The following is a 57671-nucleotide window of genomic DNA, read 5'->3' as shown; positions in this document are numbered from 1 at the left end:
TTCAATTCGATTATACAATATTTCCCTTGGCAACTCCAAACCTACCATTGCTAAATTATAATTACTTTCCTTTTTTCCCACATAATGTTGCGCCCAAATAGGATGTCCAGTTACTTTTAAGATTTCTAAAGCACGAATCACTCTACGTAAATCGTTGGGGTGTAATCGTTTAGCCGTAAGAGGATCTACCTGAGCAAGTTTAGCATGTACAAATGTATTTCCTTTTTCCTGAGCTTCTCGGAACAACTGCGTACGGTAGTCCCAATTAATTGCTGTTTCATGAAAGTAATATGGATCAATTACAGCTTGGACATATAATCCTGTTCCACCTACAAGGATGGGATACTTGCCCTTATTACAAATCTGGGGAATTAAATTTTGTACTTCCTTTTGATAATCTGCAACACTATAATCAACATCTGGTTCAACCACATCCAACATGTAATGTTTTATATACTTACCATCGCTAGAATAGCATTCAGATTGCATTATTTTTGCTGAACCAATATCAAATCCTTTGTAAATCTGAACAGAATCAGCTGAAATTATTTCCGCGTTTATCTTACCTGCAACTTCAACTGCGATTTTACTTTTTCCCACTGCCGTGGGGCCGATAATTGCTCCTAAGTTTAACATTGAATACCTTTCTATGTACGTAAGAATTTTTTTAATAACTCTGCTTTATTTAGACATATAATTGTAGGTCTTCCGTGAGGGCATGTAAAAGGGTAATCCGCTTGGTTAAGTTGCTGTAAAAGATGATTTATTTCGGGAAGAGCTAGTTTTTGATTTGCCTTCGCTGCCTTCTTACAAGCTAATAACTTAATTAATTTATCCTTGGCTAATATTGGATTTAAACTACTTCCACCCATTTCTGTCAAAAGAGTTGAAACTATTTCTTCCCCATCTTGAGGCGAAAAGCCTAAGGGAAGACCTCTTATTTGAAAAGAACAACCACCAAAATGTTCAATTATAATACCATAAGCAGTAAAATAAAAAATATTTTCAATTAATTTAGTAGCCTCAGAATAAGATAGTTCCAAGGTAATTGGTATAGCTAGCATCTGACTAGCTATTTCTTTCGAAGCATATTTACGTGTTAACTCTTCGTACATAATTCGCTCATGAGCCGCATGTTGGTCTAGAATGTATAATCCTTCTTCCCCTTCAGCCAAAATATAAGAATTAAATAATTGACCAATGGGATTAAGAATAGGTAATTTCTCTTGTTTGGCTTTTAGTTCTAAAGTTTCTTCTGTGGTTACCACAAATTTGGCAGCACTAGTATTATCATCCTGGGTTGCAGGTAATGTTGCAACATTTAAATATGAAGCGACTGCGACTTCTTCTTTACATATTTCTTTATCGACTTGAAAAGATACAGGTTCTTTTTGTTCTTCCTTTATAATTAGAGGTTGACTTTCCTTGACAGAATTAAACGTAGGCATGCTACTTTTGTTTTGCAGTGTTTCTTTGACGATAGTGGAAAAAGTATCTAATAATTTTTCCTCATTGCTAATTCTTACTTCTAGTTTTGTAGGATGCACATTAACATCAACTAATTCGAATGGGACTGAAATATTTATTACACAAATTGGATGTCGCTTTACTGGGAGAGCGCCTTGATAGCTTGCTTCCAAGGCTCTACTCAGCTTAGAGTGATGTATATACCGGTTATTTAGAAAAAATGTTTGCAAATCTCGGTTGGCTCGGTGCTGAAAACTTTGACCTATGTAGCCTTGGATACTTAACTCTGTAGAGTCATATTTAACCTTTAGTAGATGCTTTGCCAGTTCAATATTGTGAATTTGTGCAATTGTATCTAAAAGGTTATTATTACCACTTGTTTGGAAGATTATTCTTTCGTCACTTACGAGTTTAAAAGCTACTTGGGGATTAGCCAAAGCTAAGCGGTTAACTATATCTGCGACTAAGCCCGTTTCTTTTAAATGGGACTTTAAAAATTTTTTTCTTGCAGGAGTATTATAAAATAAATTTTCTACATTAATGATAGTTCCTTTAGGACAACCGCAAGGCTCTTTGGCCTTAAAAATACCTCCCTCTAGATAAATTTTAAAACCCTCAATATTGTCCGCCCTTCTGCTAAAAAGAGTTACTTTGCTAACTGCAGCAATACTTGGCAAACCTTCTCCACGAAATCCCAAGGTACTTATTTGGCTTAAATCCGCCATTGATTTAATTTTACTGGTGGCGTAGCGAATAAAAGCTAGTTGGGCATCTTCCTTGTCCATACCTTCTCCATCATCAGTAACTTTTATATATTCTAGTCCGCTTTGGCCAATTTCAATAATAATTTTGGTACTGCCAGCATCTAGAGAATTTTCCACTAATTCTTTAACTACTGAAGCAGGTCTCTCGACAACCTCTCCAGCCGCTATTTTTTCAGCAATATAAGGTTCAAGTATTTGTATTTTTGCTTTCACTGTTATTCTTCCATTTCACATTTCTTAAGTTTATTTTTAATAGCATTCAAAAAATTTAAAGCATCCAGGGGAGTTAAATAATTCACATCTAAATTTTTAATTGCTGCAACAATTTCCTGGTAAACATTTTGCTCTTTAATATACTTTTTTTCCACGGTTGGAGCAGCTTCCTCTAAAAATTCTCCAATATAATTTTCTTTTTCAAATTCCAATAACTTTTCCTGAGCTCTAGCAATAATTTCTTGAGGGACTCCAGCGAGTTTTGCAACATGAATACCATAACTACGATCTGATCCCCCTGGAACAACTTGTCGTAAAAAAATAACAGTATCATCATATTCCTTAACTGCCATACTATAATTTTTTACACCTGAATAAGAATCAGCCAAGCTTATTAATTCATGATAATGAGTTGCAAATAAAGTTCGTGCCTTTAGTTTATCTAGAATGTACTCATTAATAGCCCAGGCAATACTTAAGCCATCCAAAGTACTAGTTCCTCTGCCAACTTCATCTAAAATTATTAAACTCTGCTTTGAAGCTTTAGTTAGAATATTAGCAACCTCATTCATTTCAACCATGAAAGTACTCTGTCCCCTTGCTAAATCATCAGAAGCTCCGATACGCGCAAAAACCCTGTCTACTATACCAATCTTAGCTTTTTTGGCTGGAATAAAGCACCCAATTTGAGCCATTATTGTTAATAAGGCTATCATTCGGATATACGTTGATTTACCTGCCATATTGGGTCCAGTAATAATTGCCAGTTGGTTTTCCTTTGTATCTAGGTAACAATCATTGGGTACAAAACCAGTATCGAGACATAGTTTTTCTACTACTGGATGTCTGGCTTCGGTTAATTCTATGGTACAAGATTGGTCAACAATTGGTTTAGTATAATTGTTTTGAACTGCTATTTCAGCAAAACTACATATAACATCTAATTCAGCAATAACTTGTGCTAGTTTTTGAAGTTTTGCCGTATATTTAGTTACTTCCTGTCTTATTTCTAAAAACAGCTCATATTCTAAAGCCGCCGCTCGTTCTTCAGCATGTAAGACCAGCTCTTCTAATTCTTTAAGTTTAGGGGTAATATATCGTTCCACATTAGCTAAAGTTTGCTTGCGTATAAAATCTGCCGGGACGCTGGCTAGATTAGACTTTGTTACCTCAATATAATAACCAAAAACTTTATTATAGCCAACTTTAAGAGATTTAATGCCCGTACGTTCCTTTTCTTCTTGTTCTAAATTTGCTATCCATGTTCTCCCGTCACGGGTAGCCTCCCTAAGCCGATCTACCTCAAGATTATATCCAGTTTTGATTATTCCTCCCTCTTTCAACACAATAGGGGGGTCATCAATGATAGCAGCATCCAGCAATTCTACTAGTTCCGGCAATAGTTCTATATTTGCACATATCTTATTTAGGCCTGGAGATGTGGCCTGTTGTAACTTTTCTTTTATTGGTTTTAAAATTAGTAAAGAATTTTTTAAGGCTAATATATCTCTTGCATTGGCTGTACCGTAAGCAACTTTACCTAATAATCTTTCCACATCATACACTTTTTTTAAATGGGTCCTAACTTCAGAACGTAAAATATATTTTTCAACCAATTCCTCGGTCATATCTAACCTAAGCTGGATAGTTGCCAAATCAAGTAAAGGCTGCTCCAACCACTGTTTTAGCTTTCGTCCTCCCATAGCAGTCACTGTCTCATCAAGAATTTGCAGTAATGAGCCATTTTTTGTTTTATTTCTAGAATGGACTGTTAATTCAAGGTTATTCCTAGTTGATAAGTCAATTACCATAAAAGAATCTACTTGATAAAAATTTAGATTAATGATGTGCTGTAGGGCAATCTTCTGAGTTTCTTTTAAATACTGCATAATCATCCCGGCAGCTTTAACAGCTGCAGGTATTCTGGCAAAGCAAAAACTACTAAATTCCCTAGCACCAAAATGGTTTATTAAAATTTCACTGCCTTCTTTGCCCCTTAGAGGATATGCATGATAGGAACAATTGAGTAATTGGTTGATTTTAAGTTCAAATAATTGTTCATTTTTTGTATCTAAACTAAATAAAATTTCAGCAGGCTTAAGACGTACTAGTTCATCTATTAGTAAATACATTCCACTCTTTTCTTCAACATATGTAACTTTAAATTCCCCAGTTGAGATATCTATGTAAGCTAAACTATAAACGTCTTGCTCAGCAGCCAAAGCAACTAAATAATTATTTTGTTTTTCAGATAATACTTTTTCATCAACAATTGTACCAGGAGTAATAACACGAATAACCTCTCTTTTAACAATACCCTTTGCAGATTTAGGATCTTCAACCTGTTCACAAATTGCTACTTTATAACCCCTATTTACTAAACGAGCAATATAACCATCTGCCGCATGATAAGGTATTCCACACATAGGGACACGTTCTTCTCCACCTTCACGAGAAGTTAAGGTTATTTCCAGTTCTTTTGAAGCTGTTAAAGCATCTTCAAAAAACATTTCATAAAAATCTCCAAGACGAAAAAACAAAATAGAATCTAGATAGTTTTGTTTTATTTTAAGATACTGGCGCATCATTGGAGTTACATTACCGCTCATAATAAATATGACCTCACATTAATAGCTTTGTAAATTAGATATTTCCCTTAAAAGAAACAATTTTACCTAACAAAGACCAAGTTTGAGCTTCTGTTATTTCTACATCTACAATTTTTCCAATAAAATCTTCTCTTCCTTCCATTATAACAATTTTATTACCCCTTGTCCGACCGGATAGCTTACTTGAGTCTGTTTTACTTGTTCCTTCTACTAACACATTTTCAATTTTACCTAGCATTTGTTGATTTATTTCCCAGCTTATTTCATTTTGCAAATCAAGCAATCTTTGAAAACGTTCTTTTTTAACTTCAGATGAAATCTGATTAGGTAGATCTGCCGCTGGTGTTCCCTTCCGTGGAGAGTAGATGAAAGTATAAGCTTGATCAAACCTAGCTTTCCTAATAACATCCAGTGTCTCATTAAAATCTTCTTCTGTTTCTCCGGGGAAACCAACAATAATATCTGTAGTTATTACCGCTTGGGGTATTTGCTGGCGGATTTTGCTTACCAATTCTAAATATTTTTCTTTTGTATAACCCCGGTGCATACGCTTTAAGATTTCATTGCTGCCTGCTTGAATTGGAAGGTGAAAGTGTTCGCACACTTTTAATGAATTTTTAATTGTAGTAACTAATTTAGCTGTAAAATCTCTAGGGTGAGAGGTCATATATCTAATTCGTTCTAGCCCTGACAGTTTATCAATTTCCATTAATAAGTCTGCAAAATCAATTGCTTCTTTTAAATCTTTTCCGTAGGAATTTACATTTTGGCCTAAAAGAATAACTTCCTTAAAACCTTGTTCTGCTAAGTCTTTTATTTCCTTTATAATTTCTTGGGGCTCCCTACTTCTTTCTCTTCCTCTGACGTAAGGAACAATACAATAACTGCAAAAGTTATTACAGCCATACATAATAGTTACATAGGCTTTTAGTTGATCCGCTCTCTTAGAAGGTAAATTTTCAATAATGCCCTGTTCTTTATCCCAAACTTCAATTAAAGTTGTCCCGGAATCAACTGCTTCCTTAAGCAGTTCAGGTAAACGATGAATATTATGTGTTCCAAACACAATATCAATATGAGGTGCCCGCCTTTTAATCAAAGTTCCCATTTCAGGTTGCTGTGCCATGCATCCTCCTACAGCTATTAACATGTTAGGGTTCTGATACTTATATTTTTTTAAATTACCTAATCTTGCAAAAACTTTTTGTTCAGCCTTTTCCCGTACACAACAAGTATATAAAATAATTAAATCGGCCTTTTCAATATTTTCGGTCTTTTGATAACCAATTTGTTCTAATATACCGCCTAAAACTTCCGCATCATGTTCATTCATTTGGCAGCCCCAAACCTCAATATGGTAATACAGATTTGCCACTTCCTTTCAGCTAATCAATACATATTTTGCCCATTAGTTCATAAGTAAAACTCATTTTCCCTTGTAATGTAATTATAGAATTTTATTTGCAATAGTATATAATTGTTTTAAATTAGAACATTGATATACCTTGTTAACGTAAGGTTCATATAATTCTAAGATACTGTCCTCCTGATACCAACTGGACTGATCCTTTGGATTAAGCCAATAAACTTTAGCACATTTATCAGCAATAAATTTTAGCGCCTCCACTTTTGGTTCTCTCCAATTATTTTTTGCATCCCCTAGGATTATTACTGTAGTATTATGTTTTAACAAATTAACGTAATCAGTACTAATATCATTAAAAACCCTACCAAAATCAGAAAAACCTGATGCGGATATTTTTGTATTAAAAAGAGCCTTGTTAGCTACTTCAGTAAAATCATTTCTCAAGATAAAATTTGTTATATCTTCTAAACGATCGACAAATATCAAAGTATGGACAGCACTGAAACGTTTTTGCACAGCAAAAACCAGTAACAAAAAGAATTGACTAAATTGAGCTACGGAGTTTGAAACATCACATAGAACCAATAATTCTGGCTTTCCCGGCTTTCTTTTTCTGTTGACAATTTTTAGTACTTTACCTCCGGTACTAAAAGCCTTACGTATAGTAGATTTAAAACTAAAATCTCCTTGGCGAGCATCCTTACTTCTTCTACCGTCCTTAATAGCTAACCTTTTACCTAATTTAATAATTTGTTTCTGAATTAATGCATATTGCTCCTGAGACAATTTCCCGAACTCAGTATTTTTATAATTTGAGGCCTCAGCATAAGCTGTTAAAAAATCAGCATCTAATTTCTCACTTAAATGTTTAATTAGCTCAGTCTCTATTTGCAGCTTAACTTTTTTTAATAAGTCATTATAGTATTCTTTTTTCCTAGTATCTTCCTGACTCTGCTTTAGCAGTTGATTTTCTAGCATAAACCAATCTAAATTAAGTTGTATTTGCCTCAAGTAATCTGCTATTGTTTGAGGAACAACCTCACTATTATTCAAATCTAGAAGACTAATTTGCGCTGTAATTATTTTTCTAATTAATCCATAATCTTTATTTAGAAAAGCTTGCAGTAAACTGGGCCCACCAATACCACTCTGCCCAACACCCCTGCCATCAGTATTTGAAGCTCTTTTTTCAGATGGTGTTAGATTGTCAAGAGGGGATTTAATTTGCCCATTAGTTTGCTCAGGTAAACTATATTTCATTAAATGAAAATAAACTGTAAAGAGTTTATGAAATAAATCAGCTTCTTCTTGGCTTTTGACAAAGCTGCACCTTAATACTTGTTCAAATACTTTAACATCAAACTCCACAAGGGAAAGCGCTTCGATACAGTCCATAATTTCAATTGTTGAAATACTAAATCCGGCTTTTCTTAAATAACGAGCAAAAGAAACAATGGATTTTACCATCTTTTTTACCTCGGTTTTTCCAGACATTTGCTTAAAATTTGCTCCAACTTAGGTACTATTTTACTTACGTCTTCTTGATATTTAAGTAAGATAGTCAGTGCTTTTTTTACTTCATCCACCTGCATTTCTTTTGAATTTAAAATTAACAGTGCTTGAGCAAAATCAATTGTTTCAACAATACTAGGCCTTTTTTTTAGATCAAAGTATCGTAAATTTTGCACAAAAGTCGTCACCTGAGTAGCAAGTTTTTCAGATATACCTGGAAGTTTGGAACGGATAATAGTCATTTCTCTTTCTAAATCTGGATAATCTAAATACAAATAAAAGCACCTACGTTTTAAAGCCTCTGAAAATTCTCTACTGTTGTTGCTGGTTACAATAACAGTTGGCTTATTTTTTGCTTTAATTGTACCTAGCTCTGGAATAGATATTTGAAATTCTGCTAACAATTCTAACAAAAAACTTTCAAATTCTTCGTCACTTTTGTCTAACTCATCAATTAAAAGCACCACAGGTTCATTGCATCGCAACGCCTTCAGCAAAGGACGTGGTAAAATATATTCTTCAGTATAAATATCTTCTTTAAGTTTATCCCAATCTAAATTTTGCCTTCTAGCCTCCAGATACAATAACTGCATTTGATAATTCCACTCGTATAATGCTCTTCCTTCATCTAAACCTTCATAGCATTGCAACCTAATTAAAGTGCTTCCTGTAACTTCGGCAAGTACCTTAGCAAGTTCTGTTTTACCTACACCTGCAGGTCCTTCGATTAGTAAAGGTTTATTCATTTTATATGCTAAAAATAAAATTAAGGCCGCATTATCATTAATAAAATAATTTTGCTTAATTAAGCATGCACTTAGTTCCTGGTAATTAGCAAACATATTCAGGCCTCCTTTATAATAATTCTTTCTAATCAAGTAAGGTAAAGCCGAAGTAACTTGCTTGGGCTTTATCCTTCTCACAGAACCGTACGTACGGGCCTCGTATCCGGCTCCTGATAAACTTCAGTCACTTCTCGCAGAAGGGAGACAAAACGCCGACATTGTATGTTTCCAAATCAATTAACCCTATTCCTTAAACCAACTGTTTGGTAAGGCCATACTTTTGAATGGGCTTGCGGAGTTACGCCGGGTTGTCATAGATATTTTCTCGAACTGACCTTTATATCCTGCCTATGCAATTTCAGCCTCGGTTATCTTCTCTTTGCATAAATATTTATATCTGCAGTCAGATTCTTTGATTTATCTTCGCCCCTTCGCATTACATAAAAGCTTTGGACTTTCATGCCTCACTACAACTTGGTGCAGTGTCCTCCCGGTTTTATCCTCCGGTCTGTTACCGGCTTTTGGGCTTTCCCGCTTTTTACAGGGTTACTCGCCTGACTAGCCAACCTCGGTTTGCTTGCGCTATGTTCCAAGTTTCCCCCTTCGGCTTCCTGCAAACCCCACAGTTACCGGTGACGCCCTTGCTTACGAGTTATCTTCCTGCCGGTTAGGCGATAGGGTTTCTTTCAGCCCATCGGCTCAGCAAATATGCCGGGCAAACTAAAAAAAACTACCGATAATATCAGTAGTTTTTTTTGGTGCGGAAGATGGGACTTGAACCCATACGTATTTCTACACACGCCCCTCAAACGTGCCTGTCTGCCAGTTCCAGCACTTCCGCAAAAGCACTGCTTCCAGGGAACGATATTATTATACCATATAAAATACTATTAAGGCAAGTAATTTTAATTGGCCCCAAATATAATAGCTTAATTTACGCAGTGCACTTCATAATCTAACAAGGGCAACAGTCTATCTGCAGTTGTTTTTATGCCATAATTTCCAGGAGAGCCATTTATGGCTAATATTAAAGCAATTTGACCAATTGCACTATCAACATTATCTACTGTTATAATTTTTTTACTTTGATATAAGCCCATGTAAGAGAAAGTTACCTGACTTGGCTCAGTTCCGACTACCTCCAACCCTTGTTTCAAAAAATAATTAATCATCGGTAAGTCAATAACACTCACAGTATTTTCTTTAGGACCTTGACTTCCACCAAAGATTATGGCTATATCTGGTTTAACATTCTTAAATAACTCCGTAGTTGCATAATTTACTTCTTCTAGAGTTTTAAGTATTAGGGGATCAAAGCCATTCAAAACCCCTTCAGCTACTTTAAGACTTATTTTAGCAGCAAAGTCCGCACTTGTGCGAACTTTTGATAAATCCAATTTGTTAATTAAGAACGTCTTCATGTTTTGGTCAGTAAAATTAAAGCTGCTATCGATCCTGGTAATAGAAACTAAATTAGCGCCGGATAGCTCAAAACTTTTCTTTAAGCTATCAGTTGCAACATTATTATTTGTAACGATAAAAGCGATATTCAAGCCTAAAAGTTTATTTTTTACTAAGAGGGGCAACACCGCATTAGCGAATTGCTGGTAGTTATCATTAGAATTTTTAAAAGCTAATATTTCTTTTTGTGATAACCGATTTTGTTCACGTAATAAAATAAAATCCTGTTCCAAGCGATCTGTAATTGCTTTTTGTTCATTAAGTAAAGCATCATCACCAACTATGGTGCTGCCAATAAAAATACCCACACCCAAGGCCAAAAAAATTGCTACCAAGGTCGTAATATGAAATCGAAAATCTACCAACTTAGCTCCCGCCTTTTTTTGTTACAGTAGCGTAAGTATAGTATTATATTTTAGTTAGTAGGATATTCATTTTTTGCTAATTTTTTGCTAATTTTTCTAGTTACTACTCAATTCCTTGAAAAGAAACATTCTCTAAAGAAATTACTTTAAAGGGATTTAACTCGGGTTTAGCAATATTTGCGCCAAAAATAGCGTAATTAGCACCTTCTAAAATCGTTATAATTGTAGCATCCTCCATAATATTTTTCTCAGCTTGAATCAAAGCATCGTTCCTTTCCTTGCTGCCTATTTTTTGTGTTTGTATAAAGCTTAACAATTCATCAAAATTTATATTGTTATAATGAGTTAAATTATCTGGACTACTGCTCAAAAACATGGACCTATAAAAAACTTCTGGATCCGGAATTTGTAGGAAAAATGAATCTAAGTAAAAATCTATTCTATTTTGTTCGATCCCTCTTCTTAATTCTTCCAAAGAAGCTATTGGTTGGGTTCTAAGCTCTAAGCCCGCTTTCTGTAGCTGCTTTTTTATAGTTACTGCGATCTGTTCATTTTTCCCAATATTACAAAAATAAAGGTTTAATGCTTTCGGGTTTTTTGCCTTTTTTGTTAGTTCAGAAAAATATTTTTTACTTTTCTGTGCATCGTATTTATAGGGTTCTAAGGGTTTCATACCGTCTAATAATACCCGAGGAAGCAAACCCTGCGCAGGCAAATAATTTCCTAGCTTTGCTATTTCATTTCTATTTAAAGCATTGTTGATAGCTTGACGAAAATTGGGATCATCAAAAGGCGATTCTAAAGTATTAAAGCCTAAAAAAATTATTTCGGATCTTGGTTCTTTCTTCTCTAATTTTTTTAATTCTGGATCTTTCCTTAAAAACAGCTCCGGAATAATTTCTTCTGATTGCAAGATCTGAATGTCACCACGCTCCAGTTCAGATAAAGCAATGTCTTTTTCCGGTTCAAACTTAAATGTTAAACGCGGCATAGATGGTTTTTCAGGGTAATAGGGTGATGATTCTAAAGTAATGCTTTGCCCCAGAACCCATTCTACTAAACGATAAGGTCCCGTACCAGCTATTTTTAGCTTTTCTCCGGCCTCAGGTTTGCCATATAAATTTCCCTGCTCTGCAACCAAATCTTTGTTAACAATACTAGCGGCTAGGTGGGTTAGTTTTAATAAAAAACTTTCGTCCGCTGCATTTAAATCTACCTGAAGAACTCTATCATTGACAACTTTTATGCCTGAAACTTCCGTACCTTTTCCTTGGGCAAATTCCATGGCTCCATCTATTTTTCCAAAGATTTGATTGATCTCTGAATTATTAAGGCTTAGAGCTCTTTCCCAAGAAAACTTAACATCGCCTGCTGTAACTTTTTTCCCCGTATGAAATCTTGCGTTTTTCCGTAGTGAAAAGGTAAATGTCTTGCCATCAGGGGAAATCTTCCAACTAGCTGCCAAAGCAGGGACAACTTTCTCAGTATCTAAATCGTATTTGACTAAACCTTCGTAGATAGTGCTAGCTAATTCTATATCCCATGGAGTATCCAACTGAACAGGATCTAAACTGCTTAGATCTGTGGGCAAATTTATAGCCAACCCATTATTAATAATATTTTTCTGTTCCAACATTTTTTCTTCTATGGCCTTGTCATTAGAAAAACAGCCAAAAAGCATTATAGAAACTAATAGAAGACAAATAAGCTGTAAAAATTTATCAACTTTATTCAAAATAATCCCCTCATATATATGCCTGGCTAACCAGGCAAATAGTCACTTCATTCTTTGTAAGCGAGGAGAAAGTATTAATCCTGGTAATCTCCCCCTCTTTGCTATAGGCTGTCCATCAACTTCTTTCAAATCCATTGTCATATCAATCGGTGAAGCTGCCGAAATAAAGCTACCAACTCCAAAAGCATCTGCACCTGCCTGAGCTAATAAAGCAATTTTTTCGGGATAAAGACCCCCAGAAACAAAAATTTGTACTCTCTTATGTCCTGCTTGGTCTAATCTAAACCTAATTTCCCTAACCAATTCAGGAGTCACTCCACCTCGTTCACTTGGTGTATCTAGTCTTATGCCATCTAAGACTGGTCCTAAAGCATTGGACAAGCGCAAGGCTTCTTCGGCTTCGTCTTTAAAAGTATCAATTAGCATTAAACGCTTAGCATCTTTAGGCATATACTGTTCATAGGCCTTAGCAACTTCAACAGTATCACCTACAATGAGAAAAATAGCGTGTGGGACTGTTCCCGAAGGGTTTAGACCTGCTAATTTAGCCCCTAGGATACAGCTAGCACCATCTGCTCCTCCTACTATGGCTGCCCTTTCCATTACGGGAGCCACTGCTGGATGTACATGTCTTGCTCCGAAGCAAAACATGGGCTTATCCCCGCAAGCCTCTTTAATTATTTTAGCAGCAGTAGCCCAGCCGCTGGAACTAGCCAACATACCTAATAAAACAGTTTCATAGAGTCCAAATTGATTATATGCACCTTTAATGCGCATAACTACTTCTTTGGAGGAAAAGGCAGCTCCTTCCGGCAAGGACCAAATCTCAACATCCTTATCTTGAAGCAAATTGAGAACTTCGTTTACTCCTGCTAACACACCATTTTTACGAGCGAAGATTTCAGCTACTACCTTGGTATCATCTTTATTTAACTTTTGCAGTATTTCATATGTACGTACAAAATAAATATCTGTGGTAGCACCATCCAGTATTTCCTGGTGCTGGGCCGAATAAAAAAGCCGTTTTGGAGAAATTTCTAGCTCATCTACTTTTTTTAAATTATTTATTTCTGACACTGGCTTCACCTCTTCAAAATATACTTAGAATCCTTCTGAATTATATATTAACAGTTTACAAAGGGTATAGCCTTATTTTTTTAAAAATTTGCTTAATATAAACAGGAATAGACATTATAATCATGTAATACTCTTTCGATGAATTGACGGGTTTCCTTAAAAGGTATTTTATCTATATCTTCAGTTGATCCTAACCATATCCCCTTATCAAGCCATTGTCTTACATTGCCGCGACCACCATTATAAGCAGCCAAGGCTGCTGGCACATTTCCATTAAACTCAGAAATTAGATATGCTAAGTACCAGCTGCCTACTTTAATATTAAATTCTGGATCAAATAGTTTCTCCTCAGCATAGCTAATCCCCATTTTTTTTGTTACCCATTTAGCTGTTTCTGGCATTAATTGCATTAAACCACATGCTCCTCGAGGTGATTTGGCATCAGCCCTAAACTTACTTTCTACCCTAATCACTGCTAAAACTAAGTTAGGGCTTAAATTAGACCTTTGGGCAGAATCTACAATAGTATTTTGATAAGGAAAAGGATAAAAAACCTTCCAAACCCAAGGTAAAATAATGAAACTAAAAACAGCTAATAAGAATAAAACAAATAGAATCAATAATTTTTTCCTTCTTAATACAAAAACCATTTAACCACTCCAATTTATTTCCCCAATTATAATTAATCATTTAGCCACATACTTAGCCCAAAGATTCTCTACCTGTTCTAAAGTATACTCTATAGTTCCTTCAGTATTTATAATAATATCAGCATAGTCTAATTTTTCTTTTAAAGGCATTTGGGACTTAATTCGTGCTATTGCTTGTCCATAATTAAGATTATCACGGGCCATGAGCCTTTTTATTTGAGTTTCTTGACTGCAGGCAGCCAGCCAAATCTGTTCTACTTCCTGATTCAAACCTGTTTCTATTAAAAGAGCCGCATCTAAAACAATTAATTTAACCTTTTTTTCCCGTCTATATGTATCAATCTGCTCCCTAGCTATTTGTTTTATCCGGTAATGTGTGATACTATTTAAAAAGGCTCTAGCTTCTAAGTCACTAAAAATAATATTTGCCAGAGCCTTACGATTGATTTCACCAGAATCCAGTAAAATATTTTCTCCAAAATATCTTATAATTTCCTGCCAAGCAGGTTGACCCTTTCTTACTATTTCCCTGGAAATTTGATCAGCGTCAGTTAATTTCGCTCCTAAGCTTTCTAATTTTTTGGCAACAGTACTTTTGCCGCTAGCAATTCCGCCTGTTAATCCAATTACTAGCACTGTATTCACTCCTAATTAAATACGACTTAATCCTAAAATTATCAATATCAAGCCAGGTAAAAGAGCTCCTTTTTCTCCGAAACTGTTTTTACCCCATTTTTTCCCAAGATATAAACCTGTTGGCACTAAAATCAATTTAAAAAGACCAACGAATAATGGTACTAAGAAAAACTGGTAACCTGCTACAGCTGCGCCAAAACCTGCTCCTAAAGCATCCATAGCTAAGGCTAAACCTAAAACACAAGCTTCCCCTAAACCTATCACTCCTGAATTGTCAAAGTCAGCCTGGATTGGCTCTCGTAAAATTTGAATTACAACACCAAACATTGGAATTTTAATTCTCATGATAGATTTCTCTGCTTGCTTTAATTTTTCCTGTTTACCTGCTAAAGAGTTTTTTTCTCGATAAATATTTTCAATAGACTCAATTAAAATCCATATTCCTACAGCTACCATAATAAAAGACCCGATTTTCTCGGCAAGTTCCGTCGAAATAATTTGTGCTAGCATATTTCCAAAGAGCATAGATATTGTAATTGCCAAGGTGGACGTTAAACAGATAATTAATAATGAATACCAAGGTACTTTAATTCTGCGAATTCCATAGGAAATTCCTACCCCAAAACCGTCTAAGCTCACTGCTAAAGCAAAAATCATCGCATGAATAATACCCATATTTTTTGCCCTCCCTGTACATCAAGTGCTTAAGCTACTAACACAATATGTCAAGGAGGTTTGCATCGTTACATCGAAAAATCTTTCTTTAGGGCACTACTTTTGGCAATGTTTACAGTAGCAGGAACTTCTTCCCCCTACCCGCTGTTTAAGCAAAATACGCCCACACTTGGGGCAAGGCTGCCCCCCTTTTCCATATACTTTTAACAGCTTTTGAAAATCCCCCGTTCTGCCATCACCATCAACATAGTTTCGCATAGACGTACCTCGATTAGCAATGCCTAGCTGAAGTACACTTCTAATACTTCTATAAAGCTTTTGAAGCTCATCATCATTTAATGTATTAGCCAATCTTTCAGGTTGCAAACCTGCATCAAATAAAATTTCGTCAGCGTAAATATTGCCTATTCCAGCAATAAATCTCTGATCTAAAAGGAGTTGTTTAAGCTTTCCCTTTTTGTTTTTTAATTCGTTACTAAATTTTTCAAAAGAAAAGTCATCACCTAAAGGTTCTGGGCCTAACTCTCTTAAACCTTTGACTAAAGAGAATTCCTCCGGTTTTAGTAGGTATATTGTACCGAAACGCCTAATATCTACATAGCGCAGTTGGTCTCCATTATCTAATTCAAATATTAAATGAGTATGTTTTTGCACCTCATCGTTGGGTCTGGAATAAATTAACTGACCTGTCATTCTAAGATGAGTTACCCAAATAAAACCCGTAGAAAGGCAAATAAGCAAGTATTTTCCTCGACGTTTCAAAGCATCTATTCGGGCTCCTTCTAACCCCCTTTCAAAGTCCTCTGGACCAGGAATTTTAATTAGCTTAGGCATAAATATATTAACCTTCTTAATTTTCCTACCTAATAGCCTTTTTTCTAAACTTCTACGTACAGTTTCTACTTCAGGAAGTTCTGGCATACTTTTTCACCCTTACACTATAATTCTGTCATATCATACCAATTAGGGCCATATTTCATATCTACCTTTAATGGTACATCTAAAGAATAAACATTTTCCATAGAACTTCGCACGATAGAGGGTACCTCTTCCATTTCCTCTTTTGGTACATCAAAAATTAATTCATCGTGTACTTGGAGGATCATTTTTGTTTTTAAATGGGCTTCTTGGAGACGTTTATCAACTTCCAGCATTGCTAATTTAATAATATCAGCTGCACTGCCTTGAATAGGAGTATTCATCGCAGTCCGTTCTCCAAAAGCCCGAACGTTCCGGTTTGAACTGTAGATGTCAGGTAAATAGCGTCGACGCTTGAGAATAGTAGTTACATAGCCCTTTTCCCTAGCTTCTAAAATTATTTGTTCAATGTATTTTTTTACAGAAGGATAGCGAGAGAAATAAAGATCAATGTAATTTTGTGCTTCTTTCCTAGTAATACTTAAGTCTTTACTCAAACCAAAATCGCTAATTCCGTAAACGATTCCAAAATTTACTGCTTTGGCACGACGTCTTAAATCCTTAGTTACTTCATCCATCGGAATGCCAAAAACTTCACTGGCAGTCCTAGTATGAATGTCCTGATTTTTAAGAAAAGCATCGATTAAGCTTGCATCCTGCGCTATAGAGGCTAAAACACGCAGCTCTATTTGGGAGTAATCAGCAGCTAACAACACATTTTCTGGAGAAGATGGAATAAATGCTTTTCGTAAACGGCGCCCTACTTCTAATCTAATGGGAATATTTTGTAAGTTAGGCTCAGTACTGCTTAACCTTCCCGTAGCGGTAACCGTTTGATTAAATGTTGTATGAACCCTTTCTGTATTTGGACTAATTAACCCAAGCAAACCATCTATATAGGTACTTTTTAATTTAACTAGCTGCCTATATTCTAAAATATTTGCTACTATTTCATGCCTCTCAGCTAACTCTTCCAGTACTTCAGCGTTTGTTGAATAGCCAGTTTTGGTTTTTTTCAAAGGAGGCAGCCCTAATTTTTCAAATAAGATAACCCCCAATTGTTTTGGAGAATTAATGTTGAATTCTTCTCCAGCCAACTGATAAATTTTATCTGTAAGAAAATCAATTTCTTGGCCAATTTCTTGGCCCATTTTTAAAAGTTGATTTTTATCTAATTTTACTCCCTCAATTTCCATTTTGGCCAAGATTTTTATTAAAGGCAGTTCTACTGTGGAGTAAAGTTGCTCCATTTCAGTTTCAACCAGCTTTTCAGTAAATATATCCTTAAGATTTAGGATGGACCTGGCAGATCTTGTTACTATTTCTGCTATTTGGTCTGATGGTACCAATGGTTTGTTCAAATACTCCAAGCTCAAATTTTCAAGCTCATAATTGGACGCTGAGGGATTTAAAAGATAAGCAGCCAATAATATATCCCAACTAGATGCTTGGAAACTAATACCCCTAATTTTATTAGCTGCAAAAATTGCTTTTAAATCGTAACAAATTACCTCTCTATTTTCTTGATCAAATATACAGCTCAGATATTCGTTAATTTCCTCAGAAGATAAGTTGCGAAAATCTAAATATACATTTTCACTACCCCAGGCCATACCAATTGCAGTTATTTTAGCTTTTAAATAGTCTTTACTATCGAAAGCAAAATAACAAGCCACTTTTTGCGCAGGAACATTTGCTAACTTAGTTTTCAGTTCCGAGATAGTGTTTATGCAGACGAAGTAGTCATTTTCTTCAAATTCAGCAGTATCTAGAGTTTGATCCTTAATTTCACTTAAAATTTCTTTTAAAAGGCTATTAAACTCTAATTCTGTAAAAATTTCAAGTAAAGCTGGATAATCTGGTTTTTCATACCTATAGTCACTAAAATCTACTCTAAGGGGAACACAACAATCAATTGTGCCTAATTTTTTACTAAAAAGCGCTTGTTCTTTATTATTTATTATATTTTCTTTTAACTTAGGTTTTTTAATTTTTTCAACATTAGCAAGTAAATTTTCGACACTTCCATATTCCTGGATTAACTGTACAGCAGTTTTCTCCCCAATTCCAGGTATCCCAGGAATATTATCGGAATTATCGCCCATTAAACCTTTTACATCCCTTAATTTAGGGGGTTCAATGCCATATTTAGCTACAATGGCTTCTTTATCGTAGCATTCTAGCACACTGATACCTTTTCGGGTAATATAAGCATTAGTATGCTCAGTTACTAACTGTAAAGCATCACGGTCTCCTGTTATAATAATGCTCTCTAAATTTTCCTGCTCAGCTTTGTTTGCTATGGTACCTAATAAATCGTCAGCCTCAAAACCTTCTAGCTCAACAATGGCAATGTTTAGGGCCTTTAAGATTTTCCTAATTACAATAAACTGAGGCCGCAATTCTTGAGGAGTAGCTTTTCGACGGCCCTTATATTCGGAATATTGTTCGTGTCTAAAGGTTTTACCTTTATCAAAGGCAACAACAATATAGCCGGGTTTTTCAGTTTTTAATAATTTTAAAAGCATCATGGTAAAACCGTAAGCTGCATTGGTAAATATTCCTTGTCTATTTGACAAAAGGGGTAAAGCATAAAAAGCTCTATGTGCTAAACTGTTTCCATCTAAAATTAGTATCTTCTCTTTTGGTTTCATGATTGCACTCCTAATTTATTCAATGCTATTATTTACAAAAATAGATTCAATCATAAATTAAAAAATTCGGTATACAGGAACATTTTCCTGCCTACCGAATTTCAAGACTAAGGTACCAGCTTAATTTTGCAAATCACATTTTGGTCGGATAGTGTCTTTAGTTTTTCATAATATTTGTTTAGTTCCTCTGTTTTCACTAGCAGTTCCTCTTGAATTTTCTTAATTACTTCTTGATTGTCCTCAAATGCAAGCTGTTCTTTAAGCTTATCTATTACCAAGTAAAGACTATTTTGTTTTTTATTTATCTGCTTCACTTGTTTCGCTGCACTTTGGCCCGAGCTAGTTTCTTTAAAACAATCTCCATGTTTTTCAATAGCTTGTATAGCGCGTACTAAATTTTTTTCTGGAAAACTAACTTCTAGGTAGTTCTGATCTTGCACTAAAATAATGCCCCCCATGGAGATAGCTGCCATTTTTACATCTTCTCGAGCTTGATCTATATTTTTTACGTGCAAATCTATTTCCTTCACTAGTAATTGGTAATCTGTATCAACTGATACATCATCCTGTATAAAGGACATGGCTGTTGATAATGATTTTTCTTGAGTTTGTAAATTGAAACCATTTCGATCATTCAAATTTATAAAAGTACCATCTTCACTACGTATTTTCGGGGATACCGCAGTAGCTATAACAGATTTGACAGTAGTTTCTACTGGACGCTTTTCAGAAAGGGAACCATTCTTTTCTATCCTACTTTTTTTAGGAGAAGCATTCTCCACACTTTCAATTTTTAATTCCTTCGTTTTATTTGGAGGGACCTGAGGTTTTTTTTCAATTGTAGCTTGATTTTGTTTACTTAGAATTTTTTGTTTTTGCCCGTCTTCTACAGTACTTAAGGACGACTCCACCTTGTAATTTAAAGCAGCTGCAAAGTGAGTAGAAACTACTATTAAGAAAATAGCAGCTACAGCAGTCCCCAATTTATACCTGGAAATATTATTCAGGGGTTTTTTCTGCATATTTACTTTTCTCAACTTGCAACTAAGATTAGAATGAAAATCAGCAGGAAGGTCCAATTCTGGCGAATTTCGCAGAAAATGAATAGTTTTTTGGAGGTTTAAAAGTTCCTGACGGCATTTACTGCAAAACTTAAGATGTTCCATTACTTGTAATGTTTCCGATTGGGTTAATTCTGTATCTATAAAAGCTGATAGCATTTCTTGTATTTCCCGACAGTTCATCTCTTGTCCCTCCTTACTTACTAATTAGACGGTAACTTTCTGAAAATAGTTCCTGTTTTGCTAGTACCAAATCTTTCATGGCTTTTCGAGCCCTATTTAACCTGGATTTTACCGTTCCAAGTGTACAATTTAATTTTTTGGCTATTTCATCGTAACTAAAACTTTGTAGCTCACGCATAATTAAAACTTCTCTATATTCTGGAGCTAAGCTATCTAACATTTTCTGAACAATTTCCTGGCCTTCTTTGCCTTCATAAATTCTTTCCGGTGAATACGTCCAATCTTCCGCCTGTCTGGACAATTCACCTTCTTCAGTAAATAAAGGTGCATCGAGAGATATAACTTGCCTTTTTTTTCTTTTCCTAAGTTCATCACGGCAAACATTTGTAACTATATGAAAAATCCATGTTTTAAAAGAAGCATCTCCACGGAACCCTCTAATAGATTTAAAAGCTTTGATAAATGTTTCTTGTGCTAAATCACAAGCATCTTCATAATTTCCCATAAAACGGTAGGCAATGGTATAAACTTGCTTTTCGTATTTTAGTGCTAATTCTTCAAAAGCCTCGGCATTGCCGGATTTACTTAATTCTATTAATTTAGATTCATCTAGCTCCAAACCAAGGCCCCCTCTCATACTAACCCGTATCAGACGAAAAATATGCTAGTTTTGTTCCCAACTTTTATATAATTCGGGACTATGTGACAAAACCCTTGTTTAGATTTAAAATTTATCAAAACACTTATTGATTAAAATTGTTGACATTGATAAATATTTTTGATAATATAATCGTTGTTAACATAGCTTGTGCCGAAGTGGCGGAATTGGCAGACGCACTGGACTCAAAATCCAGCGGGGCTCACCCCCCGTGTCGGTTCGACCCCGACCTTCGGCACCATATAAAATAAGGCTTCCAAGAATAACATTGGAAGCCTTATTTTATATAAATTTGTTTTGACACCAATTTTGACACCAAACCATTACTATCCATGATTGCTTTTTTATAAACCTCTATACAAGTTTTAAAACTAATTTCCAAACATAGTAAATTATATTTATCAAGAAGTTCTCTATCCCCATTCATGTTTTCCTCTAGTATTTTTCTTATCGAGATTAATCTATCCTGAAGCTCTTTGTACCAATCTTCGTTGGTAACACCATTACAGATATTATCTATCCTTTGTTCTACAACACCTTCTATAAAATTTAGTGCATAGTTCATTTTGTTCTATTTCCCCCTCTGTATTGAATTTTTTCTTCTGGCTTAAAGGTACTCAAGTCCAACGGGCCATCATCATCCATATTTTTCTTATAGCACAATTTTTTAATAACGTTATATTGGCTAAATAGATAAATAAAATCTTACAAGAAAAAACAATTATAATAGATGGTTTAGTATTTAAGGATATAAAAAAGCCCCGGTCTCCCGGGGCTTAAGTTTTTACATATGGCAATATCTATCTCTTGCTTCCGCTATTTTTGCATCATTAAAATTTTTCTCATTACTTAAGTAACCAGTAATACGTCTAATCCTTTGTATTTTCCGACGATAATAAGGTTTAATAATTAATTCTTCCCCATCTTGGCTAACATCCACTGACAATACAGTTTCACCTTTGTCCTGTGCCTCTTTGTTAACGATTCGAGTTATTTCCTCTATCTCGGCAGATGTAAGGTCTAATGTTGTATTTATTTCCAATTATATCGCCTCCTATCTATATAAATAGTATATTTGACATTTATTAGGCAAACCCTTTAATAATATACCAATTTAATATAGTATTATTTTGCTGACAAAACAAAAAAAGGGCCTCTCGGTCACCATTTCCCATTAACAATTGCTCGTACTATTTCATAATATATATCAAGTTCAAGTACTTGAACAATTTGAATAAAAGGAGGAAATATCATGGGCAACTACGGTAACGACGGTGTTTTAGGTGGTATCTTTAATAGAGACAACAATTTTTTAGTTTTTATTATCTTACTTTTGCTAATTTGCTGCAACAAACATTGTGATTAATAAAAAAGGCGGGCACTAGCCCGCCATAACTTATGCCTTCTTTAAAATTAATTTTCCATTTTCCAAAGTAGCTTTCTTATTAAGCAAATATGCTACACTATCAGTCGGAATATAGCTTTTTCCGTTCACAATAATAGAGAACGTCTGTATTTGCGTGTAGATGGCAATATCTACCACTAAGGAGACGGTCATTTATGCAAGATTTAGACAACCTCATACTCCCCTCCGTGCACATAGATGAAACCGTACGTTCCCTCTTAGACCAGTCGGATTAAAACCACGGGACCCTAGGAAACAATTAAATTAAATTTATGAACATATTTTTTAGTCTTAAAATTAGTCAACTTTTGTTAGAGAAAGCCATAATCATCCACATTTATAGAGTAATTCATATGTTTCTCGGATATTTTTAGTTATTGGATAGTTATTTAAATCAAATGTTTTATTAGCAAATTGGCTGACAGGCATGATTTCTAATAAAGAATTAGTTACAAAAATTTCATCAGCATTTAAGAGTATCTCTTGCTCAAAAGATCCAAGTTCAACTTCTAAATTTAATTGCTTTACAAGCTTAATCACTTTGCTTCTAACAATCCCAGGTAAAAGACCACATCTAATATCCGGCGTATAGACTACTGTGTCTTTAACAAAGAAAATATTCGAAATGGTTCCTTCACACACCTGCCTGAAAGCATTTAAAAAAATTGCCTCATCATAGCCCTGTTTTACGGCTTGTTGACGGATTAGAATATTTTCCAGGTAATTATTTGATTTAATTCCGACCAACAAAGAATTTGGATTTCTTTGTGTCTCTGCAATACACAGCTTAAATCCCTTTGCATAAGCGTCTGGCAAATAAGTTCTTGCACTAGTAGTTATAATTAAATAACTCCCATCGTCGTTTCTATTATGTGCTATCCTCAGGGCGCCATCTATAAGTTGGTTCTCCAGTATCAACTCGTGACAGTATTTGTAAATTAATTCTTGTGAAAATTTTAAGGGAATATTTAAATCTTCGCTTCCAGCCTTTAGTCTTTCGAAATGTTCCGGAAAAAAAAACATTTTCTGCTGGCTTACTTTAATGGTTTCAAATAACCCATAACCATATAAGACACTTTCACTAAGGGGTGAAATAGCTGCATGTTGTTTTTTAAGCAAATTTCCATTTAAAGAAATATACATATCATGCACTCCAACTATTTTATTAATGCTTCCCTAAGAGCTCTGCCCTTATGTAACGTTTCTTCATACTCAAGTTCTGGATCGGAATCCCAAACAATACCTCCGCCAACTTGATAATAGGCTTTGCCATTTTTGCAAATAATAGTTCTTATCACAATGTTTAAATCTGCATCACCATTAAAGCCGATATAGCCAATTGAACCAGTATAGATATTTCTTTGTGTGGGTTCTAGTTCATCAATAATTTCCATAGCACGTATTTTCGGTGCCCCAGTTATAGAACCACCAGGAAAAGTTGCACGAATACAATCAACTAAATCGCATTCATCTTTTAATTCTGCCACTACGGTTGCTACCAAATGATAAACTGTTGCATATTCTTCTAAATGAAATAATTCCGTTACTTTAACAGTACCTGTTTTCGCAATCTTGCCTAGATCATTTCTTTCTAAATCCACAATCATTAACAGTTCAGCTCTATCTTTTTCGCTGGCCAAAAGTGCTTCTTTATTTCTTATATCTTCTTCCAAACTCTTTCCTCTTGGACAGGTTCCTTTGATTGGTCTGGTTTCTATTACCCTATTTTTAATTTTAATGAATCGCTCTGGAGAACTGCTGACAATTTGTCCATCTCCAAAATCAATGAAGCTGGCAAATGGTGCTGGATTTATTTCATTCAATTTAACATATAATTCAAAGGGACCCTCTTCTAGATCACATTCAAATCGCTGCGTAAAATTAGCCTGATAAATATCTCCGGCTTTGATATAATCCTTTATCTTACAAATGGCAGCAATATATTGTTCTTTGGTCATGTTAGCCTTGAAATCAGGTTGAGTTTTAGTGCTTACGCTAATTCTAACACCTTGGATCTCTGCCTGATGCAGCAAACCAATAATTGTATCTACTACATTCTCTGCTGAATCCTTTATCCCCAAAGAAGCTACAAATACTTTGTTATTAATGTGATCGGTTATAATAACGCCATCATAAAAACCCAGGAAGCAATCAGGTATATTAACATCATCAACTGCATTGCGCGGTAAATTTTCTAAATGATGACATAGGTCATACCCAAAGTAGCCAACTGCTCCACCTATAAAAGGCAAATCAGATTCATAATTTTGCTGATAAAGTCTTAGCAATTCTCGCAAATACCCAAATGGATCGCCCTTTACTTGTGTAATATTACCCTGTCTATTAATTTCAATATTATCATTTTTACTTTTAAAAACTAAAAATGGATCGAAACCAATAAAAGAGTATTGACCTAATTTTTGTTCGTTCATTCCGCTGTGCAAGAAAAAACTATACGGGAAATCTTTAAAAACAGCATACATCTCTAAACTATTTAAAGAAGTTTTTACTTCCTTGATTAACATGTTGTCACCTGCTTATTTGCATTTTTTTGCCTGACTTATGAAGTTATTTAAAAGCTCTAAACCCATCTCCGTTAAAATTGCTTCAGGATGAAATTGCACACCTTCAATTAAATATTGTTTATGCTTAATGCCCATAATTTCTCCATCCACAGTTTCTGCCGTAATAACAAAGCAATCTGGCAATGATCTTCGATCGAGAACCAAGGAATGGTACCTTGTAACTTGTAAGGGGTTCTTCAGCCCCTCGAAGACACCTGAATTTGTATGCCGTATGGGATGAACTTTTCCATGTACAGGTACTTCGGCTTTTATAACCTTACCCCCAAAAACATGTCCTATTGTCTGGTGACCAAGGCATATTCCAAGGATAGGAAATTTCCCTTGGCAATGCTTTACTAAATCTATACAGATGCCAGCCTCATTTGGAGTACATGGGCCTGGAGATAAAACAATCATATCTGGATTGAGACTATCAACCTTTTCCAATGTGATTTCATCGTTTCTATAGACAATAACCTGTTCCTGTAATGATTCCAAATATTGCACCAAATTATATGTAAAAGAATCATAATTATCTATCATTAAAATCAAATCTGCCAACTCCTTATAGCAACAATTGGTCTGAAAATTCAAAAATATTTACAACGTTATTTATTACATCTCCACCAAGTAATTATAATAAAAAACTAACCAATTGGGTAGCTTGAAAAACGGTATTAGACTAATTTATAAATATCCTTATGTTGGGTACAATCCCATAACACTTCTTTTACCTTTAACACTTTGCCATGATTATCAGCAGCAAATACATAAAGCTTCTGAACTTCTGTCAAAGCTTTACAAAATAAGATTTGACTATTTCCCAGATTTCCTTGGATAACAGATTCAAAATAACTAATATTGTTTGGGTAATTAAAGTCAAAACGAATAATTAAATCTTGACCAACTTTTTGTTTATTTTTTCGTAAATACACTGTTGTAAAAATGACATATTCTTCAGGCTCATTATAAAAATCCTGTAACAATTCCTTACTTGCTAGAATTAAAAAAGAAACCATTTTTTTGCCATCTTCAGATATATTTAACGCCGGAGTCATGCTGTTTTTAGGAAATTCCCTCCAACCCGGAAATATGCTTTCCATAATTGCTTGATTGCCCTTAATCAAAGTGCCATCTCCTTTTGCTAGCTTATCTACAATAGTTACTCTTTATAATTCAATAATAATACAGATGTTATTTGAAGTCCAATTTTATTCCCTAATAAAAAATACATGATGAGATGCATAATATCAGCTAAATCGGGCCAAAGTTTTACATAATCAACAGAAAAAATATTACCCAGTGTCCGTTCCAATCTGCTACAATTTAGGGTGCTTAAGAGTTATTACATAAGTAGTAACAAATCTTAATTATATAATTTCCTATAGGTAAATGTTTCATATTAATTATAAATAGGGATTGCAATGGGACTAAGTAAGGGATTTAAAGATATAATTTGCTAATAACCATTTAAAATCTTCCTGTACAGACATTTATAAATAAAAAAATGCCAAAAATAGCATTATGTAGTAACAATATACAAAAATTAATATAACTGTAACATAGTTGTAACAAACTTTGTGTATATTTAACTTGTCGGTTTAAATAAGCTACTTTCAACCTCCATTTAATAAATATTTTAAACATTTTCCCTAAGCAAAAGAACTACTATCCTAGTAGTTCTTTTGCTTTAGTGATAATTCTTAATCTTTCTTTACTTTAACTACTTTTTATCCACAAAACGTCCTTGCTCTGGAACAGCTATTTCCTCAAAATGATTTACTAATAACTCTAAGTGACGATGTAATGACTCGCCTTCCATAGGCTGTCCATGACTTGGAATCACTAAGGCAGGATTTAATTCCTGCAATTTTCGCACCGAGTTTTCTGCTGCTTCCCAGTCTACTGTAAGATATGCTGGAGGTCCACTTATTTCTTCGTTTTGGGTTACGACTGACAGCAAGGATTCTTGTTTCACTGTGCTAAAAACATCACCGGCTAAAAGCACCCGATCTGCTTCCCGGAAAAAGGAAACATGTCCTTCTGTATGACCTGGTGTATGGATATATTTCCAGCCTGGCATACTTGGTATACTGCCATCGCTAGGCAATGCTACAGCACGATGGCCTAAATTAATGCTCGTATGGGGAAAAGTAGGTGAAATTTGAGCTACCATACCACCACCTACTGAAGGATCAGCAAGAGGGTAATCTTTTTTTCCTGTGATATAGGGAATTTCTAGTTCATGAGCATAGACAGGAACATTCCAGAAGTCGGCAAGTTTAAGTACAGAACCAACGTGGTCAAAATGTCCATGGGTAAGCACAATTGCCTGAGGTGGAATATCCTTTCCAAAACGTTTTTTTACGTTTTCCACTATAAAATCTGCTGAATTTTCTAGACCCGTATCTATAAGAGTCCATTCCTTATTTTCCTCTTGAGGGTTACCTACAATACAAGCTGTAACAATAGTAAAGTTCAGCACTAATATATCAGTTGTAACTTCTTGGGTAGAGGAAGTTATGGCAGCTAATCCTTCAACTATTTTATTTCCCATGGAATTACCTCCCTTTAAAATCTTAAAATAAATCACGCTTATTATGCGCAAAAAACAGCTTTTAAACATAAACTTTTTAAAAGCTGTTAGAATTTAACTATATTACATTTGCAAAAAATTATTAATTTCCTTCTTAATCTTATCTGCAAATTTAGGTTCCTTTAAAATATCCCCTTTCGCATCGATTGCCGGGAAAAAGGCTCCTCCTGCATACTTTGCCTCAAGCATTAAACAATAGTTCTGAATAATTTTTTCTGTATAACTAAAAGTATCTGGAAAATTTGTTCCCCCGCACAACAACACAAAAAGCTTTCTTTTAGCTCGAAAAGATTCGTCGGCAATTGTTGGTTGCTTTAAAACAAATTTTTTAGACCAATAGCACTGGGCACGGTCAATAAATGCTTTTGCTAAAGCACCAAAGGAATAGAAAAATATTGGTGCTGAAACAATTATTCTTTCGGCCTCTATTAATTTAGGATAAATCTCCTGCATGTCATCTTTTACATGGCATTTTCCATCTTGATAGCATTGATCGCATTCGATACAAGGGGAAAATTTTAGTTTACGCAAATAAATTGTTTCTACATCAAGATTATTAGCTATCACTTGTTCTTCTGCCCATTTTGCCATCAGATCACTGTTTCCTCCAGGGCGAGGGCTGCAAGCAATTATTAATGTTTTTGCCAACATTTTACCTCCTATTTTGGGAATTGTTATTTAGTTCTACGAAAATACTCATAAGTCATAGGCTCTACATTGTTTAAAAGTTTTCCACTTATTACATCTGCTACGAATAACCAGTGGGTTCCACAATCAACAATTTTATCTTTAATTACTTTACATTCTAAGTAACCTATACAATTTTCTAATAGCGGTGAACCTGTTTTTCCTAAAGTATACTTGATGCCCTTAAATTTATCCAATTCACGACCTGAACGGTATCCAAAACGGCGGACTAAAGAATGCCCATCTTGGCCTAAAATATTTATCGAAAATACACCGCTTGCTAAAATATGCTCAGCAGTTAAATTTACCTTATTTACTCCTAAAGCCATTCGCATAGGATCACTGGTTATTTGAAAAGCAGTATTGCATACTTGGCCATTTACTTTACCATCTTTAGGAGACCCTACAATATACAATCCATAGGAAATTTTGAAAATTGCTTGTTTTGCTTCTTCAGCTTCCTCTTGGCTTAGTGAAGGTGTAGATAACTCTTCAACAATTTCTTCGAAAAGTTCTGCTCCTACGCCACATTCAGGGCATTCAGCAGGAGGTTTATCCCCATAATGAATATAATTACACACAGTACATCTCCACTTTTTCATCATACCATATTCCTTTCATTTTTTTATTTTAGATTCAACTACTTGCATAGTTTTTCCTGCTTAAATAGCGGATATATAATGTATACATGTTAGGTTAACAATAAGTAAGGTAAAATTGGATAATTTTAACCTAAAAATTCCCTTTTAAAAGGAAATATTCAGAAGATATAGCAGGAAACGGTCTAAATTTATCGAATAGTGTTTACTAGGATAATTTTTAGGGAGTGTTGTTCATGGGACAAGACTTAATTAACATTAAGGGCACACGTGATGGTCTAGTTATTCTTGTCAATCCAAGTTATAGTTTTGAAGAAATAAAAATGAAACTTCAAGATAAAATTAGTTCTGCAAAAGGGTTTTTTAGCGGGGCTAAGTTTTCATTATGCAGCCCCGATGCTTATACACCTGATGAAACAAGGCAATTGGCAGAGATTTGTTGTCAAAATGGGTTAATACCTCATTCTAAACCTATTAATCTCTATCGTAGAACAAACAATTCTTCTCCCAATAATGCTTCTTGCACACAATATTCAAATGGCTATCTCAAAGAAGCTTCTTTTCCGGCAGAACAAGATTGTTTACTTGTTCAACATAATGTAAGAAACGGTCAAGTTATAAACTATCAGGGGCATATTACGATTTTAGGAGACGTTAACCCAGGTGCAATAATTATCGCAGAAGGGAATGTCCTAGTAATGGGTACTTTGAAGGGTATTGCTCATGCAGGGTCTAACGGCAATAAAAAAGCGGTAATTGTCGCCCATAACCTTAAACCTACCCAGTTGCGTATTGCAAGCACCATTGCCAGATCACCGGAACGTCAAGAATCTCTAACAAAATCACCCGAAATTGCATATTTAGCAGACGACAAAATAGTAATTAAAAAGTACAATACAAATTTTAATATATGCTTGCATAATTAAAAAGTTGCCAGATAAGGCAACTTTTTTATTGCAAAACTTTTGTAATTCCCTTGTATATTAAACCAGAAGCACTATCAATTGTAATTATTAATCCTTCTTCTAACAAGCGCATGGCACCCTGAGCACCAACAATAACTGGGATACCTAACTCTAAGCCAACAATTGCTGCATGGGATGAAAGTCCGCCAGCTTCCGTTATTACCGCAGCAGCCTTTTCCATTGCAGATACATATTCTTTATCTGTTGACCCAGTTACCAAGACATCACCAATATTTATTTTAGCAATTGCTTCCTTAGCGCTGCGACAAATCTGTACTTTACCACTGGCAATTTTTCTGCCTATACCTTGCCCTTTAACTATAGCTTCACCTACAACATGTACTTTAAGTAAATTCGTTGTTCCAGTAATGCCAGCAGGTATACCCGATGTTACGACTACTAAATCCCCAGTAGCAATATTTTTGCTCTTAACGGCTTCATTTACTGCCGTACTAATCATTTCGTCTGTCCCGTCAGTCTCTGGAACAAGTATAGGAACTACTCCCCAAACTAAGGTCAGCTTACGCATAATAGAAAGATTATGAGTAGCCGCTATGACAGGTACTTCAGGCCGATATTTAGCAACCATGCGGGCTGTGGAACCAGAAGTAGTAGGCGTTATAATAGCTGCTGCCCCCAATTCCCAAGCAATATGGACCGTAGCATGACCAATAGAATCTGTAACAGTTTTTTGCATGTTGGGAGCATATTTTTTATGTATTTTACCATAATCAAGTGCTTCCTCTGTTCTTTCTGCAATTCTTTCCATGGTTTGTACTGCTTCAACAGGATATTTACCATTGGCTGATTCTCCAGAGAGCATTACAGCATCAGTACCGTCTAAAATAGCATTTGCAACATCGTTGGCCTCAGCCCTAGTTGGTCGTGGGTTTCTAATCATGGAATCCAACATCTGAGTTGCAGTTATAACCGGCTTACCAATTAAATTACATTTAGCAATAATGCTTTTTTGTACTAAAGGTACCTCTTCCGCCGGAATTTCTACACCTAAATCCCCCCGGGCAATCATTATGCCATCTGCTACCTGTAAAATTTCATCAATGTTATTAACAGCAGACCTACTTTCTATTTTAGCTATAATTTGCATATCTGAGCCTGCTTCTTCTAAAATACGCCTAATTTCTAAAACATCCCCTGCTGTACGGATAAAAGATGGGGCAATAAAATCAAACTTATGCTTAATCCCAAAATGTATATCTTCCAGGTCTTTATCAGTTACAGCCGGCAAATTCACCTGCACTCCTGGCACATTAACTCCCTTTCGAGCTGACAATTCTCCATCGTTTAAAACCCTGCAACGGATTGAGTCTTTAGTTGTTTCTAGGACACTTAAACCAATGATACCATCGTTGATTAGAATAGTATCTCCAGTTTTTACATCATCGGTTAATCCTAAATAGCTAATGCTTACTATTTGTTCAGTACCTATTACTTCTTTGGTTGTTAAAGTAAACTCCTGTCCTTCACGTAAAAATATTTTTTCCTGGGAAAATTCCCCAATGCGAATCTCGGGTCCCTTTGTATCTAATAAAATACCGACATTTTTTTTAGCTTCTTCAGCAGCCTGCCTAATTGCTCTCACTCTAGCTTCATGCTCTTGATGATTTCCATGAGAAAAATTAAGACGTGCGACATTCATACCAGCGTGTAACATTTTTTTTAAAACCTCAATGCTTTCACTTGCCGGTCCTATTGTACATACGATTTTAGTATGCCGCATTCTATTTCACTCCCTTAAATTGCTAGAATACCAGCTAGTTGATACATTTCTAAATCTATTTCTTTTTTCTGCTTTAATGCCCAACTAATATCATAATTAACTATTTTATTCTGTTCTATACCTATCATTTGGTTAGAGCTGCCTTCTAAGAGCAGTTCCACTGCTTTGGCACCCATACGGCTGGCTAAAATCCGGTCAAATGCCGTAGGTGTACCTCCTCTTTGAATATGGCCTAAAATCGATACTTTTGTAGCTAAACCCGTCCGCTCTTCGATTTCTTCGCTAACCTTAATTGCTCCGCCTACACCTTCCGCAACTAAAATAATGCTGTGCAGCTTGCCCCGGTTCCTGCCGCGAAGCAGTCTTTCACTAACTTCTGTGTAGTTTGGCTCATATTCTGGAATTAAAATTGATTCAGCACCACTAGCTATACCCGCAGCCAAGGCAATTTGACCTGAATTTCTACCCATTACTTCAACAACAAAAATTCGTTCGTGGGAAGTTGCCGTATCGCGAAGCTTATTGATTGCCTCAACCACTGTATTAACAGCTGTATCAAAACCAATTGTATAATCTGTACAGGGAATATCATTATCAATTGTGCCTGGAAGTCCTACTACCTTGACACCTCTCTCATGCAAAGTAGATGCACCCCGAAATGAGCCATCCCCACCTATAACAACCAATGCTTCGATGCCTTTGTGCTCTAACATTTTAACTGCTTGACTACAACCTTCAGAAGTCTTAAACTCTTCAGAACGAGCTGTCAGTAAAATGGTTCCACCTCGCTGAATAATGCTCCCAACTGAACTAATTTTTAAATCTTTAAATTCCCCATAGATTAGTCCCGCATAACCCCTTAATACTCCTACTACCTCCATACCATGATAAATAGCTGCCCTTGTTACAGCGCGGATAGCTGCATTCATCCCTGGTGCATCGCCGCCACTAGTAAGAATTCCAATACGTTTCATAGATTAGCCTCCTCAGCTAGCGAGAACTTGACTTATGATTTCATTTGCTTCTTCTGCTTCAGATTCTGGTACAAGTATTTCAAAAGCTCCTGCATCACCAACTTGTGGAGATCCTACAGCTTTTACGGTTGCTAATAAACCTTCATTAGTTAGAGTATCTTTAAGTTTTTCTGCTATTTGACGATTAGAGGCTATGTAAACTACTGTCCACATAACTTTGTCCCCCTTTAGTAAAGCTCTTAAATTTATAAAGATTTTTAACCTGCGTCAATTTCACCATGCTTGGTGTAAATTTTTGCTTTACCACGAATCTTTATAGCAGAGGTATGCTCAGTAAATTGAGCAATAATTACCTCTCCCTTATCCAATTTTTCCGAATGATGGAATTTTGTATCCTTTCCCCTAGTAAGTCCAATCATTGTTACCCCATTTTCTTCAGCCCTAACAACTATATACTCGCTAGCCCAGTTACGCTCATCCAATCCTTTCACCTCGCGTTGCAAAATATAATACCCAAAAATAAGAGTTTTAATCTATCCTCTATATTTTTTCTTGTACTTTTGTTTTAGCGCCTGCTCAACAAGGTTAGGAACCAATCCTTTGACACAACCACCTAAAGATGCAACCTGTTTAATCATACTTGAACTAATAAATGAATATTCACTTGAGGTTGTTAGAAAAATTGTTTCAACATGTTCATTTAATTTTTTATTCATCATAGATAATTGAAACTCGTATTCAAAATCGGATACAGCTCTTAAACCTCGAACTACTGCACAAGCACCTTTAGTTCTTACATATTTCATTAAAAGACCAGAAAATTTTTCTACCTTAACATTAGGAATATCTTTAACCACCTCTTCCAATAAATATAATCTTTCTTCCGTTGAAAATAAGTTTTTTTTATAATTATCCTCTGCAACAGCAATAATAATTTGGTCAAATATTGCGGCCGATCTTTGTAAAATATCTAAATGTCCATTTGTAACAGGGTCAAATGTCCCTGGGTATATTGCAATACGCAAATAAATCATCCTCTACAGTGTTTAGAATTTCCAATTAAGCTTTAATAAAAATTCAACCCCGCACATAATATTCCTGCCGTTTGTTTAATTATATTTTTATTATAAAAATAAGTTTAGATTATTAACCGGATAGCATCTGAGCCACAGACTTTTTCTAAATTATCCTGCAATTCTAGTGTGGGATTTATCCATAATTCTTTATGTAATTTAAGCTTTCTCTTCTTTCTTGGGAAATAAATACTTACAGGTGTTTCACCAGGGTTTTGCACTAAAATTTGTTTTATTCTTTCTAAAGCTTCAGAGCTTGCCTCTTGAATATAAATCTCCAATGCTTTGTATTTAAAGTCACCCTTAGGTAAAACCATAATTTCCTCAGCAAAAACTTTTATTTCTTCCTCGCTACTATTTAATCTACCTGTTAACATAATGACTTGGTCAGGTACAAGTAAAGACATCATTCTTTGATAATTTTTGGGAAAAACCAACACCTGAACTGTTCCGCCAGTATCCTCCAGTGTAAAATAAGCCATGGTTTCTCCTCGCTTAGTTACGGAGCGTTTTATGTTTGTTATTATACCTGCTAGTTTTACACTAGCGCCTTCATCTAATTCAGCTAGAGATTCAATGGAATGTCGATTCAAACGTGGTAAAATAGCTTTATATTCGTCTAAAGGATGTCCACTTAAATAAAAGCCTAGCATTTCTTTTTCCATAGCTAAAATCTCTCTTTGGGAACATTCAGGTAAATCTGGTTCTGGTATTACTTGTGTCAAACCTATATTACCTAAATCAAAAAGTGAGATTTGACCATTTCTTTGGTCTTCTTGAATCCTTTGCCCATTTTCTATAGCTTGATCCAGCATAGTCAAAAGTCTAGAACGGTATGTACCAAAGGAATTACACGCACCCGCCTTAATTAAACTCTCTAGGACCCTGCGGTTAACTTGTCGCAAATCAACCCTTTGGCAAAAATCATCTAAAGACTTAAAAGTTCCTTTTTTACGAGCCTCTAAAATAGCATTAATAGCACCGTTGCCAACATTTTTGACTGCTGCAAGCCCGAAACGGATTTTCCCCTGGGTGGCAGTAAAGTCAACCAAACTATAGTTAACATCAGGAGGTAAAACCTCTATTCCTATTCTACGGCACTCTTCAATATATAAAGTTATTTTATCAGTATTTCCCATAACGCTGCTAAGTAATGCTGTCATATATTCAACTGTATAGTGAACTTTTAAAAAAGCAGTTTGATACGCCAATAAGGCATATGCGGCACTGTGGGATTTATTAAAGCCGTAACCCGCAAAATAGGCCATTAAATCAAAAATTTCTTCGGCAACATCTTTTTCTATATTATTTTCTAAAGCACCCTTAAGAAAATTCTCTTTTTGAGCAGCAATTATTTCCGGCTTTTTTTTACCCATTGCTCGTCTAAGCAAATCAGCTTGTCCTAAAGTAAAGCCCGCTAATTCACTGGCAATTCTCATTACCTGCTCTTGATACAAAATTACTCCATAGGTATCCTGCAGTATTGCCTCAAGTTTTGGATGCAAATAAGTAACCGGAACTTCTTTATGTTTTCTAGCTATAAAGTCCTCTACCATTCCGCTGCCTAATGGACCCGGACGATACAAAGCAACTAAGGCCACTATATCTTCGAATCTTTCCGGCTTTAAGTTTCTGAGAATATTTCTCATACCTGTACTTTCTAATTGAAATACCCCGCAAGACTCCCCCTTGCTAAGGATTTCATAAGTTAAAGTATCATCCATAGGTAGTTTATGTAAATCAATTTGCTGACTAGTTGTTGATTTTATTAATTCTAAGCTTTTGCCAATAACAGTAAGGGTCCTTAAACCAAGTACGTCCATTTTCAGGAGACCAATTTCCTCTACTGTTTGCATAGGAAATTGAGTTACAATGCCATCGTCGCCAGCTCTTTGGACAGGTAAGTACTTAACTAATTCTTCTTTAGCAATAACCACACCAGCTGCGTGGGTTGAAGCGTGACGCGGCATTCCTTCTAGAGCTTGGGCAGTGTTATAAAGGCGTTGATACCTTTCATCTTGATTTATGAAATCCTTTAAATCAGAATTCAATTCCAAGGCCTTTTCCAAAGATATTCCTAATTCATTAGGAATTAGCTTGGCAATTTTATCAACTTCTGAAAGAGAAATATTCATAACTCTTCCTACATCCCTAATTGAGGCTTTAGCAGCCATTGTACCAAAAGTAATAATTTGGGATACATGGTCGTTGCCATACTTATTAGTTAAATACTCTATAACTTCCCCACGTCTTTCGAAACAAAAATCTGTATCTATATCAGGCATATTTACTCTTTCAGGGTTTAAAAATCTTTCAAACAATAAATCATACTTCAGGGGATCAATGTCAGTAATACCTAAAATATAAGCTACTAGACTTCCAGCTGCCGAACCACGTCCTGGTCCTACATAAATTCCTTTATTTTTGGCAAAATGTATCATGTCCCAGACGATTAAAAAATAACCTGAAAATCCCATTTGCTTAATAATACCCAGCTCATAGTCTAATCTATTTTTAATTTTTTCTGTTAGCTGCCCATATCTTAAACGCACACCTTCAGCGCATAATTGCTCTAAATATGTATCTACTGTAAAGCCTTCTGGTACTGAATAGTTAGGTAAAATATGATGTCCAAAGGAAAGCTCAACTTGACATCGTTCGCTAATTTCAACTGTATTAGTTATTGCCTCAGGAATATGGGCAAAAAGGCGAGACATTTCTTCTGAGCTTTTTAGATAAAACTCCTGGGTTGGAAAACGCATCCGATCTGCATCTAACATTGTTTTTCCTGTTTGAATACAAAGAAGCACATCATGTATTTCTGCCTGTTCCTTATCAACATAATGTAAATCGTTTGTTGCAACTAATGGTATTTTTAAATCCTTACTCAAAGTAATCAAATATTGGTTTACTTCTTTTTGTTCCCTAATACCATGATCCTGTACTTCCAGATAAAAATTCTCTTTGCCAAATATATCTTGATAAAGTAATGCTTTTTGTCCAGCTTCTTCAAATTGCCTGTTTAAAATCAATCGAGGTATTTCTCCAGCCAAACATGCACTTAAAGCGATCAATCCTTGATTATATTCTGCTAATACTTCTTTATCTACCCTAGGCTTATAATAAAATCCTTCAATTGAAGCCAAAGATACAAGTTTTAAAAGATTTTGGTAACCAATTAAATCCTTGGCCAGTAGAACTAAATGGTAGGGGCTGTCGTCTATTCTAGGCCTTTTGTCCAGACGACTGTTAGGTGCCACGTAAACTTCACAGCCTAAAATAGGTTTAATGTTATTTTTAAGACAGGATTTATAAAAATCGGCCACACCATACATTACACCATGATCTGTTATAGCTAAGGCATTCATACCCAGTTCACTTGCTCTTGATGTAAGTCGTTCAATCCGTGCCGCACCATCTAAAAGGCTGTATTCTGTATGACAATGCAGGTGCACAAACATTTATTATTCACCTTCATTCTTACTGGCTATTTTAATCATACTGTTTAGATTAATAAAAAATTTGAACTTAACGAATATAAACTCTCAACTTGTTAAAAAATATAATTGGAGGTGTAAATAATGCAAGTTAAATTAAGTCAAAAAGAGAAAATGCTGCTTGAAGATCAAAAAACCCATGAGGAAATCTGTATCAAAAAATATAATGATTACTCTAATAAAGCTAGTGACCCCCAGCTAAAACAACTTTTCAGCAACCTTGCTCAACAAGAAGAGCAACACTTAAACTCAATTAATCAAATTTTAAGTGGTCAAACCCCTCAAATGTCACAACAGCAGAGTTCTCAGCAACAAAGTCAGGGACAGCAGATGCAGCAAGGAATGCAAAATCAAATGCAACAAAAACAAACACGACAGTTTAGTATGTTGTCTAATCAACAAAGCAACCAAACGCAAATGTCTAACAACGAAGATGCCTTCTTATGTAACGACATGCTTAACACAGAAAAGTATATTTCAGGATCTTATGACACTACTATTTTTGAATGTCAAGATTCCAATGTACGTCAGGTTTTAAATCATATTCAAAAAGAAGAACAGCAGCATGGCGAAGAACTATTTAATTACATGACTAGCCACGGTATGTATCAAATTCAATAAGTAAGTCTTTTTTCTTAATTATAACAAAATAGGAGGCCTCCATAGCCTCCTATTTTGTCTTTAAACTAACATTTTTGTGGATCTGGTCTGGTTATAGAATCTATTGTTGCGGAACCAATTCTACCTGATATGGATCTAGATCTTTGTTCCCCATCTTTAAAAGTAGTTTTACGGGTTATTTTACCTTTTTTCCCTTCTAAGCTCATATTATCTCCTCCTTTCATTTTTATATTTTCACTTTCGAGCTTTTTATATACAGCAGTTAATTGCCTAAACGTATCCTTTTATTCATTAAACCGCCAATTTTACCACTTTCCTTGGCACTTAAACCGGACCAGCCTTCTGCTTTGACCTTTTCTAAAAGCCCTAATTCTTCAGCAATTTCAAGTTTTAAGCTTTCTAGAGGATCATATTTTTTACCCTTCTTTTTTGATGGTTTAATATCTTTTAGATCGTCTCTTTCTCTCATCTCTACACCTCCCAAGTCTAGTATTGCCTTAAGAGGAAAATGTTATTTGGAAAAAAATAAAAAAGTGACTATTAGTTAATTGCTAATAGTCACTTTATAAAATGGTCGGAACGACAGGATTTGAACCCGCAGCCTCTTGGTCCCGAATTAAGATTTAAGCTATTTTTATATAATAGCATACCGCAAAAGCCTTATTTTACGTTGTTTATAGTTTTAAAATCTCAATCAAAATTTTTCTAGTGGTTGTCAAATGGTCGTCAAAAAAGTTATAACAGAATATACTTTTTAAAACTGAATTAATAAAGCATCCATTATAAGGTGCTTTATTAATTTATAATGCTTTACGGGTTACATATTTTACTTTGATAAAATACAAGGTAAGCATTAAAAAACACAACAAAATAAAATAAGCTGGGATTGGATCACTAAAATCAGGCTTGAAAAATTTTGCAATAAGCCCCTCACCATTTCCCATTAACAATTGCTCGTACTATTTCATAATGTATATTAGGTATCAAATCAACACTATTAAAGGGAGGGAAAAATCATGAGCAATTGCGGTAACGACGGTGTTTTAGGTGGTATCTTTAATAGAGACAACAATTTTTTAGTTTTTATCATCTTACTTTTGTTAATTTGCTGCAACAACCATTGTGATTAATAAAAAAGGCGGGCCTAAGCCCGCCATACCTATGTTCTTTAAGCCACCTTCAATTTCCTTACTTGCTGTTCAATTTGCATATCAAGCCAGCTGTCCACATCTCCGTAAACTTCAGCTAGCACACCTTTTATTTCCTGGCTCAGCAGTCCTATAGCCTTTTCCTTAGCCATATCAAAAGCCTGTATCTGAGCATTTGCATCAAATTGGTTATTTTTCTTTAGAGTATCAACGTATGTTTGCGTGGTAGAAGTAACTGCTTTTTCCACAATACCTTCAGCTAAGTTAATATATTTTTTAGTGCTTTCATTTTTCATACTTTTAGCCACTTCGGCCGTCTTCTTTTTAAGAATGCAACCAGGTAAACTTCCGACTGTCCACGTTCCGTAGAATCCGACTTTTGATGTTTGCGGATTCATGTAAATGAATAGAGGTTTGCTAAAATCTAAAGATATATCCTATATTCCTGCCAACTTTCTGCCAAACCCATTTCAAGTGCAACCATAGCAACTAATTCCCGACGCAATCTGAAATAGGTTCTTTCACTGGTTGGCATTTCATCACATACCTTTTGCCAAGGCAGGTTTCCTCGATACTTAAGCTGGAATAACTTCTGGTGTTCTTCTGACAGTCGGCTCAATGCTCTATCTATACTGGAGATATTCCTGTTCATAGTTGCCAGCACTTTACTACTTACCAACTTAATTGCTTTTCTAGCTGTCGTATCAGATGTGTAACTAGTGCCTGACACTGCTTCCCCTTCTAACATTGGTGTCTAATTAATTATGTCATCCGTTAGCTCGGCTATTTCCTTTTTTGTTTCATCGTATGAATAAAGCTCATGTTCAATGATTTAAAAACTACTCTTTACCACCCTCCTCCTGGAATTACTTCGCTTTAGTGCTGAAATGTGAACTAAAAATACCGTATATTTCGCATCTGAATAAATTTTGTCAATTCCTCGTTAAATTTGTCACGCTCGTCATAGAACAGTCCGTGACCGCTGTATTGAAAAGGTACGAGTTTAGAATTTTTTATACCTTGTCTTTGTGCTTCAGCCAATGGGAAGAGACAGACTTTGTCATGGATACCATGAAGAATTAAAGTTGGAACGTGTATTTTCTCAAGATCATAAAATAATCTTTCTTCACCTAACCAAGTGGTTGCAATTGACGCTGTGGCCCAACCAGATGCCTCTAGTCCCAGTTGGAAGAACCAATCTGAGAACGGCTCAGTTATATCCTGAAAGAAAAACATATCTCCAAAATCCCTCAACATTTTAGGCCTGTCATTATATGTTCTTTGTATGATTTCATTTACAGCCTCTCTAGGTAATCCATAAGGAAAATATGGACGCTGGATCACACTGGGGGCGGCAGCGGCAAAAAGAGCAAGTTTCGATACCCCATATCCATTGTGTCTAGCCATGTATCTAATAGCAATTGCTCCACCCGTTGAATGTCCTCCAAGTGTAAAATCTTTTAATTTGAGTGCTTCAACCACACATCGAACATCGTCCGACAATCGATCGTAATCGTAGCCTCCCCAAGGTTTATCTGAATTACCGAATCCTCTAGTATCTATTCCGATACATCTATATCCCATCTTTGGAAGCTGGTCAAATTGATATTCAAATAACTTATGGCTTCCAGGCCAACCGTGTAAAAACAAGATTGTCTTCTTGCCCTCTGGGTTGAGATCCTCTACAAAAATTCTTACATTTGGTTCTACTTGAATATAGTATGCCATGCTATTCCTCCGTTAATAAAACTTCTTTATTAACAGATTATTCTCTTGGGTATAAATAGTTGCAGCATACCTATATCGTTTTTTATACCGTATTGTTCAGTTCATACTTTTGACATACTACGCTTTGCTAATAAGGCATCTACAGCAATCGTTTACACATGTGTTACAAATTGGACTTTGAATTTCTTCAACTGCGTAATATCCTCTCCGACTATTCTTTTCAAGTATTTCTTGCTTTAAATCGTTTAGGGTTTCTTTGCTGATCAACTCATCACTCAACTCAATTCTTAATGCCGTTTCCGCAGAATGTATTGTATCTAGCAATTCTTCAGCTATAGCCCTAGACTCGCCATTAATTACCGCTTGTTTAACTTCTAGTACCTCACTTTGTAAATGACTGAATGTTCCTTGGCTTGTTGAGTATTACCGTAATGCATGGCCATTTGACATGGTTGTAGTGACGAGTTTAGCAGTTTTAAGAATCATAAGGCTAAACGGTTCAAGTCCTTAACTTGGGTACGGAAACACATAACAAGATTCATAGGATTGACCGGTACACCGGCGCCTAATTTTGGTTAATTCCATGATAGTGCAAAGCTTCGCATCCTCGGTCATTTACCCCTAGAAAGGGCTTTGTATAAAATAATTTTCGGCCACTTGGCAAAGTGATTGTAAGAAAGTCCTGTCCATTGTTATAATCGCTCGCACGGGCGATTATTATGCCTTTAATTCCAACAGGTTGGCCATCGTGCATTACACTTAGAGCTGCGTTTTCTATGCTGTATATGATTTTTTCCACCCCAAAAACAAAAACTTCAGATCGAACCATTTTTATTCCAGAGGATGTACTCTATGAGCTTAAAAAGCATAAAAAAGTCCAAGCAAAGGAAAAGCTACATTGGGGGAAGATTATCAAAAGAATAACTTAATATTTTGTAAAGAAAACGGAGAACCAATATACCCTGATAGATTTTACGAAACCCACATTGAACTCATCAAACAAGCAGGCCTAGGCCATGTGAGATTCCATGATCTACGGCACTCTGTTGCTTCTGCACCAATCGATCGAGGTTTCTCCCTAAAGGATATCGCCGAGTTATTAGGTCATTCCTCTATTCAAGTCACGTTAGACATATACGGTCACTTACAAGATAAAAGAAAGAAAGCAGCAACTGATGCTCTTTCATCTCTTTTACCCTCTGGCACGGAGAAAAAATAAAAAAGCCTAGGATTAAAATCCCAGACTTTTTCTTGGTGGTCGTCAAACTGGTCGTCAGAAATTAATTTTTTATTACTTCTCGATCAGCTAAAACGTTGATAATAAATGGTCGGAACGACAGGATTTGAACCTGCGGCCTCTTGGTCCCGAACCAAGCGCGCTACCAAACTGCGCTACGTTCCGACTGAACTAACTAAGTAATTATAGCATCTTTTTCAATCGCCAGCAAGTGTATTTTCATCTAAGATTGGGGAAGCCTACCTGCCTTAGTGCCTCATAAAGTATAACTGCCACTGAATTGGCTAGGTTGAGACACCGAGCCTCTGATAACATTGGCACCCGTATACAATACTCTTTATTAGCAACCAGTATTTCTTTGGACAGCCCTCTGGTCTCACTTCCAAAGACTAGAAAATCATTGTTAGCATACTTCACTTTGGTATGAATTTTAGTTGCCTTTGTAGTTGCAAAATAATAGTTACCATCAGCATATTTTTCCTGCAATTGCTGAAAATTATCGTGATACTCAATATCTACTAAATGCCAATAATCTAAACCTGCCCTTTTTAAATATTTATCTTCAGTTGAAAAACCTAATGGTCTAACCAAATGTAAATGGGATCCAGTTACGGCGCAGGTACGAACAATATTGCCTGTATTTTGCGGTATTTCCGGCTCAACTAATACAATATGCACAAAATAGCCTCCTATCATATTTTCCCAAAAGCTTTCTAGTTCACTATCTATAATAATTATTTCTCATGAAAAATTCAAACACTTTGACGCATTCCTCACTCTTTGGTATATTTAGAAAAACAGCAAAATTCCCGAGGAGGTAATAAATATGGGGGACAATATTGTCAGAAAGATTCTAAAAGAGCATTTAGTCAGCGGAGAGCTAACGTCAGGGCAGGAAATTGCCATTAAAATAGACCAAACACTTACCCAAGATGCCACAGGAACCATGGCTTACCTGCAATTTGAAGCTATGGGAGTACCTCAAGTTAAAACTAAATTATCAGTAAGTTATGTTGATCATAATACATTACAGACAGGCTTCGAAAATGCCGATGATCACCGCTTTTTGCAGAGCATAGCCTCTAAACATGGGATTTATTTTTCCCGGCCTGGAAACGGTATTTGCCATCAGGTTCACTTAGAGCGTTTTGGCGTACCAGGTCAAACTTTATTAGGTTCTGATAGCCACACTCCTACTGGCGGTGGTATTGGAATGTTAGCCATTGGGGCTGGCGGTTTAGATGTAGCTGTAGCCATGGCTGGGGGCCCATTTTATTTAACGATGCCTAAAGTAGTTAAAATTAATTTAACTGGACAACTTCCAGCTTGGGTATCGGCAAAAGATGTAATTTTAGAAGTTTTACGTTTGTTAAGCGTTAAAGGTGGAGTAGGTAAAATAATTGAATATGGCGGCACTGGTGTTGCAACTTTAAGTGTACCAGAACGAGCTACAATTACTAATATGGGTGCCGAACTAGGAGCAACTACTTCTATTTTTCCCAGTGACGAAATAACTAAAACATTTTTAAAAGCTCAAAAGAGGGATTCAGATTGGGTTGAACTCTTACCCGATTTTGATGCTGAATATGATGAAATTATTGAACTAAACTTATCTGAACTTGAACCAATTGTTGCTCAGCCTCATAGTCCTGATGCAGTCGAAAAAGTAAGTGTAGTTGGTCCTATAAAAGTTAACCAGGTAGCCATTGGAAGTTGCACCAATTCTTCTTACACGGACTTGATGCGTGTAGCCTCCATTTTAAAAGGTAAAATGGTACATCCGGAAGTCAGCTTAGTAATATCCCCGGGATCTAGACAAGTATTTAAAATGTTAGCATCTAACGGCGCTTTAGCAGATTTAATAGCTGCGGGAGCAAGAATTTTAGAATCTGCCTGCGGTCCTTGTATTGGAATGGGGCAAGCTCCTCCTTCTAAAGGTGTTTCTATAAGAACCTTTAATCGTAACTTTTTAGGCCGAAGCGGAACACAAGATGCTCAAGTATTTCTAGCTAGTCCCGAGGTAGCTGCCGCATCTGCTCTGACAGGTGTTTTAACAGATCCTAGAACCTTAGGTGCTCCTATTTCTATTGCAATGCCTGAAAAATTTACTATTGATGATCGTATGATACTTGCCCCATCTACTGAACCGGAAAAAGTGGAAATTGTTCGGGGGCCAAATATTAAACCTTTACCTGTAAACCAAGCATTGCCTCAAGAGTTGTCTGGGGATGTACTACTTAAAGTTGAAGACAATATTACAACTGATCATATTATGCCTGCAGGCTCTAAGGTATTACCTCTGCGTTCTAATATTCCAGCAATATCTGAACACGTTTTTTCATCTGTTGATAAGGAATTTGCCCATAGGGCAAAGAGTTCTAATGGAGGTTTTATTGTTGGTGGTCACAATTATGGCCAGGGCTCTAGTCGAGAGCACGCAGCCTTAGCTCCAATGTATCTTGGTGTTAAAGCCGTTATCACAAAATCCTTTGCCCGGATACACAAAGCAAATCTGGTTAACTTTGGTATTTTACCTCTTACATTTGTCAATGAAAAAGATTACGAACAAATTGAGCAAGGGGATAAACTAGAATTTAAAGATTTATACCGGCAGTTAAATAATAGTAATCAGCTAACAGTTCATAACATTACTAAAGGAACTAGTTTCCAGGTAAATCATAACTTGTCACCTCGTTTTATAAAAATTATTCTTGCCGGGGGCCTACTTAATTACACTAAAGCACAATCCTAAAAATTTAATTCTAAAAAAGCTTCTACCCATTGCTAACGGGTAAGAAGCTTTTTTTGGTTAACCTTGACATTTTTGGACAGAATATTAATAATTACTATATATAATGAAATCAAGGAGGTTAAAACAAATGAGCACAGAAAAAAATTTAAAAGAAGCTTTTGCCGGGGAGTCTCAAGCAAACCGCAAATATCTTGCTTTTGCTCAAAAAGCAGATGAAGAAGGTTATAGAACAGCCGCAAAACTTTTCCGCGCAGCTGCCGAAGCTGAAGCAATCCATGCTTCCAGCCACCTTAAAGTAATGGGTGAAGTTCAGGATACTGCAGCTAACCTACAAGCCGGTATTAACGGAGAAACTTTTGAATTTGAAAAAATGTATCCAGAATTTATTAAAGAGGCTGAAGCTGAAGGAAATAAAGCTGCTGTAGCTACCTTTAAAAGAGCCAATGAAGCAGAAAAAGTTCATGCAGAACTATATAAAAAAGTTTTGGATAGCTTAGATAAAAATCAAGATCTTGGTTTTTACCTCTGCCCCGTTTGCGGCTACATTGAAATAAATAATGCACCGGATAAATGTCCTATTTGCGGTGTACCTGGTTCTCGCTTTAAGCTTATTGATTAGAAAAAATTGGGTGAGATAGAAATTTTTTTCTATCTCACTCCTAATTACAGTCCTGCGGTAATATGTCAAGCCCATAAATTTAGAAAATTGGAAAATTTAAAAGCTAATTTTACCCAAAAAAGGGTATACCAAAGAAGCCCAGTTTTATTTAGCAAAAACTGGATATTACCAAAGGATATCGAGGGGGTGGAGAAATGAAATTATATGTCAAGAGTTATTTAAATATTTTTTTACTTGTAAGCACATTATTTTTATTTAGCATTTTTTCCGCACCTGCTAACGCCTCTCTTTCCACTTCCACCGCCGTAAAAATTACTCTAAACGGCAATGAACTAAAACCAGATATTCCTCCACTGGTATCCTCTGGCAGAGTCCTGGTTCCTGTCCGCTTTGTAAGTAACGCTTTAAAAGCACAGGTAAAATGGGATCCAAAGACAAATAGGGTAACAATTATTCAAGGAAAAAAGATTATAAAACTAATTGTGGGAAGTAAAAAAGCCTTTAAAAATGAAGAAACAATTTTATTAGACGTCCCCCCACAGATAACCAAGGATACAGTTGTTGTCCCTCTAAGGTTTATCTCTACTGCCTTAGATGTTTCTATAGGCTGGGATGCAAAAACAATAACTGTAGAAATTAGCACCGGGGAACCAAAAGTTCCGGAAGGAAAGTTGGCAGCAGAAATTCCTGCTCGCATTGCTTTTCTTGATCAAAACAATTTGTACCTATTAGGTAACAAGGCGGGAGATAGCCCTAAACAGATCACCAAGGATGGTTTAGCACAAATAATTGGCTGGTCCTACGATGGAAATTGGTTTGCTTATTTGAAAAGATCTTCTACGGAAACATATTACGATAAACCGTACTTATATGTAGTAAAAGCTGATGGCACAGGTGGGTACAAAGTTGATCTTAATCCCGTTGCAGGGAAACCGACTTGGTCTCCCAGGGCAAATTTAATTGCTTATAACACTCAAGAAACAACTGGTTATTTACCTCACTTTAACTTAAAGATCGCCTTGATTAAAGAAAGTGAAGCTAGTATTATGGAATTGCTACCTAAAAATAGCAATGCAGTAGACTTTGCTTGGGCTTCTGATGGACAAAGTATGGCAGTTTCTTTCTATCCAAATTCGAACCATTCTTTCACAATGGAAAAGATAGGTCTAAGTGGAGAAAAATCTACTCTTCTAGTTCAAAATCCATTGGAAGCTACAAATTCACTGCCAAATAGCTGCCCAATGAATTTAAAATGGTCGCCCCAAGGCAATTATATTGCCTACTGCCTAAAGGAATCTGGCACTAATAATAGCAGAATTCAAATGCTTAACTTAGCAGACCAGCAAATAAAAGATCTTGCTGTAATAGCAGACTACCCTCAGCAATTGCTTTGGTCTTTAGACGAAAAAATGCTAACTTTTTTAACAAACCAACAGGAAATAAAAGTAGATGTACTTTCTGGGGAAATAACCCAAACTAGTATCGTAAATAACTCTTACTCACAAACTAATTCAAATAATAGCTGCTCAATTTACCTTCAAGCTAAATCAAGTAATGAAACTTCCTTGGTTTTAAAATACTTAGATGGTAATCAGGAAGTAGAACTGCTTAAAGGTTTGTCTTTAAATCAGCCGTTTAGTGTTTACTGGTTGAAATAGACTAGGCATATAACAAACTAACCTTAATGTAGATGGGTTTTTGCGACTACATTAAGGTTAATTTAATCCTTTTCGAGGACAAATTTTTGTCAACTCACACCCTAAGCAATCTGGTCTTCTGGCCTTACATCTTTTTCGACCATGATAAATAAGCCAATGGTGAGCCAAGGACCATTTCTTTTGGGGAATTACCTGCTGCAGCTGCATTTCTGTTTTAAATGGATCAGTACTATTAGCCAACCCTAACCTATTTGCTACCCGCAAAACATGTGTATCAACTGCAATAGCATCCTGGCCAAAAGCATTACTCAAGACAACATTAGCTGTTTTTCGGCCTACTCCCGGTAATTCCACCAATTGCTCTAGCCTATCGGGAACCTTTCCTCCATATTTATCAGCTAAAATCTTACAGGTAGCAATAATATTTTTGCTTTTTGTATGGTATAATCCACATCCCTTAATATCCTTAGCCAATTCTTCCGGTGTAAGGACTGCAATATCCGCAGGGGTTTGATATTTAGTAAATAAATTAGCTGTTACCTTATTTACTTGATTATCTGTTGACTGAGCCGAAAGTATGGTGGCAATTAATAATTGAAAGGAATTAGCAAAATTTAAAGCTGGCTTAGCATTAGGATAACTTCTTGCTAAAAGATTTAAAATTTCTTGCGTCTTTTTTTTATCTATTTGTTCCATGTTCATTAGTCCTACTCTAAAGATTTAAAATAAGCAATTTCTTGTTGATAAATTTCTAACCCGCCTGGTGTCTCTAACAAAAAAGGCAAGTGGTTTAATTTGGGATGGGTAACAAATTTGCCAAGAGCATCTTTCCCTATTAAACCCTCTCCAATATTTGCATGGCGGTCTTTCGCACTGCCTAAAGGATTTATACTATCATTTAAATGTACCGCTTTAACTTTATCTAAGCCAATTTTCTCCTCTAGATCTAAAATAAACTGATCTAAATTTTGCCTAAGATCGTAGCCGCCACTATATAAATGACATGTGTCCAAACAAACGCCAACTCTCTCCTTATTTTCAACCAATTTAATCATTTGGGCTAGTTCATCAAGGGATTTTCCGACCTCTGTCCCTGAACCAGACATTGTTTCTAAAAGCACTATGGATTGACCTTCACTCTGCAATATTCTGTTCAAAGCTTGCGACACCCTTTTCAGAGCAAAAGGGATACCTTGACCTACATGACTTCCAGGATGAACTACCAAATATGCTACTCCAGCCTGATCCATTCTGGATAAATCTTCAGACATTATCCTAATTGCTAACTCCCATAAATCTTCCTTGGAAGAAGCCAAATTAATAATATAGGGAGCATGAGCTACTAAGGATCCAAAGCCATACTTTTCTGCTTTTTCTTGGGCTAGGGCAATATCTTTTAAATTCAGCGCCTTTGCTCCGGCGCCTCTTGGGTTACGGCTGAAAAACTGCATTGTATTGCCGCCAATTTTATTTGCTTGCTCGATTGCAAAACTAAATCCTTTGCTAATGGAAATATGGGCACCTATATACAAATAAATTTCTCCTTTCAATTTTCTCTAAGCTGTATAATAAAAACCTTCTGGTTAAATCTAATATTGAATCCTTTACAAACTGGAGGTGAAAAAATGAGCAGAGACTGCAATTTTTCTAAATGTAAATGGTTTATTGGCGGCGAAGATGATGATGGCTGGGGCGGCTGAGGAAAACCTATAGCTGGGGTCAGCTGCGAAAATAACAATCAAGAGTGTCCATTTTTAGAAATTAAATAATATTGAAGAGGGACTAACCATCGGCGAGTCCCTCTTTTTCAGCAAAAACAGCTGTTTCCAATAAACTCGCGTATAATTGAGTTAAAAGGTACTTCCTTGTCATCCATGGGCAAAAAATACCCTAAAAACTTTAACAGTCGCTTCGCTTCAGAATACTCCGGACATTGCTCATCAATTTTTTGCAGCAAGGGAGCTGCATACTTCACTAAAACCGCCAATTCATATACTAAATGTGAATTAAACATTACATCAGCGTTTTCTTGGAATGGAAAGATGTTCCTTTCCTCTCCTTTCCTCACCTTAGGCCAAATTCTAATAGTTTTCAAAGCGTCATTGGAACGGAATTGATTATCACGAACAATTCTCCGAATAATTCGTGCATCAGTTGTGGAGATTCGATTATGGTCGTCAATATTCAATTGGGTTAAAGCGCTAATATAAATTTTAAATTTACTGCCACGGGGGATAGCAGTTGTCAGTTGATCATTCAAGCCATGGATACCTTCAATAATAATGGGCTGGTCTCTTTTAATTTTAACTCTTCTTCCCTTATATTCCCGCTGCCCTGTAATAAAGTCGAATACTGGTAATTCAACCTCTGAACCTTGAATAAGTTTCGTTAAATGTTCGTTAAACAAATCCAATTCAATAGCCTCTAAGGCCTCAAAATCTGGCTCTCCCAACTCATCTAATGGTGTTTTATCTCTAGAAACGAAGTAATCATCTAAAGATATAGATATGGGCCTAACATCATTTACCCTTAGCTGAACTGCTAACCTCTGGGCAAAAGTTGTTTTGCCAGAAGAGGATGGTCCTGCAATCAAAATCAAACGAATTTGATCGCGATTTTTAGTTATTAAATCAGCTATCTCAGCGATTTTTTTCTCGTGAAAAGCTTCTGACACACGTATTAAGTCCCCTGCATTTCCAGAGGCGATTTGCTCATTTAAAGATCCAACATTCTTAATTTCTAATATCCCTGCCCATTTTTCAGCTTCTCGGAAGATATTAAAAAGCTTCGGCTGCTCTACATATTCAGGAACTACAGTGGGATTGCTTTTTTCAGGAAAACGCAAAATAAAGCCGGGCATATAAAATTTAAGCTCAAAGACTTTAAGGTAACCAGTACTTGGAGCCATATAGCCATAAAAGTAATCCCTCAACCATCCGCAGCTGTATAAATTAGTGTGAGGTCGATTACGGTGTTTCAATAAACTTACCTTGTCATACTGCCCTTCTTTCTCAAATAGTTTTATTGCTTCAGATAAAGATACTGTTTCTTTCACAAAAGGTATATCCTGAGCAACCAATTCCCGCATTCTGTTTTCGATTTGTTGTACATCTTTTTCCGTAATAGGTTCTGCCTGATGTAATTCACAATACAAACCTTTGCTTATAGAGTGTTCTACGGAAACCTTAGCTTCTGGAAACAACTCACCAACAGCTTTTATTAATAAAAAGCAAAGGCTTCGTTGGTAAATTCTCATTCCATCATCAGAGGTGAGATCTAAAAATTCCAGCTTAGCATCCTCTTGAAGAGAAAAATGCAAATCTTTTAAAACATTATTTACCCTGGCAGCTAAATATGGTTGACCCGAGTTATTTTCTTCTTGACATAATTTTAATAAAGTCGTCCCTTTATCAATTTCCTGAACAGTTCCGTCAGGATAAGTAATTTTAATTTTTTTCATCATATCCCACCCTTAAGTACATTATCTATTTAGGCAAAGCAAATAATTACTAAAATGCAGAATATGTCTTTAGCCTGAAGTTAATTCATCTTATTCTTTAATAATTTTTATTGCCACATCTTTAGGCAAAGCCAACCCAGAAGCAACTTCTACTGCCTTTAAGATTCCAGCTGGTACGGCACATGCAACATGGGGACAATACTGTTTTGCTAATTGATACACTTTAGTTTGATCCATTTTCGTAAAGATTTCGTTCATGCCTTCCACTTCTTTAAGCTCTGCAGCAATTTTTTGAATATGAGGGCAATCGCTGTTTATATCTAATTGTACTCCCTGACCTGCTGATTCGGCCTTTACTTCTGTTTTTAAACCACAAACACCAGCTTCAATTTCAGCTTTTACCATAACAAAATTCCTCCTCTACTATACTTTAGTGTAAGTAATTCAATTTTACATTAAAATTGACCTTCCAGCCAGCTAGACGGATATGTATAAAAAAATAAAAACTTACAAAACTACTAATTAGTATATGCAGTGTAAACTTAGCCAAATTTTTTTGTTGATAAGGAGCAGTATAGATGCTAATTACATTTACTCGCACCATTATTCTTTTTATTTTAATTGTAGTCATTATGCGTATTATGGGCAAAGGACAAATTGGAGAATTACAGCCCTTCGAGCTAGTCATTGCTCTAATGTTATCAGAATTAGCGGCTATCCCCATGCAAGACACCTCAATTCCTTTAATCGATGGTATAATTCCCATTTTAACTCTCTTACTAGCCCAGATTACTTTCTCGTACATTTCGATTAAGAGTAAAAAAGCACGAAAAATTATTTGTGGAACTCCTAGTGTCTTAATTGCCAATGGCAAAATCGTCGAAGAAGAACTGATTAAGGAACGATTTAGTATTACGGATTTGTTGGAAATGCTCCGCAGCAAGGATTTCCCTAATATTGCAGATGTTGAGTATGCTATTTTAGAAACAAACGGACAACTTAGTATTATTCCTAAATCCCAAAAAAGGCCGGTAACTCCAGAAGATCTGAACATTGAAACTAAATATGAAGGAATGCCCTTAGCTCTCATCCTTGACGGGGAAATCGATTACAAAAATCTTTCGCACGCCCAATTAACTGTACCTTGGCTAGAAGCAGAGCTTAAAAAAATGGGTGTTCACAATCTGGATGATGTACTAATCGCTTCACTAGATACTTCAGGGAACCTCTATTACCAGTTAAAACTAGAAAAGAGGAGGAAAAACATTGAAGGTTGTAGCTAGTTTGCTTTTATTTACACTATGTATTGTTGGTTTTGGAGTTTGGTCCATTAGTTATATTAATAATTCTGCTCAAGATTTAACCACCCGCTTTGATAATTTGGAACAAAATATAATTCAGCAGAATTGGTCTAAAGCGGATACAGAAACTAAAAAAATAGCGCAACTTTGGTCTGATACTAAAAGCCGCTGGACTCTTTTTCTGAATCACCAGGAAATTGATAATATAGATTTAACTTATGCTAGACTCACTAAATACGTAGAAACTCAAAATCGTTCCTTAGCATTAGCTGAAATATCAGCCCTTAAATTATTGATTGAACATATTCCGGGATTACAAAGATTTAGTTTAAATAATATTTTTTAGAGCTGCATAATTACGAATACTACTAGTATTGAACAGGAAATACTTTATTATCGTTGAAGATGCCATAGTAGGCAATCTTTATATGCAGCTTTTTTTCGTACTTTTTAATTATAAATTTTTGTTTTTCAGTTACTAAACTTATGGCGGTTCCTTTTTTGCCTCCTCGCCCCGTTCTCCCTACCCGGTGGATATAATACTCCTCATTTTCTGGTAAATCATAATTAAAAACAAAATCTACACCTTCAACATCCATTCCTCTGGAAAAAAGATCCGTAGTAATTAAGGCAAAATACTTACCTTTCCTAAAACTTTCTAAAACGTTTTTTCTATTCAATTGAGGCATATCGCTGTGGAGCCCAATGGCATTTAAGCCTAATTCTTTTAACCTACGAGTCAAAGGGCCCACACCTCGATTATTAGTTATAAAAACAATAATTTTTTGCGGCTTAAATATTTGAACCAACTTTTGTAAAATAACAGACTTTTTATTCTCTTCTGCGCTAAAGTATAAGTGTTCAATTAATGGGGCTGTCCTTGTGGCTGGCGCTATATTAACGAGTTCCGCTTCTCTCGCCATTTCAGCCGCTTGTTTTGCAGCAGTAGGAGTGATGGTAGCAGAAAAAAACAATAGCTGTGTTGAAGGCATACAGTTTTTAACGATTTCCGTAATATCATCCTTAAATCCGTGAGTTAACATTTTATCAGCTTCATCAATAACTAATGTTTTTACTATCGCAACATTTAACTTTTTTTTCTTAATAAATTCTAAAACTCTCCCAGGAGTGCCTACAATAATCTGGGGTTTTTTCTTTAAGCTGTCTACTTGGCGATTAAAATTGCCACCACCTAAAAGAGGTACAGCATAAAAATTATCTCCAAACTCCCTAATAACTTTAACTACCTGCATAGCCAGTTCTCTAGTAGGGGTTAAAATTAATACTTGTAAGTTTTTGGTCAACTCAATTTTACTCAATAAAGGCAACAAATAAGCTAGTGTTTTTCCGCTGCCAGTAGGTGCTTGTACAATTACATTTTTGCCTTCAGACACTAAAGGAATAACTTTTTTCTGGACCTCCATGGGCTTTGTAATTTCCATGTCAGCTAATTTTTTTACTAGTTCCGGGTTTATACTTAAATCATTAAAACTATCCAAACTGATTCCATCCATTAAAATTCTCCTCTACATCAAGAAATTTAGCTGTTCTTCAGGGAAAGAAAAAGACATAGAATAAATAATCTATGTCTTTTCATTATTATCTTTATTATGAATAAAACCTTCTTTTTTTATAATTAATTTAAAGGCAAAGTAATTACTTCTTCTTCTCCTGGAGCCTGAATCGCACTTTTTTCTTCTTCACTTACATTTGTTAAATGAGATCCTCCCTGAGTTGTCATGCGAATTTGGGGTAAAGATGGTATATTCATATTAAAATTAAAATCTAACTGATCATCTGTAAAATATTGTTCCTTTTGGGACATCACAATTTTTAATGACATTTTAATATTTTGCATTATTTGCTTAAATGAATTAATATCTTCCTTTTGATTCTTGTTATTAGTGCTGTTTATTAAGTTTACAACCATCTTTTCAATATCTTGTTCTGTAATATTCCACGTATATTCTTTTATTGTGTTATTTACTTTCTGCATTTTAAATTTATCATTGTCCACTAGGGAAACAAGGGTATTTGCAATTAATTTCATATTGTTATACGTATCTACAGAAACATCTACACTTGCATTACGCATCATTTCTTCTACCAATACATTGAATAAATCAATTAATTTGCCATTTTCCATTTTATAAATGCTTGCTAATTGAGCAGAATTAGCTGGGATTTTACCCCATTTATTTTCGAGATCAAAAGTATCAACACCCAATAATTTAAGTAAATTAGTTTTTACATAAACATCTCCATCAATACTAATAAACTCTGCAGTAATATTACTTAAATCCTGCTTCTGCTTCATGTCATTGCTGCCTAAATTACTTATTAGTTCATTAATTCCCTTTGTTGTTAAGGTCATTTTAAATCTGGTGTTCATCCCTTGGGAAACGCCCTCTAAATCTAAATTAGAATCGATATTATATTCTTTTTGATCTTTTATCCAAAGAGAGATTTTATAGCTTGCATTAAAATCAGCTTTTTTAGGCAATTTATAATCGGTGTTTAACATTTTCCAGAAGTTTGGGGCATTTTCCTTAACTACATTCAAAATACTGCTGTAGTCGTTAATAATAACTGTACTCTGCTGATTATCCCAGCCAACTTGATCGCCTAAAACTTCAGCAAAATAATGGGCTGAAACATACAGTTCTCTGTTTTTGGTAAAAGGAGTCTTTGCTAGTTTTTCTCCCTTGTCAATGTAAGGCTTTTCTGCTTGGATGGTATAGTTTTTTCCATCTTTTACGATAGTTGCTTTTTTAAGGTTAGGATAGTATTTTACATCGTACCCTAGTTTTTGAGAAACACCAACAACTGGTACCATATTTGTTTTATTTAAATAAATAGTTTTAGTCTGTAAATACTGTCCATTTACCTGAATTTTGTTAGTTAAAATATTGTTGTCTTGGGCTGCCAATGCTGGTAAACAGCTACTAAGCATAATAATACAAACTGTAATTAAACCTAAAAATTGTTTCTTAAACAAGTTAACCTCACCCCTATTATTTTTATAATATAATATTTAATTCGGTTAACTAGTAAATAATACCTGCAAAAAGCAGTTAAAATCTTTCTTTTGCACCCTCTAACCAATCAACAAATTGCCTAGCTGTTCTTGGAGAGCGCCCGTTATACCACATTTCCCATTTTAAAGCCAATTGTTGAAGCTCTTCTTTTTCAATCTTTATTCCTCTCCGTGCAGCAATACCTTCAACTATTTCCAAGTATTTGTTTTTATTAGGAGCCGAAAATATTATTGTCATTCCGAACCTATCGGCTAAAGACAATTTTTCTTGAACTGTATCCGTTGTGCGAACTTCTTCATCAAGGCTGCCGGCTTTGATCCCTGTACGATCGCTTAATTTTTCTTTGATTAAATGTCGGCGATTCGAAGTCGCGTAGATTAAAACATTTGAAGGTTTAACCTCCAGTCCTCCTTCTAATACAGCTTTCAAGGCTGTATAGCTTTCATCTTGTTCCTCAAAAGATAAGTCATCAACAAAAATAATAAATTTTTGGGGCAAACCCCTCAGTTGTTGGATAATTTTAGGGAAATCCAACAAGTAAGCTTTAGGAACTTCTACCATGCGCAACCCTTCAACATAGTAAGCATTTAGTAAAGCTTTGACTGTAGACGATTTTCCAGTTCCCCGATCTCCATAGAGGAGCAAATTATTAGCTGTATATCCATTTAAAAAAGCTAGTGTATTTTCAATAATTTTGCTCCTTTGATTTTCATAACCAATTAAATCCTGGAAGGAAATTGGATCCGGACTCTCGATTCCCCTTAAGTATCCTTCCTGTCCATTTTTTTCCCAAAGGAATGCTTTATATTGAGCAAAAATACCGCTTCCATATTGCCAATAAAATTCCTGGAGTTTATCAACACACTTACCCCAATCTTTTGAGAAATGAAACAAATCTGCTATTTGCTTTAAATATGCTTTATTTTTATCTGCAAATAATTCTTCGTCATGACCAAGCCATTCTGGCAATTGATTGATAATTTTTTCTTCATCTGAAGAACTACAGTATTGCAGTGCCAACTCTTTGATGCTGCCAGAGTTAAAAGATGATGCTGCCTGTAAACTTTGTAATTCTTTGCCCATAATACCTTGCATTAAATTCCGAGCTTCCTTTGAACCCTGCATCTGTTTTAAAAAGTAAGTATTTTCCGAGAAAATAATTTTTTTAATAATGTAATCTTGAAATGAAAGGCAGGAATGTCGAATTAAGCAGTGAAAAAAGTCAGCATATAACCTAACAAACTTTTCTAATTCAAACACAGAAGCATTAAAATAGCCAATTATTTTTCTAAATTTATTTATGGTTTCATCTCTGCGTAGCTCTTGAAATATAATTAAAGAATCCAATTCCATCTTCATCTTCATTAGATCAGGATTGTTTTTTGGCATCTAAACTCCTCCTAAATAGTCGCAATTTAGTTGTATAACTCTAATTTTAGCATAAAAATATTATCTATAAATGGGATTCAATAAATTTACAACTTGCTAATAATTTTGTTATAATAATAATTAGATTCAAATTAAGTACTTTAATATTTGGTAACGCTTAATCATAAAAGAGCGGGAGAACCATTAATTTGGGGTGAATCTTGACACATGTCAGGTAGGGCTAACTCTCTCTTTGGTCCGAATCCGTCAGCTAATCTCGTCAGCGTTAAAGAGAAGATGAGGTGTACCCTTTTTGGGACCAACGCTGCAGATACTTCTCTGTAGCTTTTTTTGTCTGATTTTTACACATTTGGGGGTGTGGAAAATGATTAATGAACGTGCGGAAAAAATCAGCAGGTTTTCGGCTTTAATTGAAGCAAATAGTAAAATTGACCCTAGTATATATACGAAATTCGATGTTAAGAAAGGCTTGCGTAATAGTGATGGAGCTGGTGTCTTAGTAGGTTTAACTAGAATTGGAGAAGTACATGGCTATATACTGGATGAGGGAGAAAAAATTCCTGATTACGGTAGATTAATGTACAGAGGAATACGAGTTACTGATATTGTTAATGGTTTTCAAAAAGAAGCACGTTTTGGGTTTGAGGAAGTTTGCTATTTAATTTTATTAGGTGAACTTCCCAAAAAGGATGAACTGGATCAGTTCAATAAGTTTTTGGGCAGTCTAAGAGCCTTACCTGAGGATTTTACTAGAGGAATGATCTTAAAAGCACCAAGCTCTAATATAATGAATGCCTTGGCTCGGAGCGTACTTGCCTTTTATTCCTATGATAAAAATCCTGAGGATACAAATATTGATAATGTTCTTAGACAGAGTGTTGAATTAATCGCTAAATTCCCAGCCATGGTAGCCTATTCTTACCAAGCTATGGCTCATTATCATCAGGACAAAAGTCTGTATATTCATCAGCCTAAAAGCGATTTATCTACTTCAGAAAATTTATTATATATGTTAAGACCTGACAATAAATTTACCAGAACTGAAGCAGAAATATTAGATCTTCTGCTAGTATTGCACTGCGAACATGGGGGAGGAAACAACTCTGCTTTTACAGTCCGCGTAGTATCTTCAACTGGAACCGATACTTATTCAGCTATTGCTGCAGCTATAGGATCATTAAAGGGGCCAAAACACGGCGGTGCAAACCTTAAGGTTATGCAGATGATGGATAATATTAAAGAAAATATTAATGACTGGACAGATGAGGAAGAAATTGAGTCTTATCTCAAAAAAATGCTGAACAAAGAAGTATTTGACCACACGGGTTTAATTTATGGAATGGGGCATGCTGTCTATACATTGTCAGACCCAAGGGCAGTTCTCCTAAAACAAAAAGCCTATGAATTAGCTGAAGAAAAAGATAGGTTAAAAGAGTTTAATTTATATTTAAATGTAGAAAAATTAGCAACAAAAGTTTTTATGGAAACTAGAAATACCAATAAGGAAATCTGTGCTAACATAGATTTCTATTCTGGTTTTGTCTACAGCATGTTGAGCATTCCTCCTGAGCTGTACACACCACTTTTTGCAGCTTCTAGAATTGTAGGTTGGTGCGCTCATCGCATGGAAGAACTAATTAGTGTACAAAAAATCATTAGACCTGCTTACAAAAGTGTTGCCAAAAGGAGAAAATACATTCCTTTGAGCCAAAGATAAGGTATGAAATATTGCTTAATCGAGTAGGAGCTGAATAATTAATTAATTCAGCGTCCTCTCACACCACCGTACGTACCGTTCGGTATACGGCGGTTCAATAGAATTAATGTACT

54 protein-coding genes, 3 tRNA genes, 1 pseudogene and 1 riboswitch (1 of these 59 running past the window's edge) are annotated in these 57671 nt (G+C 35.5%); of the genes and pseudogenes, 11 read left to right on the top strand and 47 right to left on the bottom strand.

All coding sequences use genetic code 11. The annotated features are described in order from the left end of the window. From miaA to RDV78_09810, 17 genes are all read right to left on the bottom strand, one after another. On the bottom strand, nt 1-636 hold the 5' portion of the coding sequence (gene miaA / locus RDV78_09890; GenBank protein MDS1030762.1) for a tRNA (adenosine(37)-N6)-dimethylallyltransferase MiaA. Its footprint begins 315 nt before the window's first position; 636 of the gene's 951 nt are visible here — the first part of the coding sequence; the start codon lies at nt 634-636; its stop codon lies off the left edge, out of view. A gap of 11 nt (nt 637-647) precedes the next feature. Beyond that, nucleotides 648-2444 carry a DNA mismatch repair endonuclease MutL gene (mutL, locus tag RDV78_09885; GenBank protein ID MDS1030761.1) on the bottom strand — a complete coding sequence of 599 codons (1797 nt, stop codon included), beginning with the start codon at nt 2442-2444 and terminating at the stop codon, nt 648-650. Nucleotides 2445-2446: 2 nt separating this feature from the next. Further along, nucleotides 2447-5053: a DNA mismatch repair protein MutS gene (gene mutS, locus RDV78_09880; GenBank protein MDS1030760.1), complete on the bottom strand. Its 2607-nt coding sequence runs from the start codon at nt 5051-5053 to the stop codon at nt 2447-2449. A gap of 34 nt (nt 5054-5087) precedes the next feature. Next, a complete protein-coding gene (miaB, locus tag RDV78_09875) occupies nt 5088-6428 on the bottom strand; it encodes a tRNA (N6-isopentenyl adenosine(37)-C2)-methylthiotransferase MiaB (GenBank protein MDS1030759.1) in 1341 nt (446 codons plus the stop codon). A gap of 72 nt (nt 6429-6500) precedes the next feature. Further along, a complete protein-coding gene (locus tag RDV78_09870) occupies nt 6501-7886 on the bottom strand; it encodes a VWA domain-containing protein (protein MDS1030758.1) in 1386 nt (461 codons plus the stop codon). Between the two features lie 5 nt (nt 7887-7891). Continuing rightward, a complete protein-coding gene (locus RDV78_09865) occupies nt 7892-8773 on the bottom strand; it encodes a MoxR family ATPase (GenBank protein ID MDS1030757.1) in 882 nt (293 codons plus the stop codon). A 699-nt stretch (nt 8774-9472) separates the two neighbouring features. Then, nucleotides 9473-9557, bottom strand: a tRNA-Leu gene (locus RDV78_09860). A gap of 88 nt (nt 9558-9645) precedes the next feature. Beyond that, complete coding sequence (locus RDV78_09855) at nt 9646-10542, bottom strand: copper transporter (protein ID MDS1030756.1); 897 nt, start codon at nt 10540-10542, stop codon at nt 9646-9648. A 103-nt stretch (nt 10543-10645) separates the two neighbouring features. Continuing rightward, nucleotides 10646-12277 carry an ABC transporter substrate-binding protein gene (locus RDV78_09850; GenBank protein MDS1030755.1) on the bottom strand — a complete coding sequence of 544 codons (1632 nt, stop codon included), beginning with the start codon at nt 12275-12277 and terminating at the stop codon, nt 10646-10648. Nucleotides 12278-12319: 42 nt separating this feature from the next. Continuing rightward, entirely contained in the window at nt 12320-13354 is a 1035-nt protein-coding gene (locus RDV78_09845) for a nicotinate phosphoribosyltransferase (protein ID MDS1030754.1), read from the bottom strand. 92 nt (nt 13355-13446) lie between these two features. Continuing rightward, nucleotides 13447-14004 carry a lytic transglycosylase domain-containing protein gene (locus tag RDV78_09840; protein MDS1030753.1) on the bottom strand — a complete coding sequence of 186 codons (558 nt, stop codon included), beginning with the start codon at nt 14002-14004 and terminating at the stop codon, nt 13447-13449. A 36-nt stretch (nt 14005-14040) separates the two neighbouring features. Next, nucleotides 14041-14640, bottom strand: a complete 600-nt coding sequence (gene coaE / locus RDV78_09835; GenBank protein MDS1030752.1) for a dephospho-CoA kinase — start codon at nt 14638-14640, stop codon at nt 14041-14043. 15 nt (nt 14641-14655) lie between these two features. Continuing rightward, nucleotides 14656-15315, bottom strand: coding sequence for a sporulation membrane protein YtaF (gene ytaF, locus RDV78_09830; GenBank protein MDS1030751.1), 660 nt, complete (start codon nt 15313-15315; stop codon nt 14656-14658). 96 nt (nt 15316-15411) lie between these two features. Further along, the gene (gene mutM / locus RDV78_09825; GenBank protein ID MDS1030750.1) at nt 15412-16236 is read right to left on the bottom strand and encodes a DNA-formamidopyrimidine glycosylase; all 825 of its coding nucleotides are present in this window, start codon (nt 16234-16236) and stop codon (nt 15412-15414) included. A gap of 17 nt (nt 16237-16253) precedes the next feature. Continuing rightward, nucleotides 16254-18887 carry a DNA polymerase I gene (polA, locus tag RDV78_09820; GenBank protein ID MDS1030749.1) on the bottom strand — a complete coding sequence of 878 codons (2634 nt, stop codon included), beginning with the start codon at nt 18885-18887 and terminating at the stop codon, nt 16254-16256. Nucleotides 18888-18994: 107 nt separating this feature from the next. Next, complete coding sequence (locus RDV78_09815) at nt 18995-20131, bottom strand: zf-HC2 domain-containing protein (protein MDS1030748.1); 1137 nt, start codon at nt 20129-20131, stop codon at nt 18995-18997. A gap of 13 nt (nt 20132-20144) precedes the next feature. Beyond that, the gene (locus tag RDV78_09810) at nt 20145-20750 is read right to left on the bottom strand and encodes a sigma-70 family RNA polymerase sigma factor (protein MDS1030747.1); all 606 of its coding nucleotides are present in this window, start codon (nt 20748-20750) and stop codon (nt 20145-20147) included. Between the two features lie 191 nt (nt 20751-20941). On the opposite strand from RDV78_09810, the gene RDV78_09805 reads away from it, so the two are divergent. Further along, nucleotides 20942-21030, top strand: a tRNA-Leu gene (locus RDV78_09805). A gap of 36 nt (nt 21031-21066) precedes the next feature. Here the strand turns inward: RDV78_09805 and RDV78_09800 are convergent. From RDV78_09800 to RDV78_09760, 9 genes are all read right to left on the bottom strand, one after another. Then, nucleotides 21067-21354 carry a hypothetical protein gene (locus tag RDV78_09800; GenBank protein ID MDS1030746.1) on the bottom strand — a complete coding sequence of 96 codons (288 nt, stop codon included), beginning with the start codon at nt 21352-21354 and terminating at the stop codon, nt 21067-21069. Nucleotides 21355-21573: 219 nt separating this feature from the next. Beyond that, a complete protein-coding gene (nrdD, locus tag RDV78_09795) occupies nt 21574-21831 on the bottom strand; it encodes an anaerobic ribonucleoside-triphosphate reductase (protein MDS1030745.1) in 258 nt (85 codons plus the stop codon). A gap of 690 nt (nt 21832-22521) precedes the next feature. Next, nucleotides 22522-23337 (bottom strand): aminotransferase class IV, encoded by an 816-nt coding sequence (locus tag RDV78_09790; GenBank protein MDS1030744.1) that lies wholly within the window; start codon nt 23335-23337, stop codon nt 22522-22524. Nucleotides 23338-23351: 14 nt separating this feature from the next. Then, nucleotides 23352-24719: an aminodeoxychorismate synthase component I gene (gene pabB / locus RDV78_09785; protein MDS1030743.1), complete on the bottom strand. Its 1368-nt coding sequence runs from the start codon at nt 24717-24719 to the stop codon at nt 23352-23354. Nucleotides 24720-24731: 12 nt separating this feature from the next. Then, complete coding sequence (locus RDV78_09780) at nt 24732-25310, bottom strand: aminodeoxychorismate/anthranilate synthase component II (protein ID MDS1030742.1); 579 nt, start codon at nt 25308-25310, stop codon at nt 24732-24734. Between the two features lie 125 nt (nt 25311-25435). Then, a complete protein-coding gene (locus tag RDV78_09775) occupies nt 25436-25885 on the bottom strand; it encodes a hypothetical protein (GenBank protein MDS1030741.1) in 450 nt (149 codons plus the stop codon). 596 nt (nt 25886-26481) lie between these two features. After that, a complete protein-coding gene (locus tag RDV78_09770) occupies nt 26482-27315 on the bottom strand; it encodes an MBL fold metallo-hydrolase (GenBank protein MDS1030740.1) in 834 nt (277 codons plus the stop codon). A gap of 102 nt (nt 27316-27417) precedes the next feature. Continuing rightward, complete coding sequence (locus tag RDV78_09765) at nt 27418-28005, bottom strand: flavodoxin family protein (protein MDS1030739.1); 588 nt, start codon at nt 28003-28005, stop codon at nt 27418-27420. A 23-nt stretch (nt 28006-28028) separates the two neighbouring features. Continuing rightward, the gene (locus tag RDV78_09760) at nt 28029-28622 is read right to left on the bottom strand and encodes a flavin reductase (GenBank protein ID MDS1030738.1); all 594 of its coding nucleotides are present in this window, start codon (nt 28620-28622) and stop codon (nt 28029-28031) included. A gap of 254 nt (nt 28623-28876) precedes the next feature. Between RDV78_09760 and minC the strand changes: the two genes are divergently transcribed. Next, nucleotides 28877-29566, top strand: coding sequence for a septum site-determining protein MinC (minC, locus tag RDV78_09755; GenBank protein ID MDS1030737.1), 690 nt, complete (start codon nt 28877-28879; stop codon nt 29564-29566). A gap of 25 nt (nt 29567-29591) precedes the next feature. Here minC and pyk read toward each other — a convergent pair whose 3' ends face one another. From pyk to RDV78_09725, 6 genes are all read right to left on the bottom strand, one after another. Continuing rightward, on the bottom strand, nt 29592-31346 hold the full coding sequence (pyk, locus tag RDV78_09750) for a pyruvate kinase (protein MDS1030736.1): 1755 nt from the start codon (nt 31344-31346) through the stop codon (nt 29592-29594). A 14-nt stretch (nt 31347-31360) separates the two neighbouring features. Further along, nucleotides 31361-32320, bottom strand: a complete 960-nt coding sequence (pfkA, locus tag RDV78_09745; protein MDS1030735.1) for a 6-phosphofructokinase — start codon at nt 32318-32320, stop codon at nt 31361-31363. A gap of 12 nt (nt 32321-32332) precedes the next feature. Then, nucleotides 32333-32533 (bottom strand): glutamate decarboxylase, encoded by a 201-nt coding sequence (locus RDV78_09740; protein MDS1030734.1) that lies wholly within the window; start codon nt 32531-32533, stop codon nt 32333-32335. A 44-nt stretch (nt 32534-32577) separates the two neighbouring features. Next, nucleotides 32578-32802, bottom strand: coding sequence for a trp RNA-binding attenuation protein MtrB (mtrB, locus tag RDV78_09735; protein MDS1030733.1), 225 nt, complete (start codon nt 32800-32802; stop codon nt 32578-32580). A 51-nt stretch (nt 32803-32853) separates the two neighbouring features. Then, a complete protein-coding gene (coaD, locus tag RDV78_09730) occupies nt 32854-33345 on the bottom strand; it encodes a pantetheine-phosphate adenylyltransferase (protein MDS1030732.1) in 492 nt (163 codons plus the stop codon). Between the two features lie 113 nt (nt 33346-33458). Then, a complete protein-coding gene (locus tag RDV78_09725; protein MDS1030731.1) occupies nt 33459-36854 on the bottom strand; it encodes a DNA polymerase III subunit alpha in 3396 nt (1131 codons plus the stop codon). A gap of 120 nt (nt 36855-36974) precedes the next feature. On the opposite strand from RDV78_09725, the gene RDV78_09720 reads away from it, so the two are divergent. After that, nucleotides 36975-37511, top strand: coding sequence for a spore coat protein (locus RDV78_09720; protein ID MDS1030730.1), 537 nt, complete (start codon nt 36975-36977; stop codon nt 37509-37511). Between the two features lie 65 nt (nt 37512-37576). Here the strand turns inward: RDV78_09720 and RDV78_09715 are convergent, their stop codons facing one another. The 5 genes from RDV78_09715 to RDV78_09695 form a co-directional block, all read right to left on the bottom strand. Next, nucleotides 37577-37717, bottom strand: a complete 141-nt coding sequence (locus tag RDV78_09715) for a hypothetical protein (GenBank protein MDS1030729.1) — start codon at nt 37715-37717, stop codon at nt 37577-37579. A gap of 56 nt (nt 37718-37773) precedes the next feature. Further along, nucleotides 37774-37980, bottom strand: coding sequence for a small, acid-soluble spore protein, alpha/beta type (locus RDV78_09710; GenBank protein ID MDS1030728.1), 207 nt, complete (start codon nt 37978-37980; stop codon nt 37774-37776). A 699-nt stretch (nt 37981-38679) separates the two neighbouring features. Next, nucleotides 38680-38955, bottom strand: a complete 276-nt coding sequence (locus RDV78_09705) for a hypothetical protein (protein MDS1030727.1) — start codon at nt 38953-38955, stop codon at nt 38680-38682. A 128-nt stretch (nt 38956-39083) separates the two neighbouring features. Beyond that, the gene (locus RDV78_09700; protein MDS1030726.1) at nt 39084-39389 is read right to left on the bottom strand and encodes a hypothetical protein; all 306 of its coding nucleotides are present in this window, start codon (nt 39387-39389) and stop codon (nt 39084-39086) included. 164 nt (nt 39390-39553) lie between these two features. After that, complete coding sequence (locus RDV78_09695) at nt 39554-40387, bottom strand: alpha/beta hydrolase (protein ID MDS1030725.1); 834 nt, start codon at nt 40385-40387, stop codon at nt 39554-39556. A 400-nt stretch (nt 40388-40787) separates the two neighbouring features. Here RDV78_09695 and RDV78_09690 point away from each other — a divergent pair. Beyond that, nucleotides 40788-40957 (top strand): annotated as a pseudogene (locus tag RDV78_09690) (ATP-dependent helicase). Here the strand turns inward: RDV78_09690 and RDV78_09685 are convergent. Then, nucleotides 40953-41216 carry a hypothetical protein gene (locus RDV78_09685; GenBank protein ID MDS1030724.1) on the bottom strand — a complete coding sequence of 88 codons (264 nt, stop codon included), beginning with the start codon at nt 41214-41216 and terminating at the stop codon, nt 40953-40955. The pseudogene RDV78_09690 and the gene RDV78_09685 overlap by 5 nt on opposite strands. Before the next feature lie 69 nt (nt 41217-41285). Between RDV78_09685 and RDV78_09680 the strand changes: the two genes are divergently transcribed. Next, entirely contained in the window at nt 41286-41606 is a 321-nt protein-coding gene (locus tag RDV78_09680) for a tyrosine-type recombinase/integrase (protein MDS1030723.1), read from the top strand. A gap of 106 nt (nt 41607-41712) precedes the next feature. Here RDV78_09680 and RDV78_09675 read toward each other — a convergent pair. Together RDV78_09675 and trmL are read right to left on the bottom strand one after the other, a co-directional pair. Further along, nucleotides 41713-41789: transfer RNA gene (locus RDV78_09675), tRNA-Pro, on the bottom strand. A 54-nt stretch (nt 41790-41843) separates the two neighbouring features. Next, nucleotides 41844-42320 carry a tRNA (uridine(34)/cytosine(34)/5-carboxymethylaminomethyluridine(34)-2'-O)-methyltransferase TrmL gene (gene trmL / locus RDV78_09670; GenBank protein MDS1030722.1) on the bottom strand — a complete coding sequence of 159 codons (477 nt, stop codon included), beginning with the start codon at nt 42318-42320 and terminating at the stop codon, nt 41844-41846. A gap of 130 nt (nt 42321-42450) precedes the next feature. Between trmL and RDV78_09665 the strand changes: the two genes are divergently transcribed. The 3 genes from RDV78_09665 (at nt 42451) to RDV78_09655 (ending at nt 46653) form a co-directional block, all read left to right on the top strand. After that, complete coding sequence (locus RDV78_09665) at nt 42451-44376, top strand: aconitate hydratase (protein ID MDS1030721.1); 1926 nt, start codon at nt 42451-42453, stop codon at nt 44374-44376. Nucleotides 44377-44503: 127 nt separating this feature from the next. Further along, nucleotides 44504-44995 (top strand): rubrerythrin family protein, encoded by a 492-nt coding sequence (locus RDV78_09660; GenBank protein ID MDS1030720.1) that lies wholly within the window; start codon nt 44504-44506, stop codon nt 44993-44995. 194 nt (nt 44996-45189) lie between these two features. Then, nucleotides 45190-46653: a stalk domain-containing protein gene (locus tag RDV78_09655; GenBank protein MDS1030719.1), complete on the top strand. Its 1464-nt coding sequence runs from the start codon at nt 45190-45192 to the stop codon at nt 46651-46653. Between the two features lie 57 nt (nt 46654-46710). Here RDV78_09655 and nth read toward each other — a convergent pair whose 3' ends face one another. The 4 genes from nth to RDV78_09635 form a co-directional block, all read right to left on the bottom strand. Continuing rightward, nucleotides 46711-47355, bottom strand: a complete 645-nt coding sequence (gene nth / locus RDV78_09650) for an endonuclease III (GenBank protein MDS1030718.1) — start codon at nt 47353-47355, stop codon at nt 46711-46713. Between the two features lie 5 nt (nt 47356-47360). Then, the gene (locus tag RDV78_09645) at nt 47361-48185 is read right to left on the bottom strand and encodes a deoxyribonuclease IV (protein ID MDS1030717.1); all 825 of its coding nucleotides are present in this window, start codon (nt 48183-48185) and stop codon (nt 47361-47363) included. A 275-nt stretch (nt 48186-48460) separates the two neighbouring features. Further along, nucleotides 48461-50113, bottom strand: a complete 1653-nt coding sequence (locus tag RDV78_09640) for a nucleoside kinase (GenBank protein ID MDS1030716.1) — start codon at nt 50111-50113, stop codon at nt 48461-48463. A 90-nt stretch (nt 50114-50203) separates the two neighbouring features. Continuing rightward, nucleotides 50204-50518: a hypothetical protein gene (locus tag RDV78_09635; protein MDS1030715.1), complete on the bottom strand. Its 315-nt coding sequence runs from the start codon at nt 50516-50518 to the stop codon at nt 50204-50206. Nucleotides 50519-50691: 173 nt separating this feature from the next. Between RDV78_09635 and RDV78_09630 the strand changes: the two genes are divergently transcribed. Further along, the gene (locus RDV78_09630) at nt 50692-51396 is read left to right on the top strand and encodes a DUF421 domain-containing protein (GenBank protein MDS1030714.1); all 705 of its coding nucleotides are present in this window, start codon (nt 50692-50694) and stop codon (nt 51394-51396) included. Further along, complete coding sequence (locus RDV78_09625) at nt 51380-51760, top strand: DUF4363 family protein (protein ID MDS1030713.1); 381 nt, start codon at nt 51380-51382, stop codon at nt 51758-51760. Before RDV78_09630 ends, RDV78_09625 begins: the two co-directional genes overlap by 17 nt. A gap of 22 nt (nt 51761-51782) precedes the next feature. Here RDV78_09625 and RDV78_09620 read toward each other — a convergent pair whose 3' ends face one another. The 3 genes from RDV78_09620 to RDV78_09610 form a co-directional block, all read right to left on the bottom strand. Beyond that, nucleotides 51783-52928 carry a DEAD/DEAH box helicase gene (locus RDV78_09620; protein MDS1030712.1) on the bottom strand — a complete coding sequence of 382 codons (1146 nt, stop codon included), beginning with the start codon at nt 52926-52928 and terminating at the stop codon, nt 51783-51785. A 122-nt stretch (nt 52929-53050) separates the two neighbouring features. Further along, a complete protein-coding gene (locus RDV78_09615) occupies nt 53051-54412 on the bottom strand; it encodes a copper amine oxidase N-terminal domain-containing protein (GenBank protein ID MDS1030711.1) in 1362 nt (453 codons plus the stop codon). A gap of 76 nt (nt 54413-54488) precedes the next feature. Then, a complete protein-coding gene (locus RDV78_09610) occupies nt 54489-55841 on the bottom strand; it encodes an ATP-binding protein (protein MDS1030710.1) in 1353 nt (450 codons plus the stop codon). Nucleotides 55842-55985: 144 nt separating this feature from the next. Beyond that, nucleotides 55986-56121, top strand: a riboswitch (cyclic di-AMP (ydaO/yuaA leader). 84 nt (nt 56122-56205) lie between these two features. Here RDV78_09610 and RDV78_09605 point away from each other — a divergent pair. Beyond that, a complete protein-coding gene (locus RDV78_09605; protein MDS1030709.1) occupies nt 56206-57558 on the top strand; it encodes a citrate/2-methylcitrate synthase in 1353 nt (450 codons plus the stop codon). The last annotated feature ends 113 nt before the right edge of the window (nt 57559-57671 follow it).

Source organism: Bacillota bacterium LX-D (genome assembly GCA_031628995.1).
In the GTDB taxonomy this organism is placed as follows: Bacteria; Bacillota; DUOV01; order DUOV01; family Zhaonellaceae; genus JAVLUO01.
This window is presented reverse-complemented; position numbering and strand designations above follow the sequence as displayed.

Excerpts from the sequence above, each read along its gene's own strand:
- mutS (MDS1030760.1), bottom strand. The coding sequence starts at position 5,053 with ATGAGCGGTAATGTAACTCCAATGATGCGCCAGTATCTTAAAATAAAA.
- RDV78_09870 (MDS1030758.1), bottom strand. The coding sequence starts at position 7,886 with ATGGTAAAATCCATTGTTTCTTTTGCTCGTTATTTAAGAAAAGCCGGA.
- RDV78_09865 (MDS1030757.1), bottom strand. The coding sequence starts at position 8,773 with ATGTTTGCTAATTACCAGGAACTAAGTGCATGCTTAATTAAGCAAAAT.
- RDV78_09840 (MDS1030753.1), bottom strand. The coding sequence starts at position 14,004 with ATGGTTTTTGTATTAAGAAGGAAAAAATTATTGATTCTATTTGTTTTA.
- ytaF (MDS1030751.1), bottom strand. The coding sequence starts at position 15,315 with ATGGGTATTATTCATGCGATGATTTTTGCTTTAGCAGTGAGCTTAGAC.
- mutM (MDS1030750.1), bottom strand. The coding sequence starts at position 16,236 with ATGCCAGAACTTCCTGAAGTAGAAACTGTACGTAGAAGTTTAGAAAAA.
- polA (MDS1030749.1), bottom strand. The coding sequence starts at position 18,887 with ATGAAACCAAAAGAGAAGATACTAATTTTAGATGGAAACAGTTTAGCA.
- RDV78_09815 (MDS1030748.1), bottom strand. The coding sequence starts at position 20,131 with ATGAACTGTCGGGAAATACAAGAAATGCTATCAGCTTTTATAGATACA.
- RDV78_09800 (MDS1030746.1), bottom strand. The coding sequence starts at position 21,354 with ATGAACTATGCACTAAATTTTATAGAAGGTGTTGTAGAACAAAGGATA.
- RDV78_09790 (MDS1030744.1), bottom strand. The coding sequence starts at position 23,337 with ATGTATATTTCTTTAAATGGAAATTTGCTTAAAAAACAACATGCAGCT.
- pabB (MDS1030743.1), bottom strand. The coding sequence starts at position 24,719 with ATGTTAATCAAGGAAGTAAAAACTTCTTTAAATAGTTTAGAGATGTAT.
- RDV78_09770 (MDS1030740.1), bottom strand. The coding sequence starts at position 27,315 with ATGGGAAATAAAATAGTTGAAGGATTAGCTGCCATAACTTCCTCTACC.
- RDV78_09765 (MDS1030739.1), bottom strand. The coding sequence starts at position 28,005 with ATGTTGGCAAAAACATTAATAATTGCTTGCAGCCCTCGCCCTGGAGGA.
- minC (MDS1030737.1), top strand. The coding sequence starts at position 28,877 with ATGGGACAAGACTTAATTAACATTAAGGGCACACGTGATGGTCTAGTT.
- pyk (MDS1030736.1), bottom strand. The coding sequence starts at position 31,346 with ATGCGGCATACTAAAATCGTATGTACAATAGGACCGGCAAGTGAAAGC.
- pfkA (MDS1030735.1), bottom strand. The coding sequence starts at position 32,320 with ATGAAACGTATTGGAATTCTTACTAGTGGCGGCGATGCACCAGGGATG.
- RDV78_09740 (MDS1030734.1), bottom strand. The coding sequence starts at position 32,533 with ATGTGGACAGTAGTTTACATAGCCTCTAATCGTCAAATAGCAGAAAAA.
- RDV78_09725 (MDS1030731.1), bottom strand. The coding sequence starts at position 36,854 with ATGTTTGTGCACCTGCATTGTCATACAGAATACAGCCTTTTAGATGGT.
- RDV78_09720 (MDS1030730.1), top strand. The coding sequence starts at position 36,975 with ATGCAAGTTAAATTAAGTCAAAAAGAGAAAATGCTGCTTGAAGATCAA.
- RDV78_09715 (MDS1030729.1), bottom strand. The coding sequence starts at position 37,717 with ATGAGCTTAGAAGGGAAAAAAGGTAAAATAACCCGTAAAACTACTTTT.
- RDV78_09710 (MDS1030728.1), bottom strand. The coding sequence starts at position 37,980 with ATGAGAGAAAGAGACGATCTAAAAGATATTAAACCATCAAAAAAGAAG.
- RDV78_09705 (MDS1030727.1), bottom strand. The coding sequence starts at position 38,955 with ATGAAAAATGAAAGCACTAAAAAATATATTAACTTAGCTGAAGGTATT.
- RDV78_09695 (MDS1030725.1), bottom strand. The coding sequence starts at position 40,387 with ATGGCATACTATATTCAAGTAGAACCAAATGTAAGAATTTTTGTAGAG.
- RDV78_09685 (MDS1030724.1), bottom strand. The coding sequence starts at position 41,216 with ATGGTTCGATCTGAAGTTTTTGTTTTTGGGGTGGAAAAAATCATATAC.
- trmL (MDS1030722.1), bottom strand. The coding sequence starts at position 42,320 with ATGATAGGAGGCTATTTTGTGCATATTGTATTAGTTGAGCCGGAAATA.
- RDV78_09665 (MDS1030721.1), top strand. The coding sequence starts at position 42,451 with ATGGGGGACAATATTGTCAGAAAGATTCTAAAAGAGCATTTAGTCAGC.
- RDV78_09660 (MDS1030720.1), top strand. The coding sequence starts at position 44,504 with ATGAGCACAGAAAAAAATTTAAAAGAAGCTTTTGCCGGGGAGTCTCAA.
- RDV78_09655 (MDS1030719.1), top strand. The coding sequence starts at position 45,190 with ATGAAATTATATGTCAAGAGTTATTTAAATATTTTTTTACTTGTAAGC.
- nth (MDS1030718.1), bottom strand. The coding sequence starts at position 47,355 with ATGAACATGGAACAAATAGATAAAAAAAAGACGCAAGAAATTTTAAAT.
- RDV78_09640 (MDS1030716.1), bottom strand. The coding sequence starts at position 50,113 with ATGAAAAAAATTAAAATTACTTATCCTGACGGAACTGTTCAGGAAATT.
- RDV78_09635 (MDS1030715.1), bottom strand. The coding sequence starts at position 50,518 with ATGGTAAAAGCTGAAATTGAAGCTGGTGTTTGTGGTTTAAAAACAGAA.
- RDV78_09630 (MDS1030714.1), top strand. The coding sequence starts at position 50,692 with ATGCTAATTACATTTACTCGCACCATTATTCTTTTTATTTTAATTGTA.
- RDV78_09620 (MDS1030712.1), bottom strand. The coding sequence starts at position 52,928 with ATGGATGGAATCAGTTTGGATAGTTTTAATGATTTAAGTATAAACCCG.
- RDV78_09610 (MDS1030710.1), bottom strand. The coding sequence starts at position 55,841 with ATGCCAAAAAACAATCCTGATCTAATGAAGATGAAGATGGAATTGGAT.
- RDV78_09605 (MDS1030709.1), top strand. The coding sequence starts at position 56,206 with ATGATTAATGAACGTGCGGAAAAAATCAGCAGGTTTTCGGCTTTAATT.